General features: G+C 67.9%; 45 protein-coding genes and 4 pseudogenes (2 of these 49 running past the window's edge). 31 read left to right on the top strand and 18 right to left on the bottom strand.

The window, feature by feature from the left end; all coding sequences use genetic code 11:
* On the top strand, positions 1-604 hold the 3' portion of the coding sequence (locus tag ACGGAQ_RS30280) for a DUF3500 domain-containing protein (protein ID WP_393055093.1). It extends 455 nt beyond the left edge of the window; the window shows 604 of its 1,059 coding nt (coding positions 456-1,059); the start codon falls outside the window, past its left edge; it ends in the stop codon at positions 602-604.
* Here ACGGAQ_RS30280 and ACGGAQ_RS30275 read toward each other — a convergent pair.
* Positions 601-849 (bottom strand): carboxymuconolactone decarboxylase family protein, encoded by a 249-nt coding sequence (locus tag ACGGAQ_RS30275; RefSeq protein ID WP_393055091.1) that lies wholly within the window; start codon positions 847-849, stop codon positions 601-603. The two genes, ACGGAQ_RS30280 and ACGGAQ_RS30275, sit on opposite strands and share 4 nt — an antisense overlap.
* 1,575 nt (positions 850-2,424) lie before the next feature.
* Here ACGGAQ_RS30275 and ACGGAQ_RS30270 point away from each other — a divergent pair.
* The 10 genes from ACGGAQ_RS30270 to ACGGAQ_RS30225 all read left to right on the top strand — a co-directional run bounded on the left by ACGGAQ_RS30270 (position 2,425) and on the right by ACGGAQ_RS30225 (position 18,652).
* Entirely contained in the window at positions 2,425-3,060 is a 636-nt protein-coding gene (locus ACGGAQ_RS30270; RefSeq protein ID WP_393055089.1) for a hypothetical protein, read from the top strand.
* 518 nt (positions 3,061-3,578) lie between these two features.
* Positions 3,579-3,701 (top strand): hypothetical protein, encoded by a 123-nt coding sequence (locus tag ACGGAQ_RS30265; protein ID WP_393055087.1) that lies wholly within the window; start codon positions 3,579-3,581, stop codon positions 3,699-3,701.
* A gap of 472 nt (positions 3,702-4,173) precedes the next feature.
* Positions 4,174-7,290: a hypothetical protein gene (locus tag ACGGAQ_RS30260; RefSeq protein ID WP_393055085.1), complete on the top strand. Its 3,117-nt coding sequence runs from the start codon at positions 4,174-4,176 to the stop codon at positions 7,288-7,290.
* Positions 7,287-12,215 carry a DEAD/DEAH box helicase gene (locus tag ACGGAQ_RS30255; RefSeq protein WP_393055083.1) on the top strand — a complete coding sequence of 1,643 codons (4,929 nt, stop codon included), beginning with the start codon at positions 7,287-7,289 and terminating at the stop codon, positions 12,213-12,215. Before ACGGAQ_RS30260 ends, ACGGAQ_RS30255 begins: the two co-directional genes overlap by 4 nt.
* 219 nt (positions 12,216-12,434) lie before the next feature.
* A complete protein-coding gene (locus tag ACGGAQ_RS30250) occupies positions 12,435-13,211 on the top strand; it encodes a PD-(D/E)XK nuclease family protein (protein WP_393055081.1) in 777 nt (258 codons plus the stop codon).
* Positions 13,168-13,734 carry a hypothetical protein gene (locus ACGGAQ_RS30245; protein ID WP_393055079.1) on the top strand — a complete coding sequence of 189 codons (567 nt, stop codon included), beginning with the start codon at positions 13,168-13,170 and terminating at the stop codon, positions 13,732-13,734. Before ACGGAQ_RS30250 ends, ACGGAQ_RS30245 begins: the two co-directional genes overlap by 44 nt.
* Before the next feature lie 268 nt (positions 13,735-14,002).
* On the top strand, positions 14,003-14,893 hold the full coding sequence (locus ACGGAQ_RS30240) for a hypothetical protein (protein ID WP_393055077.1): 891 nt from the start codon (positions 14,003-14,005) through the stop codon (positions 14,891-14,893).
* Between the two features lie 529 nt (positions 14,894-15,422).
* Positions 15,423-16,193: a hypothetical protein gene (locus tag ACGGAQ_RS30235; RefSeq protein ID WP_393055075.1), complete on the top strand. Its 771-nt coding sequence runs from the start codon at positions 15,423-15,425 to the stop codon at positions 16,191-16,193.
* Between the two features lie 87 nt (positions 16,194-16,280).
* Positions 16,281-18,245 (top strand): hypothetical protein, encoded by a 1,965-nt coding sequence (locus ACGGAQ_RS30230; RefSeq protein WP_393055074.1) that lies wholly within the window; start codon positions 16,281-16,283, stop codon positions 18,243-18,245.
* A gap of 251 nt (positions 18,246-18,496) precedes the next feature.
* On the top strand, positions 18,497-18,652 hold the full coding sequence (locus ACGGAQ_RS30225) for a hypothetical protein (RefSeq protein ID WP_393055072.1): 156 nt from the start codon (positions 18,497-18,499) through the stop codon (positions 18,650-18,652).
* A 132-nt stretch (positions 18,653-18,784) separates the two neighbouring features.
* Here the strand turns inward: ACGGAQ_RS30225 and ACGGAQ_RS30220 are convergent, their stop codons facing one another.
* The gene (locus ACGGAQ_RS30220) at positions 18,785-19,576 is read right to left on the bottom strand and encodes a hypothetical protein (RefSeq protein ID WP_393055070.1); all 792 of its coding nucleotides are present in this window, start codon (positions 19,574-19,576) and stop codon (positions 18,785-18,787) included.
* 1,459 nt (positions 19,577-21,035) lie between these two features.
* Between ACGGAQ_RS30220 and ACGGAQ_RS30215 the strand changes: the two are divergent.
* The 4 genes and pseudogenes from ACGGAQ_RS30215 to ACGGAQ_RS30200 all read left to right on the top strand — a co-directional run.
* Positions 21,036-21,740, top strand: a pseudogene (locus ACGGAQ_RS30215) (IS256 family transposase); the annotation flags it as partial.
* On the top strand, positions 21,737-22,006 hold the full coding sequence (locus ACGGAQ_RS30210) for a transposase (protein ID WP_393055068.1): 270 nt from the start codon (positions 21,737-21,739) through the stop codon (positions 22,004-22,006). The pseudogene ACGGAQ_RS30215 and the gene ACGGAQ_RS30210, both read left to right, overlap by 4 nt.
* A 228-nt stretch (positions 22,007-22,234) precedes the next feature.
* On the top strand, positions 22,235-23,254 hold the full coding sequence (locus ACGGAQ_RS30205) for a restriction endonuclease (RefSeq protein WP_393055066.1): 1,020 nt from the start codon (positions 22,235-22,237) through the stop codon (positions 23,252-23,254).
* A gap of 402 nt (positions 23,255-23,656) precedes the next feature.
* Entirely contained in the window at positions 23,657-24,499 is an 843-nt protein-coding gene (locus ACGGAQ_RS30200) for a hypothetical protein (RefSeq protein WP_393055064.1), read from the top strand.
* 62 nt (positions 24,500-24,561) lie between these two features.
* Here ACGGAQ_RS30200 and ACGGAQ_RS30195 read toward each other — a convergent pair.
* The 4 genes and pseudogenes from ACGGAQ_RS30195 to ACGGAQ_RS30180 form a co-directional block, all read right to left on the bottom strand.
* Positions 24,562-24,702, bottom strand: a pseudogene (locus tag ACGGAQ_RS30195) (site-specific integrase); the annotation flags it as partial.
* A gap of 539 nt (positions 24,703-25,241) precedes the next feature.
* Positions 25,242-25,838, bottom strand: a complete 597-nt coding sequence (locus ACGGAQ_RS30190; protein WP_393055062.1) for a hypothetical protein — start codon at positions 25,836-25,838, stop codon at positions 25,242-25,244.
* Positions 25,835-26,137, bottom strand: coding sequence for a hypothetical protein (locus ACGGAQ_RS30185; RefSeq protein ID WP_393055060.1), 303 nt, complete (start codon positions 26,135-26,137; stop codon positions 25,835-25,837). Before ACGGAQ_RS30185 ends, ACGGAQ_RS30190 begins: the two co-directional genes overlap by 4 nt.
* Positions 26,138-26,193: 56 nt before the next feature.
* The gene (locus tag ACGGAQ_RS30180; RefSeq protein ID WP_393055058.1) at positions 26,194-31,068 is read right to left on the bottom strand and encodes a caspase family protein; all 4,875 of its coding nucleotides are present in this window, start codon (positions 31,066-31,068) and stop codon (positions 26,194-26,196) included.
* A gap of 491 nt (positions 31,069-31,559) precedes the next feature.
* Between ACGGAQ_RS30180 and ACGGAQ_RS30175 the strand changes: the two genes are divergently transcribed.
* The 3 genes and pseudogenes from ACGGAQ_RS30175 (at position 31,560) to ACGGAQ_RS30165 (ending at position 33,182) form a co-directional block, all read left to right on the top strand.
* Positions 31,560-31,733, top strand: coding sequence for a hypothetical protein (locus tag ACGGAQ_RS30175; RefSeq protein WP_393055056.1), 174 nt, complete (start codon positions 31,560-31,562; stop codon positions 31,731-31,733).
* A 599-nt stretch (positions 31,734-32,332) separates the two neighbouring features.
* Positions 32,333-32,584: pseudogene (locus ACGGAQ_RS30170) on the top strand (IS5/IS1182 family transposase); the annotation flags it as partial.
* A gap of 115 nt (positions 32,585-32,699) precedes the next feature.
* Positions 32,700-33,182, top strand: a complete 483-nt coding sequence (locus ACGGAQ_RS30165) for a GNAT family N-acetyltransferase (protein WP_393055054.1) — start codon at positions 32,700-32,702, stop codon at positions 33,180-33,182.
* A gap of 174 nt (positions 33,183-33,356) precedes the next feature.
* Here ACGGAQ_RS30165 and ACGGAQ_RS30160 read toward each other — a convergent pair whose 3' ends face one another.
* Both ACGGAQ_RS30160 and ACGGAQ_RS30155 read right to left on the bottom strand, forming a co-directional pair.
* Complete coding sequence (locus tag ACGGAQ_RS30160; protein ID WP_393055052.1) at positions 33,357-33,572, bottom strand: hypothetical protein; 216 nt, start codon at positions 33,570-33,572, stop codon at positions 33,357-33,359.
* 898 nt (positions 33,573-34,470) lie between these two features.
* On the bottom strand, positions 34,471-35,544 hold the full coding sequence (locus ACGGAQ_RS30155) for an alkene reductase (RefSeq protein ID WP_393055050.1): 1,074 nt from the start codon (positions 35,542-35,544) through the stop codon (positions 34,471-34,473).
* A 1,114-nt stretch (positions 35,545-36,658) separates the two neighbouring features.
* Between ACGGAQ_RS30155 and ACGGAQ_RS30150 the strand changes: the two genes are divergently transcribed.
* The 9 genes from ACGGAQ_RS30150 to ACGGAQ_RS30110 all read left to right on the top strand — a co-directional run bounded on the left by ACGGAQ_RS30150 (position 36,659) and on the right by ACGGAQ_RS30110 (position 44,157).
* A complete protein-coding gene (locus ACGGAQ_RS30150) occupies positions 36,659-37,420 on the top strand; it encodes a DeoR/GlpR family DNA-binding transcription regulator (RefSeq protein WP_393055048.1) in 762 nt (253 codons plus the stop codon).
* Complete coding sequence (gene pfkB, locus ACGGAQ_RS30145) at positions 37,417-38,325, top strand: 1-phosphofructokinase (protein WP_393055046.1); 909 nt, start codon at positions 37,417-37,419, stop codon at positions 38,323-38,325. Before ACGGAQ_RS30150 ends, pfkB begins: the two co-directional genes overlap by 4 nt.
* Before the next feature lie 60 nt (positions 38,326-38,385).
* Positions 38,386-39,546, top strand: a complete 1,161-nt coding sequence (gene mtlA / locus ACGGAQ_RS30140; protein WP_393055044.1) for a mannitol-specific PTS transporter subunit IIC — start codon at positions 38,386-38,388, stop codon at positions 39,544-39,546.
* A 4-nt stretch (positions 39,547-39,550) separates the two neighbouring features.
* Positions 39,551-39,859, top strand: a complete 309-nt coding sequence (locus ACGGAQ_RS30135; protein ID WP_347662826.1) for a PTS lactose transporter subunit IIB — start codon at positions 39,551-39,553, stop codon at positions 39,857-39,859.
* Positions 39,852-40,286 carry a PTS sugar transporter subunit IIA gene (locus ACGGAQ_RS30130; RefSeq protein ID WP_393055042.1) on the top strand — a complete coding sequence of 145 codons (435 nt, stop codon included), beginning with the start codon at positions 39,852-39,854 and terminating at the stop codon, positions 40,284-40,286. Before ACGGAQ_RS30135 ends, ACGGAQ_RS30130 begins: the two co-directional genes overlap by 8 nt.
* Positions 40,283-41,323: a zinc-dependent dehydrogenase gene (locus ACGGAQ_RS30125; RefSeq protein ID WP_393055040.1), complete on the top strand. Its 1,041-nt coding sequence runs from the start codon at positions 40,283-40,285 to the stop codon at positions 41,321-41,323. The genes ACGGAQ_RS30130 and ACGGAQ_RS30125 overlap by 4 nt, the downstream gene beginning before the upstream one ends.
* Positions 41,324-41,332: 9 nt before the next feature.
* Entirely contained in the window at positions 41,333-41,608 is a 276-nt protein-coding gene (locus ACGGAQ_RS30120; RefSeq protein WP_393055038.1) for an HPr family phosphocarrier protein, read from the top strand.
* A complete protein-coding gene (gene ptsP / locus ACGGAQ_RS30115) occupies positions 41,601-43,277 on the top strand; it encodes a phosphoenolpyruvate--protein phosphotransferase (RefSeq protein WP_393055036.1) in 1,677 nt (558 codons plus the stop codon). Before ACGGAQ_RS30120 ends, ptsP begins: the two co-directional genes overlap by 8 nt.
* A 307-nt stretch (positions 43,278-43,584) precedes the next feature.
* Positions 43,585-44,157: a hypothetical protein gene (locus ACGGAQ_RS30110; protein ID WP_393055034.1), complete on the top strand. Its 573-nt coding sequence runs from the start codon at positions 43,585-43,587 to the stop codon at positions 44,155-44,157.
* Here ACGGAQ_RS30110 and ACGGAQ_RS30105 read toward each other — a convergent pair.
* On the bottom strand, positions 44,100-45,194 hold the full coding sequence (locus ACGGAQ_RS30105) for a glycoside hydrolase family 19 protein (RefSeq protein WP_393055032.1): 1,095 nt from the start codon (positions 45,192-45,194) through the stop codon (positions 44,100-44,102). The two genes, ACGGAQ_RS30110 and ACGGAQ_RS30105, sit on opposite strands and share 58 nt — an antisense overlap.
* A gap of 245 nt (positions 45,195-45,439) precedes the next feature.
* Positions 45,440-45,541: pseudogene (locus ACGGAQ_RS30100) on the bottom strand (IS6 family transposase); the annotation flags it as partial.
* Between the two features lie 24 nt (positions 45,542-45,565).
* Here ACGGAQ_RS30100 and ACGGAQ_RS30095 point away from each other — a divergent pair.
* Entirely contained in the window at positions 45,566-45,784 is a 219-nt protein-coding gene (locus ACGGAQ_RS30095; protein ID WP_393055030.1) for a GNAT family N-acetyltransferase, read from the top strand.
* A gap of 546 nt (positions 45,785-46,330) precedes the next feature.
* Here ACGGAQ_RS30095 and ACGGAQ_RS30090 read toward each other — a convergent pair.
* The 5 genes from ACGGAQ_RS30090 to ACGGAQ_RS30070 form a co-directional block, all read right to left on the bottom strand.
* Entirely contained in the window at positions 46,331-47,380 is a 1,050-nt protein-coding gene (locus tag ACGGAQ_RS30090) for a CU044_5270 family protein (protein WP_393055028.1), read from the bottom strand.
* Positions 47,380-47,985, bottom strand: a complete 606-nt coding sequence (locus tag ACGGAQ_RS30085) for an RNA polymerase sigma factor (RefSeq protein WP_393055026.1) — start codon at positions 47,983-47,985, stop codon at positions 47,380-47,382. Before ACGGAQ_RS30085 ends, ACGGAQ_RS30090 begins: the two co-directional genes overlap by 1 nt.
* A 111-nt stretch (positions 47,986-48,096) precedes the next feature.
* Positions 48,097-51,837: a S8 family serine peptidase gene (locus ACGGAQ_RS30080; protein WP_393055024.1), complete on the bottom strand. Its 3,741-nt coding sequence runs from the start codon at positions 51,835-51,837 to the stop codon at positions 48,097-48,099.
* A gap of 693 nt (positions 51,838-52,530) precedes the next feature.
* A complete protein-coding gene (locus ACGGAQ_RS30075) occupies positions 52,531-52,752 on the bottom strand; it encodes a hypothetical protein (protein ID WP_393055023.1) in 222 nt (73 codons plus the stop codon).
* The gene (locus tag ACGGAQ_RS30070) at positions 52,749-53,312 is read right to left on the bottom strand and encodes a TetR/AcrR family transcriptional regulator (RefSeq protein WP_393055021.1); all 564 of its coding nucleotides are present in this window, start codon (positions 53,310-53,312) and stop codon (positions 52,749-52,751) included. The genes ACGGAQ_RS30075 and ACGGAQ_RS30070 overlap by 4 nt, the downstream gene beginning before the upstream one ends.
* A 66-nt stretch (positions 53,313-53,378) precedes the next feature.
* Here ACGGAQ_RS30070 and ACGGAQ_RS30065 point away from each other — a divergent pair, with 66 nt between their 5' ends.
* A complete protein-coding gene (locus ACGGAQ_RS30065) occupies positions 53,379-54,131 on the top strand; it encodes an alpha/beta fold hydrolase (protein WP_393055019.1) in 753 nt (250 codons plus the stop codon).
* A gap of 475 nt (positions 54,132-54,606) precedes the next feature.
* Here the strand turns inward: ACGGAQ_RS30065 and ACGGAQ_RS30060 are convergent, their stop codons facing one another.
* Positions 54,607-54,834 (bottom strand): hypothetical protein, encoded by a 228-nt coding sequence (locus ACGGAQ_RS30060; RefSeq protein WP_393055017.1) that lies wholly within the window; start codon positions 54,832-54,834, stop codon positions 54,607-54,609.
* A 242-nt stretch (positions 54,835-55,076) separates the two neighbouring features.
* Here ACGGAQ_RS30060 and ACGGAQ_RS30055 point away from each other — a divergent pair, with 242 nt between their 5' ends.
* Both ACGGAQ_RS30055 and ACGGAQ_RS30050 read left to right on the top strand, forming a co-directional pair.
* The gene (locus ACGGAQ_RS30055) at positions 55,077-55,493 is read left to right on the top strand and encodes a VOC family protein (RefSeq protein ID WP_393055015.1); all 417 of its coding nucleotides are present in this window, start codon (positions 55,077-55,079) and stop codon (positions 55,491-55,493) included.
* 217 nt (positions 55,494-55,710) lie between these two features.
* Positions 55,711-56,316 (top strand): hypothetical protein, encoded by a 606-nt coding sequence (locus ACGGAQ_RS30050; protein WP_393055013.1) that lies wholly within the window; start codon positions 55,711-55,713, stop codon positions 56,314-56,316.
* 161 nt (positions 56,317-56,477) lie between these two features.
* Here ACGGAQ_RS30050 and ACGGAQ_RS30045 read toward each other — a convergent pair whose 3' ends face one another.
* On the bottom strand, positions 56,478-56,891 hold the full coding sequence (locus ACGGAQ_RS30045) for a hypothetical protein (protein ID WP_393055011.1): 414 nt from the start codon (positions 56,889-56,891) through the stop codon (positions 56,478-56,480).
* A 113-nt stretch (positions 56,892-57,004) separates the two neighbouring features.
* A protein-coding gene (locus ACGGAQ_RS30040) for a DUF899 family protein (protein WP_393055009.1) crosses the window boundary here: on the bottom strand, positions 57,005-57,671 show its 3' portion. 50 nt of this gene lie beyond the right edge of the window; 667 of the gene's 717 nt are visible here — the last part of the coding sequence; the start codon falls outside the window, past its right edge — the gene reads right to left on this strand; it ends in the stop codon at positions 57,005-57,007.

The raw sequence follows: 57,671 nt of genomic DNA, 5'->3' as shown, positions 1-57,671 counted from the left end.
CGAGCTCGTCTCCACCACTCCGTGCTTTATGGGCGCCGACCCGGCCAGCTCTGAGTTGCTAGGCGGGGCGGTCAACCGCCCGCTCGCCCGGGTCGAGGACGTGGCCCGCGAGCTCGTATGCTCTCTGCACCCCGACTTGGCCCGTCGCGCGATCCTGTCCCCCCGGGCCCCGTCCGACTTCGTGACCGGCAACCGCACCACGATCACCCTGGGTGACCGGGCCATGAGCGACGCTACCGCAGCCCACGAGGAGTCCTATGGCAGCGTGCTCGAGTACACCGCTCAACCCAAGGGAATCCCCGCCATCGACCTCGATCCGTCGCAGCGCGACCTGCTCCGGTCCCTGCTTGGCACGTACTTCGGCCGCGTGCCCGACCTGGTTGCCCCGGCATATGACGACACCGCTCTGGGCGCCCTGCATTTCGCCTGGGCAGGCCCCACCGGCCTGGGTGCCCCGCACTACTACCGCGTGCAAGGCCCGCACCTGCTCATCGAGTGGGACAACACCCAGAGCGACGCCAACCACGCCCACTCAGTCTGGCGCGACCCGGAGAACGACTTCGGCCTCGACGTCCTCCGCGCCCACCGCCAGCGGCACCACTAGCTTTCCACAGGGAGCAGGCCACGTTCCGCGAACACCTCCCGGGGGGCGATGGTGGCGTTGATCGCCCTGGGAGTCCGGTAATAGCCCGCCGACTGCAGTAGCGCCTCGACGATCTCGGCGGGCGCGAGCCCGACGTTGAACCTCGCGCCGAGGTGCAGCCGCAGCTCCGGCTCGTACCCACCGAGCGCGGTCAGCATCCCGACGGTGACCAGCTGCCGATCCCGCGGCGTCAGCTGCGGCCACACATAGGGCCGCGACCTGTCGCGTCAGCTCCGGCGAGACAGCGCTGAGCGAGTCCGCAACGCCTGTCCCTACCCGCCACTGACTTCGTCGAGCAGGGCCACGCCCGGAGAACCGGTCTGTGGCGCATCGAGACGAGCGCCGAGATCGTGTGGATCGCTGATGGCACGTCCGCAGGCTTGACCATTACTGCCGCCATCCCCGGTGTTCGAGGCCTATGCCGCGGTCGTGCTGCCCACGGAGGCGAGGGGCAGGAAGAACCTGACTGGGCCGTGCTTTCGCTGCTAAGCGAGCAGTCGGCAGGCCAGCCGTGGTGGCTGGGGTATCTCGACGCCGGCGCCGATGACAGCATCTTCCCGATGCGCCCGCGGTACGTGCGGCGGAACTACGTACGTGCCACCGGAAGCCGGTGGCGGTAACTAGCCCGATGTCGCTGAGGTCTCCGCTCGCGAACATCGCGTAAGCACTGACCGTGCATCGATGTGCGGCCGCGATCGGGGGAGCAGGTTGGGAGCAGTTGGATGCACTGAACGGCGTTGACGCCGCCCAGGAAGCGCCGCTGGTGGCAGCGCCGCGGTAAGGGCGGCAGGTGCTCGTTGGGTGACAACAGCCGGGCGCACTCGGCCCCCGCTACCGAGGGTCTGCCGGTCGCAAAGAGCGGCTGGATGTCTTCGCCGGTCTATCCTAGGACGCTCTGCAGTCTGTGTTTTCTCTCAGACCTTGCAGTCTGGGTGGACGGGGCGGCAGGGCGGGTCTTTGACCGTTTGCCGTAACGGACCCGGTAACTGCAATGGCTCGGCGGCGGGGGAGTGGCTGACATGGGATGGCATTGGGACGTGATGCGCGATGTCGTTCTGTCCGCATCTGCAGACGTATCAATCGGTTCTGACATGCCGTGACAGAATCGTTGTAAACTGGGGGTCAAGGGGTCGTCGGTTCGAATCCGGCCGTCCCGACCGGTTGACCTGGGGAGATGAAGATCCTCTCCGGTAACGGCGGTAACATCCGGTAACGGATGATCTTTGTTGGCGGTAACCGCGTGGGCGGTTGGTCGTCAGCGCGTGCGCTGTACAACGCTCTGACCTGCCGCTTCATCTGCGTCTTGGATGAGGCGGCATTTTGGTTTCTTGATTCCGCGTCAAGCGCTGCAGATGTTGCCAGCTGTCGGTACACCGGGTGTTTCGACGAGCCTAAATGCGAGGCACGATCCTTGGCGCTCTCTGGTCCTGGGCTTCACGAGTTGACCGGTGGACAGTGAAGGAACCTGTCATCCCGTCGACGGAGAGGGCGACGTCGGCCTGGCTCGGGCGACTACTTCCTGAGCATTCGATGATGGCGGTGTCGGCTTGGGCCAGGATCGGCAGGCCGTACAGCGGTGTGGCCAGAACCGGTCGGCAGTGGTCGAGTTCGACGTAGACCACTTCGCCCGTGATCGTGGCGGCCCGGTACGTCGCGCTCGATGATCAGCTTTCGCCAGCGGTATCGATGAAGGCCGCGACCTAGTCCTGAGCGTCCCGGTCGCCGAGCCGGCGCGGGCCTCCTCAACGGCCGAGTTGCGGGCACCCGAAACACTTCAGCGCATGGATGCCGCGCTTCCGCTCCTCGGAGCCACGAACGCCTGGATTACTCCGCCGGTGGCTATCTCCGTAACCGCGCTGATCTTTACGCTCGCATCGTTTTGGTGGATGCAGGTCCGCCGCGGTCGCCTGCGCGTGGAGACAGGGCACGTGTTCAGCGGCGCCATCACCAGGAGCAAGATCGTGCTCGACATACCCCTGGTCTTCCATAACCCGGCCCCCGCCTCCCTCGTGGTCGCCGACATCAAGCTGCGCCTGAGCGGCGGCGCCGGCGACGAGAACTCCCCGGACCACGAGGCGCTGCCCAAACGGATGTTCTGGATCGCCTTCCACGGGTCCGTCTACCCAGAATCGGACAAGCACCGGCAGTACGCCATGCCGTTCGCCGTCGAGGGCCGCAAGTCGGTCGAGCGGGTGATCGAGTTCCAGTGGGACACCCCGGAGAGCCAACTGGAGGATGGTCCCTACACCGCCACCGTAGAGGTGCTGGTCCTGCCGCAACGTTGGGGGCAGCGACGATGGCACACCACATGCACCTTTTCCTTGCGAACCGACCTGTGGTCCGGAAACCGGAACGCGCTCATTCCTCGAACCAACGACCCCGAGTTCTACGAGGCCATCAAGGACGTCACCGGCTAGACCAATACGCGTCACGGCCTCGCCTAACGGCAGATCACCACGCCAAACTCCTGCGCCGGTTCGCAACCTGGCACGTCCTGCCCCCGGCTCCGGGGCTCGCGCCGAGACTCGGCCGATCACCCCGGTCGGACGCCGCTACGCCGGCGAGCAGATCAGCAGGGCCGCCGACCTGCTCGAGTGGCTGGCCGCCCGTGGCCGCGCGCTCGCCGACTGCGGTCAGGCCGACGTCGACGCGTGGGCGGCCACGGGCACAGCGTCAGCGACCGCGTCACCGTCCGGGCGTTCCTACAGTGGTCGGCCGCGAACCGGCTCAGCCCACGGTCCGAGCTGTCGGCAGCCCAAGGACCGGCCACCGCGGCGCTGCCCGAGCGCGGCCGCACCGCCACCGACCGCGAATCACGCTGGCTGTTCCCCGGCAGGCGCTGGCCGACCGCTCCAGCCCCGCACCCTATCGCCGCTGATCCACGGTCTCGGCGTCCCCACCACCGCCCGCCGCGATCCGCCAGCACGTGCTCGACATGCCCGCCCCGATCGTCGCCACCGCACTCGGCTACCACCACGTCACCACCGCCCGCCTCGCCGCCGACGCCGGCACCACCTGGTTCAGCTACGCCCCCACCGCTCGGGCGGACACGGCCTGACGCGTCCTAGGTCCAGTGATCCGAGTGCCGGGCAGCCCCTCACCGGCCTCCAGGTGCACCGGCCCGCCAAGCGCCCGAATCACCGCTGCCAGTTCTCACTCCCCCGAGTGGGGCGGCGTCCGACCTGACCTGTCCACCCCTGCCGCCGACCGGGCCCACCCCGATGACCGATCGGGCAGGGCGGATGCTGAGGCGTCGGTTTGGCCTTGAACACGCCTTGGCTTGCTTGCATAGTCGCCCTACCGCGCTGACGACCCCAATCCAGAAAAGGGAGACCGTGTCACACGCATCCGAGATACTTCGGCTCCGGGAAGCCGAGTGGGCGCCAGCCCTGCGCGCGGTGTCACTGGTTGCCGAGATTGACGCACCGGAGGACCACGCCAAAGAGGTCATCCGCGCCCTGGGACGGGTCTTTTGGTATTGCAAGCCCCTAGAGCGGCAGCGGTTGCTCACCCGTCACTACCCCGCGTGCTTGGTCGTCGGCCTGGCTGGGATCGGTGCCGTCGGGTACGAACACGGCGACTACTGGAGCGCCGTCCACAACGAGGCGCCGGGCCAGGTCGACCAGACGTTCTGGGGGAGGGCCTTCCGCCTCAACCTCGACCACTTCCGGCTGGCTCGGTTTCCTGGTCTGCCGCAGGTCTACGTCGGTGAGATCCTCATGCATGCCGGGGTCCCCGCGTACTGCCTCGGTGACCTGCTGAATCTCCTCCTGCACCGCCAGTCCCGTGAGCCCGGACTCACTGGCGAGAGCTTTCTCGCCTGGGCGCTCGCGCCCGGCCGGGAGTCGCGTCTGAACGGGACCGACAAGCCGGTGCAGCGGTTCATCCAGCGCGGCGAGGACTACGCCGCGGACCTTGTCGACCGCTGCCTCGACCTGTTGGAGCGGCTGCGGCAGCCGGGGTTCACCGCCGACGGACTCGGACTGTCCCCACATCTGATTGCCAAGGCCCACGCCCTTGCGGAGGCGAAGCAGCTCGACTGGACGGGCAGCTCGGAGCGCATGGCATCGGCTGCGGTGGCGGTGCAGCAGCGCCCCCACCTGGAGTTGGAGCCGTTCGGCCGTGGCCTGATGGTGTGGTTGCCGCCGGTCCACGACGCACCGGACGGTCGCGTCATGTGGCAGTTGCGCTTCGATGGCGAGGTCGAGTCGGTCGTCAGCCAGTCGCGCTGGCCCGGCACCAGCGAGACGGCACCCGCAACGGTGGTAGCCATCGCACGCCCCGCGCGTCAGGCGACGGTGGAGTTGGCCGGCTACGACCAGGAGTACGAGCTGGACGTGGTCGACCCGCGGGATCCCCTGTTGGTCTTCACCGAGGACGGCCGACGGGTGCCGGCGACCGCCGGCCTGCCGCCTGAGCCGGTCTGGTTGCTGTACCCGCAAGAGAGCGACGGCGGTAGGCCGCTCGAGCTGCAGGTGGATGGCGACCTGGTCGACACGTACGACGTGCCGGCGCCGTACGGCTGGCTCGGCTGGACGCTGCGCCGCGCCGACCTTCGCCAGGTGTCGCAGCTGCGGCTTGGTGGCGGAACGCCCCGCCGGGTCAAGGGTGCCCGCCGCGCCCAACTGCAGCTCGCCCAGCCATTGCCCGGAGTGAGCAGCCTCGCCGGCGCACCGGTGATCGCGACGGCCCCGCGGCTGACCCTGCCGACCGAGCCCGGCGTGAGCACCGACTGGTCGATCCGGGTCCGCCGACCCGGCTCCGGTCAGCTCCTGCATACCGAGAGCCTCTCCGCCGACCGAGACACGACGGTCGACCCGTGGCGGGACCTTGCCCGCCCCTTGGTCGGCCCCTACGAGATCACCGTTCGGGGTCCGCTTGGCCGCGGCCTGGCCCGCACGTTGGAGTTCGCCGAGGGGCTGTCCGTCATCTCCCACCCCGCCTGGCGAGAGATCACGGCGGACGGGCTGGAACCGGCCACCGTAGGAGCCGACGCCACCCTGCCCGACCTGTCGGTAACGCCCCCAATGACCCACCTGGGCCCCGCCGACACCGCTGTCGAGCTGCAGCTCGACAGCCCGGGCGGCGCGACCACCGTACGGGTAACGCCCGCCCACATGGCGCTTCAACGGCTTGGCGGAGGCAGCCGCGGCGAATGGTCCCTGCAGCCACTGCGTCTGGACACCGAGACGATCGGTGAGGGCGAACTACTGGTGCGGCTGCCGCGGGCGGCGGACGCGCGGCTGATCGTCCGTTCCGGGGGCCGCGAGCTGCAAACTGTTTCGTCTGGAGCGACCTATGGGCAGCCGATGGCCCGGTTCCCGCTCGCGGCCATCGCCGACACGGTCGGCGCCCACGGGCTCGCCCAGCTTGATGTCCGCTTTGACGGGCATGACTTCCCAGCAGCGCGCTGCGTACCTCGACGCCTCGCCAGCGCGGTGCACCTCGAGGACGACCGGCTGGTGCTGGTCGACGGCGTGCGGGCCGAAGGGCTGACGGCCGCGCTGTACCAGGTGTACGCGCCGTGGGAACCGCCGTACCTCGCACGCCTCGGCGCGGACCTGGTCAGCGACCCACTGCCCACCCGGATCACCACGGCGGGGCCCCTCGTGGCGCTGCTGCGCATCGAGGATCCGTGGTTGCCGTCGGACTGGCCGGAGTGGCCCGGCCCCGACAATGCCTTCAACCTCACCGAGCTGAAGTGGGAGCCGACCGGCCAGGACCCCGCGGGTGAGGCGGTCTCGGCGTACCTGGCCGGAGCAGGTGCCCTGCCCGACCGACCGGACATCGCGCCGCTGCTGTTCGACCTCTACCCGCGTGCGGACGACCTTTATGCCCGAGGTGTCACGGCCAACATCCGGGGCGCCGCGGCGCTCCTGCGCCCGCATCCCGCCGCCGCGCTGGCCGCGCTTACCAAGCACCGCGCCTCGGCCGACCAGGTGGTCGCGCCCCTGGTGCACTCCGGGCTGATCGCCCTGCCTCCCGACAGGTACGTCAGTGCGGCCGACGAGGCGCGGCTCTGGACGGCGAGCCCGCTGGCCGCAATACTCGCCTCGGCCCACCGGCTGCCTGACATCGGCTCCCACGCCGACCTGGGCGAACAGATCACCGCGGTGTGCGGGGAGGTGGCGGCGGACCTGCTCGCCGGCGGCCCCGACCCGTACGAGACGGTCGGCAGGTTCGACCAGTCGGCCGAGGTGTTCGCGTTGCTGCCGGCCGAGGAACGCGACCGGGTGTGGCGGGCGATGCGCGTCGTTCCCGGCGGCCTGCTCGACGCCGACGAACGGATGGTTGCGGCCCGCCACCTGTTCGAGGTAAGGGTGCGGCCCGGCCTGGGACGGCTCTCCAGCAATGCAGAGGGGCTGCTGCGCGCCCTGCAAAAGCCCTTGGCCGAGTGCGGCGGCCCACGGGTGGTGGCCGCGCTACAGGCGCGCAACCCGACTCGAGGGTGGCTCGCTCTCCCCGCGCTGTCGCTGGCGTTCGCCTTCGTGGCGCGGCTGGCCGCCCGAGGGCACGCGGCCCCGGCCGGGCTGCTGCCACGAATCCTGCCCCTACACGCGACGCTCGCCCGCAGCGCACCCCGTCTCGTGGCCATCGACCTTCTCCTCGCGGAGTTCCTCCTGACCGGAGCCGGAGCAGCCGAATGATCCTCGACCCCCTCGCCACCAGCGACGCGATCGTCTCCACCTACCGGCGCTATCTTCGTTCCCTCGTGGAGCCGAAGGATCCCCGGCTCGCGAGCGCGCTCGAAGCTGCGATCGGCGACGCGATCAACCAGGAGATCACAAAGGGGCCACTGCTCGAGGCGACCCCGCCCTACGTCACCAGCGCCACACCCCGTCAGCTCATCGACGCTGGCGTGCTCGATCCCGGCATCGCCAGCCTGGGCGCCGGGCTAGCCATGGACCGTCCGCTCTACCAACACCAGGAGCGGGCGATCCGGAAGGCAACCGCAGGGCGCAACATCGTCGTCGCTACCGGCACCGGATCCGGCAAGACCGAGAGCTTCCTCATCCCCATCCTGAGCCAACTGATGGCCGAACGTGCGGCGGGCAGCCTCGGGCCTGGCGTGCGGGCGCTGCTGCTGTACCCGATGAACGCGCTGGCCAACGATCAGATGAAGCGGCTGCGGGGCCTGCTGGCCGAGGCGCCGGACATCACCTTTGGCCGGTACACGGGTGAGACCCGCCGGAGTCGCCGGGAGGCCGTGGAGGTCTTCGAGCAGCAAAACCCTGGCGAGCGGCCGCTGCCCAACGAACTGCTCAGCCGGGAGGAGATGCAGCAGCGACCGCCGCACCTCCTGCTGACCAACTACGCCATGCTCGAATACCTGCTGCTGCGGCCCTTGGACATGGACCTCTTCGAGGGTGAGCACGCCGGGCACTGGCAGTTCATCGTCGTCGACGAGGCGCACGTCTACGACGGGGCTCGCGGGGCCGAGCTGGCGATGCTGCTGCGCCGACTCGCCGACCGGGTGGATTCGGGCCGACCGGTGCAGTGCATCGCGACGAGCGCGACCGTCGGTAGCGACATGGGAGCCGTGGTCGACTTCGCTGCCTCCCTCTTCCCCGTCCCCTTCGAGTACGACCCCGCCGATGAGGCGAGGCAGGACGTCATCACCGCCGACCGGGTCCAGCTGCCGCCCGGACCCGAGTGGGGACCCCTGCCCGCCACGGCGTACGAGAAACTGCTAAATGCGCCGGACCCCGCCGGCGCCGTCGTAGCCCTCGCCCGCGAGCACGGGTACGCCGGGGACGACCCCGCCGAGGCACTGGCGTACGAGCAGCGCGTTCGCCGGCTCAAGGCGCTGCTCGCCCACGGGCCGATACCGCTGCACGAGGTCGCCCAGGCCCTGTTCCCCAGTAGCGACGCGTCCGCGACCGCGTCGATGGTCGCCCTGGCCAACAGCATCCACGATAAGGACAGCACACCGGTGCTCTCCGCCCGCTACCACCTCTTTGCCCGCGCGACGGAAGGGGCTTTCGCCTGCCTCGGAGCCAACGGGCCGCACGTCAGTCTGACCCGGCACGAGCGCTGCGGACGGTGCGGCGACGCCGCCTTCGAGTTCGGCACTTGCCGCCGCTGCGGCACCGTCTACCTGATGGGCACGCTGGAGCGGGTCGGCACCTTCACCGTGTTCCGGTCCCGCCGCTCCCGCGACGAGCAGCAGGTGTGGATGGCGCTGGTCGACGAAGTGGCGACCGACGAGGACGAGGAGATGTTCAGCGGTGCTGCCCAGGCGGCCGGCGAGATGGGCGCGCTGTGCACCCGGTGCGGGGTGTTCCAGATCGGTAAGGCGGCCAACTGCCCGCGCTGCCCGGACGGCGCCGTGCGCGCGGTTCGTTTCCTACGGCAGCGCAGCGACGAGCTCACGGCCTGCCTCGCGTGCGGCGGACGCGGAGCCGGCCTGATCCGACTCTTCGCCAGCGGTAACGAAGCCTCCGCCTCGGTCCTGGCGACCGCCCTCTATCAGAAGCTGCCCGTGGCCTCCGATCCCGTTCAGCAAGGCCTGCGAGGCGGCGGGCGCAAGCTGCTGCTGTTCAGCGACAGCCGGCAGTCTGCGGCGTACTTCGCGCCGTATCTCGAAGACTCCTACGAGCGGGTGCAGCGTCGGCGGCTGCTCCACGAGGGTGCCGTCGCCGCTGCGGCGGCCGACGACGAGGTTCGCCTCACCGACGTCGTCTACCACACCTCCCGAGTAGCCGACCGGTACGGCATCTTCGAACGGCGGCAGAGCCGACAGACTCGGGAGCGGCAGGTCGCCCTCTGGGCGCAGGTCGAGGCTGTCGGCGTTGACGAACGCAACTCCCTGGAGGGCAGGGGACTCATCGCCTGGGACATGTCCCGCGACCCTGCCTGGCTACCACCCCAGCCGCTGCTTGCCCTCGGCCTCAGCGACGAAGAGGTCTGGGCGCTGCTCGCCGAGTTGATCCGATCGATTCGGCTCCAGGGCGCCGTCGGCGCCCTGGACGGAGTGGACCCCCGCGACGAGGCGTTCCAGCCGCGGCTCGGCCCGATCTACGTACGCGGCACCGGCTCCGACGCGCGCCGCAAGGTGCTCAGCTGGCTGCCGACCAGGGGGACCAACCGGCGGGCCGACTTCGTGACCCGCGTGCTTGCTCGGCTCGACCGGCAGGCGGACCCGATCCAACTGCTGGAGGGCGTGTGGCGCCTGCTGACCAAGGGGCCACAGGCCGAGTGGCTGATCGCCGGCACCGAAGCCGGCATCGGGCAGGTCCACCAGCTCGACTCCGCCCTGATCACCTGCACGCCGACGGCCGGCGGCCTGACCATGTGGCAGTGCAGCAGGTGCCGCAAGCTCACCCCGTTCAACGTGCGCGCTACCTGCCCCACCATGGCCTGCACCGGCGATCTCGAACCTTGGACGTCCCCTGCTGCGGACACCGACCCGGACCACTACCGCAACGTCTATCGGGACATGAACCCAGTGCCGCTGCGCGTGCTCGAACACACCGCCCAGTGGACCAGCGAACGAGCCGCCGAAATTCAGCAGCAGTTCGTCCGCGGCGAAGTCAACGCCCTCTCCTGCTCCACCACGTTCGAACTCGGCGTCGACGTCGGTGAGCTGCAAGCCGTCATGCTGCGCAACATGCCTCCGACCACCGCGAACTACGTCCAACGGGCCGGCCGGGCCGGCCGCCGAACCGATTCAGCCGCGCTCGTGCTCACCTATGCCCAGCGCCGCTCGCACGACCTCTCCCGTTTCGCCGAGCCCGACCGGATGATCGCCGGCGAGGTTCGGGCGCCGTACGTGCCCCTGACCAACGTGCGGATTGATCGGCGGCACGCCCACTCCGTCGCGCTCGCCGCATTCTTCCGGCACCAATTTCGGTCCCACGGCACCATCTGGCGAACGGCAGGGGAGTTCTTCCTGCCAGGTGACGACGGGATCGCCCCAGTCACGTTGGTCCGCGACTTCCTCAACCCAGTTCCTGGGCGGGTCACCGACTCGCTGCGGCAGGTGCTGCCGGCCGAGGTGCGCGACATCATCGGCGTCGACTCCGAAGAGTGGGTCGAGCACCTGGTCGACCTGCTGGAGTCGGTCCGGGCCGAGCTGCAGCAGGATGTCGACACGTACGAGCAGAAGCGGCAGGAGGCCTTCACTGCCCGCCAGGACGACAAGGCCGCGCGGTACGGCCGCGTGATGAACACGATCACTCGCCGCGAACTGCTCGGGCTGCTTGCCAACCGAAACGTCCTGCCAAAGTACGGGTTTCCCGTCGACACCGTCGAGCTGCGGCTGGCCTTCGCGGACGCCCCCATCGCCAAGCAACTAGAGCTTTCCAGAGACCTCTCGTCGGCCATCTATGAGTACGCACCCGGTGCAGAGGTCGTCGCCGGGGGACTGGTCTGGCAGTCGGCTGGCCTGTACCGGCTGCCCGGACGCGACCTCGAGCGACGCTACTACGCGGTGTGCGACGGATGCGGCCACTACCGCGACTCGATCGACCGCCTCGACCAGGAGTGCCCGGCCTGCGGCTCCGCCCTCGTCGGCGTACCCCGTCAGTACGCCATTCCCGTCTTCGGCTTCGTCGCGGCGCGCGGTACGGGCCGGCGACCCACCAGCGCGCCGCGCCGGGCCTGGCACGGCGCGATCCATGTCGTGTCTCCCGGCGCTGAGCTCTACGCGGACAAGTTGGACCTCGCCGGCGGCGCGATCACCATCCGGGCCGGTGCCCGGGGCGAGCTGGTGGCAATCAGCGACGGTGCGATGGGACGCGGCTTCCTCGTTTGCGCGACCTGTGGCTTCGCCGGCCGGGCCATCGACGGTCGGGTTGACCACCAGAGTCCGCTCAGCGGCCGCGAGTGCCGTGGCCGCATGGAGAACTTGTCGCTGGCCCACAAATATCAGACGGACGTCCTCGACCTGAGCTTCGATGGTGCCGTCGTGGTCGGAGTCGAGGACAACGCCTGGCGATCGGTCGCGTACGCACTGGTGGAGGGGGCGGTGCGCGCGCTCGAGATCTCCCGCGACGACATCGACGCGACGATCTACCGAACCGAAGCCGGCCGCAGCGTGATCATGCTGTACGACACCGTGCCCGGGGGAGCCGGCCACGTCCGGCGCATCGCTGAGCGGCTGCGGGACGTACTCAACCATGCCCTGCAGCGGGTCCGCGACTGTGAATGCGGCCCGGAGACCAGCTGCTACCGCTGCTTGCGGGTGTTCCGCAACGAGCGCTACCACGAGCAGCTACGTCGCGGCGTGGCGGCGGACGTGCTCAGCCGCCTCCTCGGCAAGCACGACCAACCGCCCGTCGGGGCCTTGCGGGTATTGCTCTCGGACGTCGGGCCCGCGCTTACCGCGACTCGCCGATTCCTGGTGACGGAGGCGCCTGGCGAGGTCTTCGAGCCCGTCACCTCCGGGCAACTCGACCTCTACGAAGGTCGTGTCGTTCTCGCCCGCCGTGCCGGCGACGCCGCGGTGGGGCGGCTATGGCTCCGGCGCGATGCCGATGGTGTGGTCGGGGCGGGCCTGCAGCCGATAGCCGGAGCGCCGCTGGATGACGGTGCAGACGATCTCATGCTGATTGGTGTTGCTGTGTGGTGATGTGGCGCTGGCTGCGGCTCCGCATGCCCCTGCCTGGTCGCCGCCGTGGGCCGTGGCCCCGGCAGAGCGTGGTGACTTCAACAGTCTGCACCCGCTGATGCAACTCGTTTGGAGAGGTGGTCGAGTCCTATGGGGCGATCGGCTGGCAGAGAGGTAGCCGGCCGAGAAAGCGAGCGAACACGGTGGGCTCTGGCGCACGCCATCTGTGATGATGGCGTGGTGAGCGTCGATGGGCACCCGTTCAACCAGCTCGCCGGAGAGTGGAGTGAGGTGTGCGCCCGGCAGGTGCGCGACTGGGACACGACCCTAGAACAGATGATCGCCGATGAGGCAGCCCTGATGGCCGGCCGGCGGTGGCGCTCCGGACCCGCCACTCTCCTTGAGATGCTCGGGTTGAACCGCAACGAGGTGGTCATGGTGCGGACACTCTCCTGGCTGCTGAAGCCTGGTATGCAACACGGCCTTGGCGATCTAGTCGTTGCGCGGCTGCTTGAGAGTCTCGGCGTGCCATACACGCACGGGATCCCGATCGACGTCCGACGCGAGGAACGCCAAGACAGCGGCGCCGGGTGGGTGGCGGCAGATCTGCTGCTGCGCACGGCAGGACAGTGCATCCTCATCGAGGCAAAGATCGACGCTGTGGAAAGCACAAGACAATGTGAGCTGCTGGCGGACCTCTGGGCCCACGAGTCCCCAACACTCGTGTTCATTACTCCCAACCGGCGCGCGCCCGCCAGCGCTGGCGGTAGCCGTGATCGGTGGGGGCCGATGAGCTGGTCTGATATCGCCGACATCGTGACCGACGCGGTGCACGCCGCCTCCGTTCCCTGCCCCAACGCGACGCCCGGTTGCGCCGCAGATCAGGCAGCGGCCGTTGTCGGCGGCGTGTCGGTGGCCGCGCTGGACTTCATGCACACCCTCGCCGGCCTTCGCCAGCTCGAAAAGGAGCAGCGTGAGTACACCGCTCGACGACCAGACCCGCTTCTACTTGCGTAACTGGGAGCGGATCGAAACGTGGCTCGCGCTTCGCAGCGAGGCGATCGACTCGGTGAAGACCGCGATCATCGCCGCAGTCGAAGGCCTCGACCCCACGGTAGTCACGGACGCATCAATGCGCTGGGAGCAGGCGATCGACTCAACCTTTCCGACGTTCGAGCTGAGCAAACCAAACTGGTGCCTGGACGACAGGACGGTAGCGGTGGCGCTCCAATGGCAGCAGCAGAAACAGCCCCGCAAGGTCTCGGACGCCTCACTGTGGCCGTGGATCGGCATACGTGTCTCCGGTGGATCCGCCAAGGACATCGCCGCGGTTCGGCTGTGGAAGCAACTCGCCGAGCCTGCCGCGGGCCTGCAGTGGCATGAACGCGAACTCGGCACTGGCTGGCTGTGGTGGAAGCGGCTGCATCCCATCGGCGCAGGCGACGACCTTGACACGCTGACCCAGGCATGCCGGGACGGTCTGCACGCCGGGTGGAGCAGGATGTCGGGCCCAATCGACGATTGGTTCAGGCGGGAGTAGTTCCCGCGATGTGAGGTCCAGCCGCTACTTCATGCCAGCTCAATGCGTGACCTGCAACTCGGCCACTTCTGTACGTGGCGACGTGGCGCAAGAACCGGGCGCCCCGCAGTCGCGCAGGACGGTATTGTCGTGCTGTGTGCTCTTTGCTTTTCGCTCGCGGCGGGCACGCGGGGGCGATAGCGAACCGTGACACCGTCTGCGACGATGGTCCGGCGAGTGCGGCCTTCGCGGCGCGGATGTGAATGGTTGGGCTAAGACGGGGATGGCGATGCAGGAAGAACCGGCACTGCGGGACCAAGCAGGAACGCAGGAAGAGCCGAAGATGGTCGCCGAAGTGATGCGGGTGTGGCGGCCAGCCGGGCAAAAACTTTCCCGCTCTCAGAAGGAGCCCGGAAGGTACAGCCCTTCAACTCGGGTCTCCGGTTCGAGGAAGCTCAGCGAGGCCACCCTCGAGCCGCTCGCCGAGAACGAGCAGGTTGTCGTCGTCAACGCGCCGCAGCCCGCCCTGCAGTCCGCTACCTGTCAAGCGCCGGATTACCGGTCACGCAGACGCGAGGAGGTCGAGGACTTTATCATCGACGCCGCCGTGCATCTGGGGCACCGCCTGATTGAAAGGGGCACGCCGATACTCATGTCGTTAATAGTAGACCGGGCGATCCCAGCGGCTACGTCGAAGGTGAAGCGTGCGTTTGCAGCGAGGAGGACGCGCCGACAGTCCACCACAGCGGTACAGAACATCATGGCGCGCGAGAATGCTGCGGAGTCAGCGAGCGCCGTGGAGCCGGATAATGTCGTAGCGGCGCTGACCTGCCCGCCACCGGCCTCGGTTGAGGCGGGGCACGAAGTCGGGGTCGCGATCGGAGCGCAGGTACCTGTCATAAGCAGAGATGAGGCGCTGCAGCGGATCGAAATGCGCCGGGCTGCACTGCTGTTCGCCGCCGAGCAGGAAAGAATCCTGCGTCAATCGGTGGTCGTCGACGATGAACACCGATTGCACCTGGACGACGGAGCTATGGCGCATGAGCAGCTGGGAGCCGATGTTCATCTGAAACTCGAAGCGGCACCGTCTTCGGCCAGCGACGGCAGGATGTTAACGCTCAGCGACGTCCTCGGCGGTGAGCCCGACCTGCAGGAAGGTTCGCGCGTCAAGCCGGGCTGACGGGATCAGTGTTGCGCACTATTGGCTTGCTGGGAGGGGCGTCAACCGTTGTGGCAAAGCGACCACATCCTCATGGAGGCGTTCACCGCCGGACCGGCCGGGCTACGTGGGTATCTTCTAGGTCTCGACCATCGGGCCCGCCGACGTCGAGCTTCACGAGGTTCGGCTGGCCGTGGCCGTGGCCGAGTGCATCGAGGGCTGCAGCGACGCGTTCTACGTGACCATTCAGCGAAGCGGCGACGAAGTCGTTTGGCGCGACTCCCGATGCAGTCGCTCGGCTGCGTGACCTTGGTGCTCAGAACCGCTATGCTGCTGGCTGGCAGTGCGCGCCTGCCGACCTTCCGGTCCAGCCTTCGCCCGCGTCGAGGCTGTTTTTGAGGAGGGAAAGGGTCTCTGACTCGCGTGTTCCTTACTTCGTCGTGCCCGGAATCGGGCTGTCATTTGCGTGACGGCGGGGTGCGCGGGGCTCCGTCGGTTGGGGAACGCGATGACACGTGATAGGGCCCGCAAGCGTGCCGCCCGTCAGCGAATGGTCGAGCAGGACCAGCCGTACCTTCATGCCGCTGTCACCGGCAACGCCGCCGTCAAGCGAGTGCCGGAGGAGGAGGCGCGGATCCGCCGGGGTATGGAAGAGGCGTGGTGGTTCGTGCGCTGGCCATGCCTCGACGGCTGCCAGTCCGAGTACCGGATCTGGCAGGTCCCGGCCGGATCGATGGTGAGTTGCGCTACCTGCCGTGAGCCAGTATGCGTCGACTGCCAAGAAGAGCCTGTCGCCTACGAGTTCCAACGCTGCTGGTTCTGCGAGGACGAGGCCACCCGGCCTCCGGCGCTCCCCAAGCCCGTCTGTGCTGGGCAGTGCATCACCATTGCGGAGGCGTGGGACGCGGCACACCCGGGGCAAGAGCGCGACCACAACGACAGCTCGTACGGGTTGTGTGCCGTATGCGACGAGTACATCTGCATGGAGTGCCGTAGTGCGCAGGCCGGGTGGATGTTCGGCTTCTGCGAGCCCTGCGCGTCGGTCCCGATTGACGACCTGCCTCCAGACTTCGACGGCCGCGATTTGGCAGTCGCGGCAGCGCTGCACCATCTCGCCGGCAGACTCGTGGCCACCGGCGCAGGCCCGTACCCACACGTGAACGGGTGGATCAACCGTCGGATGGGGGTTCGCCATCGCCGCGACGCCTGCACTGCACAGCTCAAGGTTGCTGTCGAAGCCGCCCAACGGTGGCTGGACACCCTGCAGCGGGCAGCTGAGACCGGCGGCGTCCCGTCGGCTCATCCAAAAGACCGACGCTGATGGTCCGATATGTAGACCCGCCGCGAGGTGCAGCAGCAGGGTTGGTGTCATTCCGATCAATCAGGTACTTAGTTGAGGAGTGCAACTATGAGGACCACGTCACCCGTGGCGCAAACAGCGGGGGAGTTGTGGGATGCGCTGGCGTCCAAGTACGGACTGGACTCAACCGGCCATGACCGCGACCTGGTTGACGACATCCGAGCGGCGTTGGGGCTTCCACCTGCCGGAGATGTGCGGACGGCCCTGCAGAAACATGATGTAACGGTTGACGCGCTCTTACATGCGGTGCTCGCCAGCCTCGGTCCGTTCGCAGGCATGTTGACCGATCTCTTGCGGCTGTACGAGTCTGCTGCGTCGACGCGGGCCGATCACCCAAACCTTATGATCGAATACGACTTCGGCGCGGGGCGGCCGCCGCTCCCGTTTGATTTGGAGACGTTTCGCGCATGGGCTGAGGTCGGCGCAAATGGGGCCCGCTTGGCTCGTGCGCAAGCCTGGAGCATTGATCGATTGTGGAGCCTTGCCGGGCTGATTCGGGACTTCGCTTCGGAAGATCCAGGCAACAGCACGCGACGCAGGTCGGAGGTGGACTCCTGGTTGAGAATCTACGACGCGGGGGAATGGCCGCGCAGCGTCCCGATGCTCCCACTGACCGGCCGGGATACGCTTGATCGCCTGCTGCGCAGAGTTCGATCTGTCGCTGTCGACGTACTCCGGCAGTGCCGCGAGGTGTCGTCTGATCGCCGCGCCCTGCAGCAGCGCCGAGACAGGGAAGCCCTCGACCAGGGCTTGGAGGATGTCGACCTAGCCCGCGCCTACGTTCTCGCGGATCTCGACAGTGACCCTTGGCTGCGCGAGACAGTCACGACGCTGGACTCTGTAGTCATCCGTCTACGCACGGGCAACGTGTCGGACATCGCGGCCTTCGAGCAGAAGGTATCGGCAGCCCTCGACTCCGTATCGATGACTAGCGCCAGCGTGGAGCGGATGGCGGAGGCGCTGACCGAGGTGCTGTCGCTACCCGCCTGGGAACGGCGGCATGAACTGTATGCCGCATGGGTGCTCACCCTCATCGTCGATACGGCAGGGCTGAAGCGGTGTGAACTACACCCGACTGCGGACGGCAAGCTCAGCTTTTCGTTCCAGGGAAGTCACGTCGCGACGATCGCCACGCCAGCTCACGGGCCGGTACTGGTCTGGGCAGAGCTACGCTCGCCTGCGACCAATCCCATCGGCCGGGGCCGTACGCGCGCGATCCAGCCCGACTACACCCTGCTCCGCGCGCCGGTCACCTCACCGTCCAGCGCTCTCGCCGTGGTCGAATGTAAGCAATATCGACGAGCGAGCCCGGGAAAGTTCGCCGAGGCCCTGCAGGACTACGCCGCTGGCAGGCCGGCGGCCCAGGTAATGCTGGTGAACTATGGTCCGGCGCGGAGTTCGATTCTGGAGAGGGTGGCCGAGCCGGAGCGGAACAGGTGCGGGATCACAGGTCGGCTTCGGCCGGATGAGCCGGCCCTGAAGGCGCGGTTTGCGGCGTGGCTGCGCGACGCGATCGGCCTGAAACACCCAGCGGCTGTCGTCACCAGAGGAAACAATCAGCCCAGTGCCGACAGAGTGTGGGCGACCATCCGTCTGGACTGGTCCCATCAGCCCAGCGATCTTGACCTGCATGTGGTTGTGGGCAGCGACCCGGCCGAGACTATCTACCATGGCAACCGCGGCGACCTCGAAAAGCCGCCCTTCGCCAGACTCGACGACGACATCACTAACGGCTACGGACCGGAGACTGTAACGGTCACCCGGCCTACCCGCCTCAATATCTTCGTGAAACGCTTCTCGAATGACGGCACCCTCGCCACGAGTGACGCGCGCGTCTCTGTGCAAGCTCCAAAGGCCGACGTCACACTCCGAATCCCACCACCGCGTGACGTTGGCGAGACCATATGGTATGTGGCAGAGATTTCCCCCGACGGCACCCTGGCCACCGGCATCGGCCACCACCGTGGTGGCGAGCGCAGGCAGCCCCCGATGCCTGGACAAGCGCCAATGTAGCTGGCCGGTGGTGGGATGTGGTCAGGTCAGGCTGCTGAGGAGCTGGCCGGCCCCGGCGTTGCCTCGACCGTGGAGGCGGGCGAGGATATGCCGGCCGTTGTCTGCGGTAGGGCCGGAGCCGAGCAGCGGGTTCGGGGTGCGAGTAGAGATGGTCACCAGGAATTCGGTGACTGCCGTATCCACCCGCTCACTGGCGGGGCTGGAGGAACGTTCGCGGCCGGCGAGCCAGCCGACGGCGTCGTGGACGAACGTTGCCGCGGTTCCGGCTGCGACGTGCCGATGGGCCGTCGACGGCGGCAACCCGCGCATCGCCCGCGGTCGGCTTCGGTCTCGACATGTCCGCCGAGGACCAGGCGGTGCTGCTGTCCTTCGTGGGCCTGGTGCTCGGCATGTTCGAGCGCACGTAGATCACCGCGCTGGTGCCCGCCGAGCCCGTGGAGGACGGCATGGTTGCCCATCTGTAGCTGCTCGCACACACCGTTACGCCTCGGTTTCGGACCCTTTGGTCCGCGACGGGGCGCTTTCTGCGCTTCCGGGTGCTACTGGGGATGCTCGGCCGTCGCCCGGATGGTGTCGAGGTAAAGCGGAGAGATCCCTGACGCCTCGTCGACCTTGCGGCGGATTTCACCCAGCTCACGCCGCTCGCCTTCGGCGCGTAGATGCAGGGACAGCGATGCCGCCTGGGCAGCTGCTGCACGCGCTGCCTCCAGGCCCGAACCCCTTCCGGTGGCCTTGGCCTCGCGGGCCTTGGCGTGCCAGGCGTATTCGCTGTCGAGCTGGCGCTCTCGCTGGCGCTGGGCGGCGACGCCCATGGCGTTGCGCATGGCGGTCCAGCCGCCGTCCATGATGTCGTCGTCCTCGTTTCGCTCGGCCCACCGCCACTGCTGGAGCCGGCGCTTGACGCGGTAGAGCAGCTGCTTGCGCGGGAGCTTGTCGTTCCACCCGGAGTCGGGGTGCAGCGCTCCGTTGGGCAGATAGTTCAGTCCGTGGTGGACGTCACGAATGCACCAGCCGGCACGAAAGTACGGCCCGATTACCTCGTACAGATCATCCGGGTCGAGTGGGCCTTCCTGGCTGTTCCGCAGCCCGATGATCAGCTGCTGCAACGTCCGGACGGCCTTCAGTCCCTGCGTCCGCCCGTCCGGGGATGCCGTCGGGTCGAACTCGTACCGGTTCTCGTCGGACACCGCGAGGCACCGCTTGCACTGCCACGCCCAGCCGTAGGGCGTCGTCACCACCTGCTTCTGGGTGCCCTGCTCGCACGTCTCGCAGTGTGCCGGCGGCGGCGGGCCGTAAAGCTGCCCATTCTCGACATAAAATCCTTGGCCCATCCCGAACGCTCCCTACCGACCCGCCGACCGTCCAGACCGGAGCGCGAGGTCGCTTCGAGGGTACCGCGAATTCAGCTCACGATCCCTCCGCCGAGGATCTGCCCGGCGAGTCGCCGATTCATCCAGACCCAGCTCGCAGCACTCGGCCCGCCCGCGCCGGGTTACGCCGCGTAGCGATGTCTCGACTGCCTAGCAGCACCTCTTGCCGTAGGTGACGTCGGCGACCATGCGCTCGCCTGGCTTCTCCGGGACTAGGACGGATGCACCTCGGCCATCCAGAGGCCCGGGTCAGGCACAGCGGTACAGCTCAACCCGATACGTCCGGTCCAGCTCCTCGCAGTGCAGCCAGAACACGTAGGTCCCGATAGGTGCCCCGCCAGCGCCGAGGAGCTGTCGGTGTCTCGGGCGCGGAAGCGCTGCGCCCACAGGGTCTCTGCGTCGGAGGCGCTGGCCGGATCCTGGCTCGGGACGATGGACTGATGCCGGCGGCATTAAAGCTCGCATCCGGCGCGCTCCAGGCAACGATGCGGGCGTGCCCAGTTCGTTACGGGGCCGTCGCAGACGCGGGCGACGACCTCGGCGAGCATCGTGGCCCGAACCTCGCTCGACCACGGCATCCCGGCCCCGACTGACCGCCGCTGTGGAACAGCTGCGGCGAGATGATCGCAGCAGTGGGCCCGGACGTCCCGGTGCCAGCCCGGGGGCGCAGCTGGTGGTGCGCGATGAGGTCTGCGCTGAGCAGCGGCGGTGCCGGTCGCTCCTGCGCCGCGGACGCCAGGAGGCGCGTGACCCTGCCGACGCCCCTGGCCGATGTCGCCGGCATCACCGGCGACCCGGTCGTCATGCGCGGCGGCCGGCCGGGGGAGCTGGTGCTCATCACTCGGCCGCCGCGTTTGAGCGGCTACGCACCAGCCTGCCGCGGCACTGGTTGCCCATTCGACCTACCCGTCACCGAGGGCTGCGCTGCATCCAGCCCGACGGTCGACCGCTGCCGGGTGCGACGATGCCGTCATTGTCGTAACCGCCCATCGGAGGCATCGTCGAGGAACAAGCGGATACGCCAAGCGTCGAAAACTTCAACCACACTTCCGAACCACACGGAATCGGTCAAGGATCCCGGGGTCTGTGGATCTAAAGGTGTTTCCGGCCTGACCTGCCAGGCGTTGTGCCTGGTGAGGAGGGTGCCGTGATGACCGCGACACTGAACGACCAGACCGGACGCAAGAAGCGGCCTGAGCCGTCGGCGGAGGCGAAAGCCGCCGCCGAGCGGGTGCGGGCCGCGAAGGAGCAGGGCCTGTCGCTGACCGGCCCGGGACGGGCTGCTGAAGCAGTTAACCAAGACGGTCCTGGAGACCGCGTTGAACGAGGAAATGACCGAGCACCTCGGTTACGCCAAACACGAAACCGACGGCGCCGGTTCGGGCAACGTGCGCAACGGAACCCGGTCGAAGACGGTGCTGACCGATGCCACGGTCCGGTGCAGATCGACGTGCCACGGGACCGGGCCGGCACCTTCGAGCCGCAGATCGTGCGTAAGCGGCAGCGGCGCCTGTCCGGGGTCGACGAAGTCGTGTTGTCGCTGTATGCCAAAGGTTTGACGACCGGGGAGATCAGCGCGCACTTCGCCGAGATCTACGGCGCCTCGGTCAGCAAGGAGACGATCTCGCGGATCACTGACAAGGTGATCGAGGAGATGACCGACTGGTCGCACCGGCCCCTGGATGAGATCTACGCGGCGGTGTTCATCGACGCGATCGTGGTCAAGGTGCGTGACGGGCAGGTCGCGAACCGGCCGTTCTACGCCGCGATCGGGGTCACTCTCGACGGGGACAAGGACATCCTCGGGTTGTGGGCCGGCACCGGTGGTGAGGGCGCGAAGTTCTGGATGAGCGTGCTGACCGACCTGCGTAACCGGGGCGTGAAGGACGTGTTCTTCCTCGTCTGCGACGGCCTCAAAGGGCTGCCCGAGGTCGTCACGAACTTGTGGCCCCGCACGATCGTGACGACCTGCATCATCCATCTGATCCGCAACACGTTCCGGCTCACCTCCCGCAAGTACTGGGACGCGCTCAAGCACGACATCGAACCGATCTACACCGCCGTCAACGCCACCACGGCCCGGGCCGCGTTCGACGACCTGGCCGAGAAAGTGGGGCGGCGGTGATCCGGCTGTGGGACAACGCCTGGGCCGAGTTCATTCCGTTCCTCGACTACGACGTCGAAATCCGGCGGCTGATCTGCTCGACCAACGCGATCGAATCACTGAACGCCCGCTACCGGCGGGCGATCAAAGCCCGCGGCCACTTCCCGAACGAGCAGGCCGCATTGAAGTGTCTGTACCTGGTGACCCGGTCCCTGGACACCACCGGAGCAGGCCGAACCCGATGGACGATGCGCTGGAAACCCGCCCTGAACCGAGGGTGCCTATAGGAGCGTCAACGCGCTCATGGAGACCTTCCCCGGGGCCAGGCCGCGAACCTGCTCATGCGTCTCTTCGAACACGAGGGTTGGCGCTGCCCGTGTAGCCCAGCTCGGTAGGGTGAGGCGCGCCGGTCCTCACACGACTGGGGTGCTGGTTTTGACAGTCCTAATGGAGCGCTGATGTCCGGAGCTGTGCCGAGGGTTTGGATTGTGCGGGCTGGCCGTCACGGTGAGCGTGTGAGCTGGGCGCTTGACAAGCAGGTTGCCGGTGGGGGGTTCCGAGAGGTCGATGATCTGAGCCAAGCGACGACCAGAGAGTCGGTTGGAGAGCTGGTCCGGGCTGGTTTTCCGGAGTCCGGTGCGGGGCTCGTAGCTAACTACACTGGTCAGCTGTGGGCGTTGCGGGAACGCATCGCGACAGGTGACCTCGTGGTGTTGCCGATGACGAACTCCGGCCAGATCGCTATGGGTCGTGTGACCGGCGGGTACGAGTACCGGTCTGATCCTGATCCTGATCGTCGGCACGGCCGGCCGGTGAAGTGGCTGCGGACCGACGTCCCACGGACGGCTATCAAGCAGGACCTGCTGTACACGCTCGGCGCCTTCTTGACGATCTGCGAGGTGAGCCGCAACGACGGCGCCTGGCGGATGACTCAAGTGCTGGCGACCGGGCACGACCCTGGCGCCAGGCCGGCCCATGCGAAGAACGCGGCCAAGCTCGCGGACGACGTGCCGCAGGCCGGCGATGTCGTGGCCGACGAACCGGTGGTCGTCGATGTGGAGCGGTATGCGCGCGATCGGATCACCAGTGCAGTGATTCAACAGTATGCCGGACATAAGCTCGAGCATCTAGTTGCGGCTGTGCTCGGTGCCGAGGGTTTTACCTGCATGGTGACCAAAGCATCCGGTGATGGGGGAGTTGATGTCTTCGCCGGTCGGGGTCCGTTTGGCTTGGACAGCCCTCGGCTCGTGGTCCAGGTCAAGAGTGACGCGAGCCCGGTGGGCGTGGATGTAGTACAGAAGCTGCAAGGTGCGTTAGGCAGCCATAGTGCCGACCAGGCGCTGCTTGTGGCGTGGGGCGGCCTGAACGGCAATGCTCGAGCTCAGTTGATCAACCAGCACTTTCGCATCCGAGTGTGGGATGCTGATGATCTTATTGATGCCGTGTGCCGGAATTATCTACGTCTTCCGGACGAGATCCGTGCCGAGCTGCCACTCAAGCAGGTATGGGTGCTCGTTGAGGAGGAGGGTCCCTGAGGACGCGGCGGCCACATTTGAACGTTAAGCGTCCCAAGTGACGGAGCGGGGAGTGCGTGATCGAGGCAGGGAGCCTTGTCACGTTGATGGAGCGCCGCGACGATTCCTTTACTCGGCTGGTTTATACTTGAGACGACCTGGATAAACGTTCGTGAGCATGCCGCTGGGCCACCAGACTACTGGGGGTCAAGGGGTCGTCGGTTCGAATCCGGCCGTCCCGACGGGAAGAGTCTTGCTCTGAACCGGAAGTTTTCCCTGTTCAGAGCGGGGATCGATCAATGCCGGAGGAAGTACCCGTCTCCCTTCGTGCTCCCTCTGTGGGGACCACTTGGGGACCGTTCTCGGCAATCCGCCTGAGGCAATGCTGGCGAGCTGACTCGACGAGCGTGGAGTGGACCTCTCATGGAACTTCTCGCAAGACTCTGGACGACCGCACGTGAATGGTGGTTGTGGGACACCCTTCACGACTGGAACGCCGGTAACTGGTCAGCTGCCGCCGCTGTGGCCACTCTCCTCGTGGCTGCCATCGCCGCTTTTATCGCCTTAGGGCAAGCCCGTGAGGCGCGGAGGTTGCGCAAGGAGCAGGCCCAGCCGTACGTGGTGGCGTTCATGGAGCCGGCTGAGGTGAGTCCCGCCATCGTTGACCTCGTAATTCGCAACTTCGGGACGACCGCTGCCTACGACATCGAATTCCGGTCAACTCCGCCGCTGCAGAGGAGCGGCGGCGACGCAGGAGACGTGGAAGACGTCTGGGTTTTCGATAGGCTTCCGATCTTGGCGCCGGGGCAAGAGTGGCGAACGGTCTGGGACTTCTCTCAATCGCGCGGTCAGACCGATCTGCCAGATTGCCATGATGTGCTCGTATGCTACAAGGATTCACAAGGCAAGGAGACGTATAAGTCTCAGTCGACGCTCGATTGGTCGATGTTCAAGGGCCGAAGGTGGACGGTCACTTACGGGGCGCACGATTCGGCCAAAGCGCTTCGCGAGATTCAGAAGACGCTTAAAAAGTGGCAGGAAGACATCCATGGAGGGCTGCGAATCTATGTGCGAGATGGTGCAGCGAAAGACGAGAGACGACGGCAGGAATACGAGAAGTGGAAGTCCCAGCATGAAGTGCTGACACAGCGCCTTGGTGTAAGTGACTCGGCTCAGAATGCTCCGCATGGCTCGGTTGAAGCCGTTGAGCCCTCCGTCGCCGGAGATCCTACACAAGCGTCCGACAGTACAAAAGAAGGCCGCTGACCGGAGCGTATGCCCTGGTCAGCGGCCTTCTTGCTGGGCTGAAACAGTGGGGAGTTTGCGATCTAGACCGCGCGTAGCTGGGGACCACTTGGGGACCGGCGGGCCTTCAGGTGAGCACTCAGCGCCGTTCCCGCGTCGGTGATCGATTGCCGGTCCGGGTGTAGGTAGCGCTGGGTTGTGGTCAGCGATCCGTGCCCGGCGATGCTCAATCGAGCAGATCTCCCGGCTGCCTTGACCTCGAATACGGGCGAGTCGTCATCGCGGAAGTGAATCCTCGCTCGTCGACCCTGCATGCTCAACAGGCCCTTGAGCGTGAAACCTGCGCCATCGCAAGGCGGAAATATCATCCGCACGGGTTCCAGGATGAAGAGGGTGTCGCTCACCCACTCTTTTCACTACGAACCCGGCGATCATTCAATCTGAACCTTGTCCGCCGTGTTGGCTCGTCGAATGAATTCGATTACCGTTCCCACGCGTGCTCTCAACTTCGGTTCGGCCAGGCTATCCTGCCAGCGTTTCACCAATTCCCGGGCTATGGCCGCCTTATTGGGGGACGGAATTCCGTCGAGGGGGTTTGTCCATCGACCTTCGGTCATTGCCTTTTGCTTGCGGGGGTGAACATCGGACACGACCTCTGTCCGTCGCTGCCTACAGCGCGATGCCGGCACCCTTTTCCGGCATGACCGCGCCTGCTTGTCGACTTACAACGTGGCAAGACTCATTCTCGAAAGCGCTAGCCCGGTCACGCATCACAGGCGGGCACCACATCCACACGAACGACTGAAGTTAGGGGAACGACGTAGTACCGATCCCGCTGGCCAACCCGTAGCGTGCCCTCGCCCATGGCGAGCAGCTTGCCGCAGACTTGGTCCGAACCCCATCTCACCCGCACAACGGGTTGGTCGGGCTTCGCCATGGGGGCCGACCATGCCACCGCGACGCCCAGCGCAATCGTGAATAGGCCGCTTAAGGTCAAGTACCGGGCGGCGGTGATGAAGCGGTAGACCTGACGAACCTCCCGTTCGGTCCACCGTGCCAGGTCCTCGCCGGTAAGCAGGCATTCATCACCCGGGACGCCGGATGCCGCACGGATAGCCGACAGCGTCGCCCACACCAGGGCTGTGGCCGCAAGGAGGAAGAGCGTCAAGACCATCCATGGATAAGGGCTCGCCAGCGCGCTCGCGTTTTCTCGACCCTTAACGAGCAGCACGCCACCGAGCAGCGTAGTGAGGCCGGTTAGCCCGGTACGCCAGGTCTCGGCTTGGCGCCGGGCCACGTCGAGCTGCGTGTATCGGAGCTGCTGCGCCCGCTGCGCCCACCAGAAGCGCTCGGCGCTCATCCGAGATCCACCTGCCAGTAGGCACCACAGCCGAGGAACGGGTCGGTTTCTGGGCGGTTGGCGTGGCCATGCCCGCAGTCGCAGCAAACCGTTCGGAGAGTGTCGGCCACCTGGTCGGCCTCGCGGCGGCGGGTGCGGAAGCTCTTATAGCCGTTTCCGCTGCCGTAGCTCCACGTCGTCGTTGTATGGCCACCGCACCCGGGACATACGCCGGTAACCTCAATGCGGCGTCCGTCGCCGAGTTTGGTGATGCGGAAGTCGGCGGACCGCTCGCGGAAATCTTGCTGCTGGTACTCCACGCTGCGGTGATGGTCGACGTGGGTCGGCTCGGGCAAAGTTCCTGCTCCGATCAACTTCAGGCGGTGGTTTCGAGCTGCAGCTCGAAGAGTTCGGCGAATCTGGCAAGCCTTGCCCTGACCGCTTCGGCGGATTCCTCGATGTCGGCCGAGGCGGCGGCGATGTGGTCCGCGGAGACGGGACCGTGCACAACTGGCTCCTGGCCGTCGCGATGCACAGTGAGAAGCAGCAGATCCTGCCATGAGACGAGCTCGTCCGGGCATGCCTCTGCCCGATACTCGAGGCGCAGGCCGAGCGGCGTCAGACGCGCCATCCGGCGGTGGCACTCCGCCACCGTCCAGCCGTACCGCGCTGCGACTTGGACGAGCCACAGCACCGAGACCACCTCCACCTTGAGGACACGGCCGTTGCCCTGCGTGCGGTGCAGCATGGCAACGTCGTAGCGATCGGCGGGCGGGCCGTCGAGCGCTCGTCGCCCTTCCTCGTCGAGCGTCGGCAGTGGGACACCTAGCGGGCGGAACGATTCCAGCCAGCCGAGGAACGTGGCGACCGACTGCCGTGCTCCGGCGGCCCCACGGACGATGTCGGCCGCCGTGAGTCCCCACCCCACATCGTGTACGCCGTAGTGAAGGTCGCTCCACGGCCCGATCAGGGCAGTTCGTTCCTCCCAACGGTGACACGTGGCGTCGGACCGGACCACCGCCGATGACAGTGACGACAGGTCAGTGGTGTCCGGGAAGAGTTTGGTGAAATAGCTAACCGCCTCGGCGAGAGAACAGTCAAGCGCGTAGGCTAGGTCAATAACCTCCGCCAAGGTAAGCGTTCTGCGCGGGTCCACGATGCGCAGGAGCCGGCGGCGCTCGGCCAGTCGGTCATCGAAGCCGGAGACGCGGTGCTGCCCGATCGCCTGTGCCATGGCCCGCACAGCTGCCCACCCCGTCGCCAGCACCTGGCAGTTAATGCCATAGTCATACAGCAAGAGATCCTCGTTGATGACTACGCGTTCATTCTCGGTAGGTGTCGCGTCTAGTTCTGGATCGTATGTAGGTAGCCGGAGGAAGCCTAACCGCGCAAGCCGGGCGAGGCCGTCGCGCACCTGTCGCACAGTCGCCCCGACACGGCCGGCGAGCACGAACAGGTGCAGTGCCGTCAGTGGTTCACCCCGGTCGTGCACATATGCGAGGGCCTCATGTTCCACCTGCTGCAGGTCTGCCGGAAAATGCTGCCGGCCAATCACCTCGTAGCCGAACGGCCGGTACCGGTCGATCAGCACGAGGGCCTCCGGCACGCTGCGACCGAGTTTCGAGCTGACCCGGACTATGTGCGACGGCGCGAGCGTCGATCCGACCCATGGCGGCACGCCGTCGAGGTCGCGGGTGAACAGTGCGAGGTCGTTCCAGGTGAATACTTGGTCGCGAAGTTCGCCGACGTCGGCGGGCGGGATCCAATTGGCCGGCACGACATCCGCCGCTCGGCGCATCACCTCGCCTAGCGGTGCGTGCAGGTCTAGGGAGGCTCGAGCCAGCAAGAAGCCGACGGCCTTACGCGGCGGACTACCCGGCGGCGCCCAAGCGGCGACCGCGTAAAGCAGCGACCGGTGCTCCATGCCCTCCGCAAGGAGTTCGCCGTTCTCCCGAAACCGGCAGCGAACAGGGGCGATTTCGCGTGCGGCGGAGATGTCTAGGCCGGTGATCGCATAGCGGCGGAGCCTGCGTAGTCGCGCCACAGGAGGCTCGTCCTCGTCGGCGGCGAGCTCGACCAACTCCTCGACTGCGGGCCGCCCGTAGGCGCTGGGGCTCGCGTACCGGCGACCTGCCTCGTAGACCTTGCCGAGCATAGCGGCGTCGACTGGTCGTACGACCGGGAAGCCGTCGAGTCGCGTCGCCTCCGGGACGGACTCCATGCCGACAAAGGTGAGAATTCCCTTCCAGACCCCGACCCGCCAGGCCAGCAGCCACATGTCGCGGGACGCAGAAAACGGGCTGAGGTCGCCGTTGAAGAGGAGTTGGTCGCCCGAGAGACAACCGACTCGATCGATCGGGGCGAGCGTGCCGTGGGCGAAGGTTCCCTCCACTGGAATCTGTCGCCGGTGCGCTATGAGCCAGTCGAACACCTGCTCTGCCACCATCGGTGTCTTGTCGGCGACGCGCCATAGCCAAGGCAGGGTGAGGCCCGGCCACTCCTCCAGTGCAGGTAGCGAAGCCTGGATTTCATCTTTGATCCACTTCCGGTCCCACTCACGGAGGCGATTTCGGTCCACAGTGAACTGAGGTCGGCGCGCCGCGCGCAGGTTTACCACCAGCCCGTGCCGCTCCTCGTTGGTCCGCACGCCGTCGGCCGCCAAGCCGCCGTCACCCGAAACCCACCACAAGTCCGTGCCGTGCTTCAGTGGCGTCACGGTAGCCGTGGGGTAACGCAACTCCTCTGGCTGCCAAACCTCGGCTGAACCCTCCTCCTCGGCGACATCAACCTCGAACTCAGCGACCCAGAGGAGTCGGCGTAGCGTGCGCAGCACCGAGATGCGGTCCTCCCCTGTCAGGTAAAGCCGCACCCGTGTGCCGCCGCCTGGCATGTCGGCCGAGGGAGTGATCTGGAATAGGCTGCCGCTGCTGGCGATGCGCACGCTATAGCCGTGCTGGGCGACGACATCGTCTTCACCGATCGGCCTAGTCGCGATCGTGATTTCCTCGGCCAGCATGAAGTAGCTGAAAACGCCGACGCCGAACTGGCTGTTTGGCACCATCTGCAGCGGCGGCACCAGTTCCTGCCAGCGGGCGTACTCGGCTCGAAATGTCGGTCGGTACACGAATCGTTCACCCGCGTTGGCGAAGGTGCTGAGCAGAACGTCCTTACCCATGCCGACGCCGTTGTCCGTGCACTCGATGAACTCACGCCCGTCGGCGGCGACACCCTGGCGAATCTCGATCCGGCCGGCCCAGTTCGTGATCGGCACGTCCACTCTGTTGAGATAGGCCCGACGGGTCCGGCGGTATCGGCAGGCATCGAGCGCATTCTGGTAGAGCTCGCGGATTGCTAGTTCTGGTTCGCCGTACAGCTGACGGCCCATCAGCAGCTCGCGTACTTTGTCGTCGGAAAGCCGGAACTGCAGCAGCGGAGTGTCGAAGGCCGGCATGCCCTCGTTGATCTCCGCGCGGACGTTGGCTGACGAGAACGCGGCGGGCAGACTGTGATCGAAACGCTCGTCGAGTTCGAGGCTTGATAGCACCCGGCGCGCCTCGTCAGCGCGGCGGACCAGCCCTTCGAAGGCCGCGTACAGCGCCGGGTGGTCGCATACCGCAGTCAACGCCAGCTCGTCTCCGGTGCGGTGCCAGGTTGCCTTGACCGTGGCTGTATGCAACGCGGATAGGGGCAGCTCCGAGCCGACGCCGACATGGTCGACCACCACGGTCGGCATCCGGCGGGGATCCGCCGCCATGACGCCGGCGAGCCACAACACTGCGGCTAGCGAACGCAAGCGACGATCGAAGATGTGCGCGTGCAGGTCCTCGATTAGTCGTCGGTCTGCTGAGTCCCCATCGATGCCGCGGACAAGAACTCGCAGTTGCGAGAACAACTCGCGGGCGGTGACGTTCGCTGCGCCGCCGTGCCGCACGACGGCGGCGGCGAGTCGTTGGAGCGACTCACCCATGTGTGAGTCGACCCAAAGCGACGACCGGCCGGCAAGCCAGCGATGCACTAGCCATCCGGCCAGCGCATCCCGGGCCTCGCCTTGTCCCCGCCGGGCGAGACCCTCGGCGCGACGACACACGTGCTCGTGCATCGCGTGCGTGATTTCCAGATCGCTGCGGGGGCCGTCCCGGTAGGTCCGGGTGAAGTCCTGCGGCGAGATACCGGCGGCTAACCGGAGGCCGGCGCTGAGTCCGATCTCCCGGATAAAAGGCGCGGCCACCACTACCGAGACCTCGCCGGGCGTCAACCTTGCCTGCTCGGGCAGGCACAGATCCACGGCGGAGAGCACCCGGACCGGATAATCCTGTGCCGACCACGAGTCACGCATGCCCGTGCGATCCGCTAGATGCTCCCGGGACTCCATCCAGCGCGTGGCGCAATCATCGACGATTTCGACCACCGCCCGGCGGATCCCTTCGACGTCGGCATCCGTCGCATCGATTCGCTGCCACAACGGGGTCGACTCAACGGCCCTGCGCCAGGCTGTGCTGACCGGGTCGCCTTCGCAGATGATGAGGGCCTCGATCTCGTTGCGATCGATGCCGTGTTGAGCGATGACCATCTCCGGTGTCTGCTCGAGGCCGTCGGTGCGCGCAGCCTTCCGGGCGAGCCGGCGTGTGACCGCCGTGCGGACCGCGTCGAGCGTGCGGGCGTCGTGGCGGCGGTCCAGCACCTCGGCCAGCGCTTGGGTGAAGAAGCTGCCATCGTTCCCATGCAGGCTCCGCTCGCCGGCTGCGCAACTGTTAAACAGGACGAAGGCGCCGTTCTCAGGGATCGGTAGTTGCCCCCGCTCCCACGGCGTGGATAGCGAGTCCGCTAGGTCGTTTCGGCAGGCGTCGATGATGAACAGGACGAGGCGGGCCTGGCATTGACTAAGATCCCGTGGCACCACGGGGACGAGGCTTTCGACCTCCGGGCCCGCCGGTCCGGTGTATGCATCCTGCGGCACCAGCCAACTCTGTCCGTTCACCACCACGCCATGTCCGGAGAAGTAGACGACGACTACACCGCCCGGTGATACCTCCCGCAGCGCCTTCGAGACCGCCGCCCGTATGCGGTTGCCAGTCGGCTCCTGCCCGGAGCTGTCGCCCACCCCGCAGTGTCGGATTTCGTAACCGGACTGGCTCAGTGCGTCGGACATGCGAGAAATGTCGGCGCACACAACCTCAGACATCGGCGCGAAGAGGTCGTCGTCGCAGGAAGGAATGCCGATCAGCAGTGCCGAACGATCCGTCACACTCACCTACCAAAGGTCAGGGTTACCCACTCCTCGCGCGCGGCATCGCCCAGGCTGAGCGTGCTTTGCGCAGGCCGCAGGTCCGCCGGCCCAGTCCAAGGACCGTTGACCTTAGTGGCAGCCGCCGCTGACGAGCCATACCCGACAGTGTCGAATTTCGTCAGTTTTTCCGCGGTTCACCGCTTGTAACGCCAGGGGTGTGAGGGCATCCGGTACTGTGACGGTGCCGCCTTGAAGCAGGATGTGGCGTATGGGAGCAGTCACACTGACATGACGGTCGTGGTCCCGGACGGCGGCAAGCTTTACAGCGAAATCAACAGTAGGGCACGAAGATCGTCTTGAATGTCCGCAGCATTGCCGCGCTGCCGCGCCGGCCGGTGCCAGGCCCCCAAACCTCCGGGAAGCCGGAGACCTCACCTGAGAAGTGCCGGAGACGTGGTGGACCTCGGCAGGTGATCATCTACTGGGAGTGCGAAGAGGACCTACGGTCGCGATCGATGGCAGCGTTCGAAGCCCGAAACCTCAACAGCCCTGACCTTCCACGCAGGGCCCGCGCTCAACAGGTGATGGGAGAGGCGCTGGTGGCCATTCTGTCGGGAGCGGGCTACGAGGCTGGTTTGGGTGCGCATCTGGATCCCAGCAGCGTGTGGGTACGACGCCAGTCCAACTGACAAGTTTGGCCCCTCACCGCGTCTAGTGATCCAACGTCGCTTGGTTCAAGCGGACGAAAACTTGACGGCACTGTGTCGGAACCCGCCTGACCTGACACCGATGACCAGCCCTCTGACGACCGTGCGACGCTGGAGTCCGGCCGGACTGCGTGGCAGAAGAAGCCCTTGACGATTCGCGGTAACGAGTCCGGTAACGCCGCGGACCACAACGGGAGGATGAGGCGGCAGAGCGCGACACGTGACAACATGTCGAGGCGTCGCTCTTGTCTGATTCCGTGGACGTATCATCCGATCCTGATATGCCGTGACAGAATCGTTGTAAAACTGGGGGTCAAGGGGTCGTCGGTTCGAATCCGGCCGTCCCGACAAACGAAAAGCCCTGACCAGCGGAAACGCTGGTCAGGGTTTTAAGTTTGTCTATGGGGTTTTGAACCGCCCCCCGAAAACCCCCCGTTTGCTGGGGTGGTCGGCAACCAGGTTCGTCATCCGTGCGCATCGTTGGGCATCGGGGGTGCGGTGCGCCGCCGCTCCCCGTGGTCGGTGCCGAGTCGCTCGAGGATGTCGGAGACGTCCGGGGCTTGGGCGGGCCTGCATCGGGCCGGACCCGGCCCGGTCATGTGCTGGCAGACAAGGCGCACTCGTCCAAGGCGATCCGCGGTCATCTGCGCCGCCGCGGGATCGGCGCGACGATCCCGATCAAGGCTGACCAGGCCGCCGACCGACGCAAGAAGGGCTCGAAGGGAGGCCGTTCACCGAAGTTCGACCCCGAGCGGTACAAGCAGCGCAACATCGCCGAAGGCTGTATCAACAAACTCAGGCAGTTCCGCGCCGTGGCCACCCGCTACGACAAACGGGACTAGGGGACTAGAAGTATCGGGCCACCGTGGACATCGCCACGATGACGATCTGGGTTCGCGACCTGACCCGAGGACAGCCCTTGGCTCGACCGTCGGCCACACTCGCGGTGTGACGACAGTAGAGCCAATAACCTCCACCCACCCGGCGTTCAATCAGGTCGCTGCGCTGTTCGACGACTACCGGGCGCACTACGGCCAGCCGTCAGCCCCTCAGAACACCCGATCCTGGCTGCACGAGCAGGTCACCCAGCACAGGCTCACCGCAGCGGCCGCCATCCGTGCTGAGGAGGTCTGCGGTTTCATCACAGTCACGATCATGCCGGCCTCGCTCATGTTGGGCACCGCATGGTCGATCCGCGACCTCTACGTGACGCCGGGCTGTCGCCGTACCGGTATCGCCAACGCGCTCCTGCAGCACGTCATCCGCATCGCGGGTAACGCTGGCGCGCATCGCGTCTCACTCCAGACTGAGACCGACAACGTCCCAGCTCTGACGCTCTACACCGAGATCGGTTTTCAGCCTGTCACCGGCCTGGAACTGCTCAACTTCACCTTGGAACCTACTCGCCAAGATCCAGGAAACACCGCCTAGGTACGAAAGCCCAAGCGGTGCCCTAACTCGATTGCGGGCAGCAGCCGGGGGTCAGGGTCTGTGGATCATGCGTGACGTGAAGGGCGGCCCGCGTCCGGTGTGGTGAACGGGTCGGCGCCGGCGGAGGAGTCGGCTGACCTGGTGTGGTTGGACGCCGCGGTCGCGAGCGGTGAACTAGCCGTCGGTGGGAACGGGTTCCGGTCGATGGTCTTTGCTGCGGTTCACGCGAACCGCGCCGGCCCGGTCGTGCGCCGTCTTGTCCGGCTGGCTGGTGACCCGCGTCCTTCTGTACGGCTCACGGTGCTGACGTTGCTGCATGATGTCTTCGCCCCCGGCGGCGGGGATCCCGTTGCGGATGTCGCGGCGGTCGCTTTGGCGGATCATGACCACGCGGTCCGGCGTGCGGCGTGTTGGCTGTTCGTTGCTTCCGCTGGTGTGGATCGCGCGGCCGATGCGTTGTCGTCGGCGTCGGATCTGGTGGTTCGGGTGGCGTTGGCGGAAGCCATCTACTCCGAGCTGCCGCAGCGTCCCGATGAGGACAGGTGGCCGTGGTTGGTCGCATGGATGAGGCGCGACGAGTTGCCTGCCGTGCGGTTTCTGGGGTCGTTGGCGGCGATGTTCACGGCGAGCCCAGAGGATTGGGCCGGGTTGGATGCGGCGGTCCGCGAGGACTTGGATGCAGCGGCCGGGGCGCTCGGCGGGCAGGGCGGTCGCAGCACGTGGGGTGCGGGGCGGCGCTGGGCTGCTGTTCTCAGCCGCCTCGACAGGGAAGAGGACTCGTCCTCGGGTCGGCGCCGCGGAAGGCGCGTCGCGACGAGCTTGGCCGCAGCGCACTGCAGCGAGCGAACGCCGCGGCCCAGCTTAGATGGGCCGCCGGGAGGCGGTTCAGGTGCTGTACTGCCGACGTAGCGAGCAATCTCGGTGGGTCGTCTTCGAAGGTGGTTGAGGCTGGCCACCGCCGCATCTTTGGTCCACACAACCACGAGACTCAGCGGTGGCTGCTCCATGCCCACGGACAAACCACACCGCCACAGCAGGTCAGAACGGATGTCCTGCTGGGAGTACTAGCTTTCCTGCCCGCCGTCAAGCGGCCGGAGACCCGCCAGCGAAAGATCGGCGAGTTCGTCGCGATGCTCGCCCGGCAGGAGACGATCCACCCGCAGAAGGCCAGGCCCGCCACGTCGCCGTGATCGACCGCCGGCCGGGCCGGGCAGGGTGCCTCGGCCACCGCGCGGCGAACCGTCCAGGCCGGCGGTCACCGGCCGGCCCGGACGGTTCGCCGCCGGGCCTACTGCTCCAGCGTCGGGTAGTCGGTGTAGCCACGCGGGCCCGGCGTGTAGAAGGTGCTCTGGTCCGGCTCGTTCAGCGGCGCGCCGATCTCCCACCGGCGGGGCAGGTCCGGGTTGGCCAGGAAGTTCCGGCCGACCGCGACCAGGTCGCCAAGGCCACCGTCGACGATGCGCTCTGCGTCCGCCCGGGTGGTCACCGAGGCGAAGCCGTCGTTGGCGATGAACGGGCCCCCGAACCGGCGCCGCAGGTCGACGATCAGGTCGCTCGTCGGGTCGGCCAGGGCGTGCAGGTAGGCCAGGCCGAGCGGCGCGATCGCGTCGACCAGCGCGCCATAGGTGGCGGCCACGTCGGCCGCGTCCTCCTCCACCACGCCCTGGATGTTGTGCGAGGGCGAGATCCGGATGCCGACCCGGTCGGCGCCGACCGCCTCGACGACGGCCCGGGTCACCTCGATCACCAGCCGGGCGCGGGCCTCCGGGGAGCCGCCGTACCCGTCGGTCCGCAGGTTGCTCGACGGCGCCAGGAACTGGTGCAGCAGGTAGCCGTTGGCGGCGTGCAGCTCCACCCCGTCCAGGCCGGCATCGACGGCGTTGCGCGCCGCCCGGACGAACTCCTCGACGATCCCCGGCAGCTCGTCGCCGCGCAACTCCCGCGGCACCGGGTACGCCTTCATCCCGTCGCGGGTGAAGATCTCGCCCGGGGCGGCGATGGCACTGGGCGCCACCGATTCCAGGCCGCCCTTGTTGTCGGGGTGGCCGATCCGACCCACGTGCATCAGCTGCATGACGATCTTTCCGCCGCCCGCGTGCACGGCGTCGGCGACGGCCCGCCAGCCCTCGACCTGCTCGGCAGAGTGGATGCCCGGCGTGTCCGCGTAGCCCTGGCCGACGGCACTGGGCTGGGTGCCCTCGGTGATGATCAGGCCGGCCGAGGCGCGTTGGCCGTAGTAGGTCGCCGAGATCTCCTGCGGCACCTGATCCTCGCCCGCGCGGTTGCGCGTCAACGGTGCCATCACGATCCGGTTGGTCAGTTCCAGCTTGCCCAGGGTGAACGGGCTGAACAGGACTGTCATCGTGTCTCCGCTTCGTCGTCGAACGGACGTCTTGGATACGCTGGCGTCCCGGCACTGATCAACTGGATAGCTCGGCCGACGATTCCCGGACGCGCCGTGACGCACGTCTCGGACCCTGGCCCCGTCGGTCCCAGGAAGGGTGGGACCTGGTTGCGCCCGCCCGAGGCGGGCACCGTACGAGGTGCCGGCGGGCGCTCGGTTTCGACGCGGGAGTTCACTGCATAACGCTCTGACCTGCCGCTTCATCTGCGTCCTGGATGGAGCGGCATTCTTGCTCTTGATTGCGTGTCAAGCGCTGCACCACGCCGTCGACGAGGACCCAGCCTGATCGACGTTCTTGACCTACCGCCCGGGCGCAGCGCGGTACGCGCCGCGGAGCATCCACCCGCGGTAGACGGCGGAGCCGCCGGCGGGCACGGCCGTGATCGCGCGGTGCGGCTCGTCGCGGGTCAGCTGCGGATGGCGAGGAAGCTGGCGGGATCGCAACGATCGATCTTGATCCGGCAACGGTCAAGTCGTTGGAGCGACTTGATCGGGACCCGAATTTTGTGCGGATGTTCTCGCTCGCGAGTGGCGCGCTGAGAGAATTCTGCGTCAAGAACGGCCAGCGATAACCCCGAGGCCCTGATCCATGCGTTCAAACTTCGGAGGGTTCGACGCGTTGAACGCGAGACGGAGCAGGGGTGCACCGAGGTCGATCGACAGGTAGACCCGTGACTGAAACTGTGCCATCGCCCGGTACGACCCCGGTTCCATCCTCCTGCTGATCGCTGTCGAGGCGGCCCGAGCACCTCCTCGCCACCGGCAGTGTCACGATCAGCGTCGAGACCATTCGTCGGACCTGAGCGAGCGGGGCGTGTCCTAGGAGGCCACCAAGAGGTGGAAGGCCACCACCGGCCCCGGCTTCACGACGAGGAGATGCCGCGTCCTTGACTGGGCCAGGGCTACTGCCAGCGCAAACGAGCTGCCCGCAAGCCTCAGAAGAAGCCCTGCGCTGCCTTACCTTCTGCTCCGGTGCTGGCCGGTGTGGCTTTCTGTGGTCTATCTCTTGACTTTCCCTACAGTCGGGCGTAAACAAAGCACAAGCAAAAGGAAACGGCGGTGAAACAACAAGATGTACGCCGAAGAACGACAGCAGGAGATCCTTCGCATCGCCCGGGATGTGGGCCGGGTCGAGGTGGCTGGCCTGGCCGACGGGCTCAACGTGACGGCGGAGACCATCCGCCGAGATCTCACCATCCTGGAGCGGGCCGGGGTGCTGCGTCGGGTTCACGGTGGAGCGATTCCGGTCGAACGGCTCGGGTTCGAGCCCGCGCTGGCGGCGCGGGACGCGGTACTCGTCGAGGAGAAGGAGCGCATCGCCAAGCTCGCCCTGAGCGAGGTGCCGGAGGAGGGCGCCATCATCCTCGACGCCGGCACCACCACCGCTCGGCTGGCCCAGCTACTGCCGGTCGACCGAGAGCTGACAGTCGTGGTCAACTCGCCGGTCATCGCCACGACCCTCGGTACCTATACCAACCTCAACGTCCTGCTGTTGGGCGGACGGGTCCGGGGAAAGACCTTGGCGACCGTGGACGACTGGGCGCTGTCGCCGTTGGCGGACCTCTACGTCGACGTCGCATTCGTCGGGACCAACGGCATCTCGGTCGAGCGTGGATTGACCACCCCGGACCCGTCCGAGGCGGCGGTGAAGCGGGCGATGGTCGGTGCGGCCCGCCGTACGGTGGTGGTCGCCGATCACACCAAGCTCGGCAACGACTATCTGGCCCGGTTCGCTGAGCTGGCCGACGTCGATCTGCTCATCACCGACAGCCGTGCCGACGTCGATCTGGTCGGTGACCTGGAGTCCGCAGGTGTCCGAGTGGTACGCGCATGATCGTCACCGTCACCCTCAACCCCAGCCTCGACCGGGCCGTGGAGGTCGACTCCCTCACCCGGGGCGAGGTCATCCGGGCTGCCACCGCTCACCTTGACCCCGGCGGCAAGGGCGTCAACGTATCCCGTGCCCTGCTGGCCAACGGGGTGCCTTCGGTAGCGGTGTTGCCGTCCGGCGGTGACGAGGGCAACCAGCTCATCCGCCTGCTCGAGGCCGAGGGTGTGGAGGTCCTCGCCGTTTCGATCTCCGGACGGACCCGTTCCAACATCACCCTGGCCGAGCCCGACGGCACGGTCACCAAGATCAACGAACCTGGCCCGGCCCTGTGCCGCGCCGAGTTCGACGAGGTGATCGACCGTGTGCTCGCCCGCGCCACCGGTGCCGACTGGGTCGTGCTGTGCGGCAGCGTCCCACCCGGCCTGCCCGCCGACGCGTACGCCCAGTTGTGCCGGAAGCTGCGCGCTGCCGGAGTCAGAGTCGCCGTCGACACCAGCGGTCCGGCGCTGCGCGAGGCCGCCCTGGCCGGGGCCACCCTGCTCAAACCCAACCGCGACGAACTGGCCGACGTGGTCGGCACCCCGCTGAAGGACCTCGACGATGTGGTCGATGCCGCCCAAACCCTGCGGGCATGGGGAGCTGGCACCGTCGTGGCCAGCCTCGGCGCTGACGGCGCTGTCCTGGTCGACGCCGAAGGGGTTCGCACCGGCACCTGTCCGGTCGCCCGACCCCGTAGCACCGTCGGTGCCGGCGACGCGCTGCTCGCCGGGTTCCTCGCTGCGGGCGCGCAGGGTGCCGCTGCCCTCGCTGAGGGCCTGGCCTGGGGCGCCGCCGCGGTGAGCCTGCCCGGCAGCCGGATGCCCGGGCCGGCGGACCTGTTCCGCCACGACGTCACTATCCACACCTAGCCGGACGACCTTCTTCCCCCTGCGGCTGTCTGGACCGCCCCTCATGAAGGAGATACCCCCGTGACCTCCTCTTCCTACACACCAGAGGTAAAGGGCCAGGGCCCCAAAGCCACCGTGCAACGCCTCGGCGGCTATTTGGCCGCGATGGTCATGCCCAACATCGGCGCGTTCATCGCCTGGGGCCTGATCACCGCACTGTTCATCCCGACCGGCTGGCTGCCCAACAAGACCCTGGCCGAACTGGTCGGCCCGATCATCAGCATCCTGCTACCGGTCCTCATCGGCTACACCGGCGGCCGGCTGGTCCACGGCCAGCGCGGTGCCGTCGTGGGCGCGGTGGCGACCATGGGCCTCGTCGTCGGCGCGGACGTGCCGATGATCCTCGGCGCGATGATCATCGGGCCGCTCACGGCCTATGTCCTCAAGCTGTTCGACGGCCTGGTGGAGAACAAGATCCGCCCCGGCTTCGAGATGCTCGTCGACAACTTCAGCGCCGGCATCATCGGCGCCGGGATGGCCATCGGCGGCGTCTACGGCATCGGCCCGGTGGTCGAATGGCTCACCAAGCAGGCCGGCGCGGGCGTCGACTGGCTCGTCGGCAAGGACCTGCTGCCGCTGACCTCGGTGCTCGTCGAACCCGCCAAGGTGCTCTTCCTCAACAACGCCATCAACCACGGCGTATTCGGCCCGCTGGGCATCGCCGAGGCCGCCGACAAGGGCAAGTCGATTCTGTTCATGATCGAGTCGAACCCCGGCCCCGGCCTCGGTCTGCTGCTCGCCTTCATGGTCTTCGGCCCCCGCGCGCTGCGGCCCAGCGCTCCGGCCGCGATCATCGTGCAGTTCCTCGGCGGCATCCACGAGATCTACTTCCCGTACGTGCTGATGAAGCCGAAGCTGATTCTCGCCATGATCGCCGGGGGTGCGGCCGGCGTCGGCACCTTCGTCATCACCGGTGCGGGCCTGGTCGCCACCCCCTCGCCGGGCAGCATCTTCGCCTACCTCGCGGTCACTCCCAAGGGTGGCCACTTCGGGGTCATTCTCGGCGTCGTGATCGCCGCCGCCGTCACCTTCGCGGTCGCCTCGGCCCTGCTCGGCTTCGGTCGCGGCGAGCCCGCAGCGGACGCTGTCGGCCCGGACGAGGAGACGGCTGTCGGCCCAGCCGAGGAAAGGGTCGTCGACCCCGACGAGACCCTCGACAAGTCGGCGAAGCAGGAGGTCTGAACCTATGCCCACCATCAACGGCACCGAGATCAAGAAGGTAGTCGTCGCCTGCGACGCCGGCATGGGCAGCAGCGTGATGCTGGCCAGCCAACTTCGACGGCAACTGGCCAAGAGCGCGGTGACAGTCGAGCACACACCTGTCAACTCGATCCCGGCGGACGCCGACGTGGTCATCTGCCACCAGGGGCTCGCCTCGCGAGCCAGGGTCAGCGCGCCCGACAAGGTGATCGTGCCGATCCAGGTGTTCATCGGCGACCCGGCCGTCACCAGAGTCGTGAACGCGGTGCAGCGTGGCGGTGAGCTGAGTGGCTGAACTGCTGGCCCGTGACGCGATCCGGCTCGACGAGCGGGCCGGATCGCGGGACGAGGCGATCCGCCGCTGCGGCGCCGTACTCGTCGAGGTCGGCGCGGTCGCCCCGGCGTACGTGGACGCGATGCTCGCCCGCGAGCGGAGCGTCTCCACGTACATCGGGGAGGGCGTCGCCATACCGCACGGCACGCTGAACAGCAAGGAGTCGGTCCAGCGCGACGCCCTCGCGGTGCTGCGCTTCCCGGACGGCGTCGACTGGGACGGCTTCGACGTGCGGGTCTGCGTCGCCATCGCCGCGGCCGGCGACGGGCACGTGGACATCCTGGCCCAACTCGCCTCGGTGCTGATGGACCCCGCGCAGGCGCAGCGGCTACGAGAGTCGACGAGCGCCGATGACGTGATCGCTATCCTCGAAGGGAACCCCTCGTGAAGGTTGTCCGATTCCACGCACCCGGTGACGTCCGCATCGAGGACGCGCTCGAGCCCACGCCAGGCCCCGCCGACGTGAAGATCCGCGTCCGCGCATGCTCCACCTGCGGCACCGACGTGAAGATCTCCCGCTTCGGCCACCACCACATCGCCCCGCCGCGCGTCATGGGCCACGAGATCGCTGGCGAGATCACCGACGTCGGTGACGACGTCACGGGCTGGCGGCCGGGGGACCGGGTCCAGGTCATCGCCGCCATTCCCTGCGGTACGTGCGCTGAGTGCCGGCGCGGCCGGATGACCGTCTGCCCCAACCAGGTGTCGATGGGATACCACTTCGACGGCGGGTTCGCCGAGTACCTGGTCGTACCGCACAACGTCCTCGCCGTTGACGGGCTCAACCGGATCCCCGAGGGACTCAGCTTCGCCGAGGCGTCCGTCGCCGAACCTCTCGCCTGCGTCCTCAACGGCCAGAACCTCGCCGGTGTGGGGGAGGGCGACGACGTTGTCGTCGTGGGTGCCGGGCCGATCGGCTGCCTGCATGTCCGCCTGGCCCGCTCGCGCGGCGCGGCCCGGGTGTTCCTCGTCGACCTCAACCGCGAACGCCTCGACCTGGCCGCCAACCTGGTCCAGCCGGACGCGTCGATCTGCGGCGCCGAGACCGACGTCGTCGACGCGGTGCTCAAGCTCACCGAGGGGCGCGGTGCCGACGTCGTCATTACCGCCACGGCCGCCGGCGCCGCCCAGGAGCAGGCGGTGCAGATGTCCGCGCGGCAGGGCCGGATCAGCTTCTTCGGCGGCCTGCCGAAGGACAAGCCGGTCATCTCCCTGGACTCCAACCTCGTGCACTACCGCGAACTGACCATCGTCGGCGCCAACGGCTCCAGCCCCGAGCACAACAAGGAAGCGCTGCGACTGATCGCCGACGGCTCCGTCCCGGTCGCCGATCTCATCACCCACCGCTTGCCGCTCGACCGCGCCCTCGACGCCTTCGGCATCGTGGCGCGCGGCGAAGCGATCAAGGTGACGATCGAACCGTAGGAGGATCCGTTGCCCACCCGAACAGTCCTCGTCGGCTCCGCCAGCGGGCTGCACGCCCGCCCGGCGGCGCTGTTCGTCGCCGAGGCGGCGAAGCAGCCGGTGCTGGTCACCATCCGCACTGGCGACAAGAAACCCGTGCCGGCCCGCAGCATGCTCGCCGTGCTGTCGCTCGGCGCCAAGAAGGGCACCGAGGTCACCCTGGAGGCCGACGGCGACGGCGCGCAGGACGCCATCGACACCCTGGCTGACCTCATCGAACGTGATCTGGACGCCGCCGATGCGTGAACTTCGGGGGATCGGAGCCAGCCCCGGTGGTGCGGCGGGGCCGGTCTACCGGCTGGCCCCACCTCCGGCCCTGCCGCCGTTGGCGCAGACCGTTGATCCCGAGGCCGAGAAGGCGGCCGTGCGGGCGGCCGTCCTCGCCGTCGCCGCTGACCTGGCCCGTCGCGCCGACACCGCCCTGGACGCGACCGCCGCCGAGGTCCTGCGCGCTCAGATGATGATGGCGCAGGACGAGACGCTCGTCGACGCCGCCGACATCGCCATCGACGGCGGTGTGGACGCACCGCACGCGATCACCGACGTGCTCGCCGTGCATCGGGCCGCCTTCGAAGCCGCGGGCGGGTACCTCGCCGAGCGGGTCAGCGACCTCGACGACCTGCGGAACCGCCTCGTCGCCGCGTGCCTGGGGCTGCCGATGCCGGGCGTGCCGAACCCGGGCCACCCGTACCTGCTCATCGCCCGCGATCTGGCGCCCGCCGACACCGCCGGCCTCGACCCGGCCCTGGTGCTGGGTCTGGTCACGGCCGAGGGCGGGCCGACCAGCCACACCGCGATCCTGGCCCGGACACTCGGCATCCCGGCCGTGGTCCGCTGCGCGGGCATCCTGGACGTGACCGACGGCGCGCTGGCCACTCTCGACGGCGCGAGCGGCGTCGTGGTGGCCGGCGTCTCCGCCGAGACGGTGACCACTGTCAACGCGGACCGACTCGCCGAGATCGAACGCCGCGCCCGATCCCAAGGCCCGGGGCGGACCGCAGACGGCCATCCCATCGCGCTCCTGGCCAACATCGGCTCCGCCCGCGACCTCACCGGCGAGGTGGAAGGCGTCGGCCTGTTCCGCACCGAGATGCTCTACCTCGACCGCGACGACCCGCCGTCGCACGAAGAGCAGGTTGCCGCGTACCGCGACGTCTTCGCCGCGCTGCCCGGCCGCAAGATCGTCGTGCGTACCCTCGACGCCGGCGCCGACAAGCCGCTGCCGTTCCTGCGTCTGGTCGATGAACCCAACCCTGCGCTGGGCATCCGCGGTCTGCGGGTCGCGCGGCAGACCCCCGCCGTGCTCACCACGCAGCTGGCCGCGATCGCGACGGCGGCTGCAGCGGCGGACGCCGACGTGTGGGTGATGGCGCCGATGGTCGCCACGGCGGCGGAGGCGGCCGCGTTCACCGAGTCCTGCCGCGAGCACGGCCTGTCAACCGCCGGCGTGATGATCGAGGTGCCGGCCGCGGCCCTGCGTGCCAGCCAGGTGCTGTGCCACGCGGACTTCCTCAGCATCGGCACCAACGATCTAAGCCAGTACACGTTCGCCGCTGACCGCATGTGCGGCGACCTCGCCGACCTGCTCGACCCGTGGCAGCCCGCGCTGATCTCGCTCCTCGCCTCCTGCGCGGCAGCCGGCATTGAGGCGGGCAAGCCAGTTGGCGTGTGTGGAGAGTCCGCCGCGGATCCCCATTTCGCACTGGTACTGGCAGGCCTGGGCATCACCAGCCTGTCCATGGCACCCCGCAGCATCCCGGCGGTGCGCGAGTCCCTGGCCGCGCACACCCTGGACGAGTGCCGCCAGATCGCCAAGGCGGCCCTGGCCGCCCCCAGCCCGGAGGCAGCCCGGGCTGCGGCGGCCGGTGCTTCGCGCCAACTCCCGCTGGGCGGCGGCACCGGATCGCCTTGGTGATAGTCAAGCTGGGCGCTAATGCTCCAGCCGCACTTTCCTGATTTAGTGTTTCGGCAGCTCATCGGCGTGATCGACGTTCGAGTTGTGCCGACCGCGTAGCTGCGGATGTCGATACTATTCGGCGGCTGGCTGGGTGATCGCGCTGTCTGTCTGTTGTGGTCTGTGGCAGGGCGGGCAGGCTCCCGTGCTTGTGTTGATCGATGAGATCGTGTGCTGGCGGGCGGGTCTGGACGATCTGCTGGCGCGGTTCGCGCACCGTTTCGGGCGGGCGGAGCCCCGCCGGCAGGCGCTGAGTTAACTGGTCGGGTTGCTGTCACCCCTGGCGAGCAGGAACGGCTGGACCTTGGCCGAGGCCGCAGGCGATGCGACGCCGGACCGGATGCAGCGGTTGCTCAACCGGTCTACGTGGGACCCGGACGCGGTCCGCGATGATCTGTTCGCCTACGTGTCCGAGTACCTCGGCCATAACGACGGGGTGCTGATCGTCGATGACCGGCGCAACGGCTGGCATAACCGCGGTGTGGAAGAAGGTTGTGCAGACCTCTCCTGCGCCAACAACGTCGCCAACCGTCCTCCCAACCACCGTGGCCCCAACCACCGTCGCGCCGGCCAGTCCGACTGGGACGCCGACGGTGGTCGCTACGCCCAGTTGAACGACGGTGGCTCCGTCACAGGGAGGGTCGTCGCGGCAACTCGGTCTTCGGGGCGGCCGCCAGCGGGTAACGGGGGTGGGTGCTGGAGACCTGGCGGTTGGGGGCGCGCGGGGTTACCGGCGGTCCGCGACGGCGAGGGTGCGGCCCGGGGCCGCACCCTCGCTGGGTGTCAGCAGTACAGATTGGTGCCTGGGTCCACGCCCAGGATCTGCGAGAACCGCTGGTAGGTGGTGACCCGGTTCTGCACGGTGGCTGGGTTGCGGCCGTCGCACTCCAGGGCGCCGTTGATGCTGCGGATGGTGCCGCCGAAGCCCTGGGAGCCGAGAATCGCCGAGTGCGCGGGCTGGCTGTTCGGGCCGTTCTGGGTCATCCAGTACCAGACACCGGTCTGCCACGCCACCGACGACTCGTTCTTGACCCGGTCCGGGTTGTTCAGCAGGTCGATCCCCAGCGCGTCACCGGCGGCCTTGTAGTTGAAGTTCCAGCTCAGCTGGATCGGGCCCCGACCGTGATAGGCCGACTGGCCCGCCGGGCAGCCGTAGGACTGGGAGCGGTCGCAGTACAGCGGCCAGTTCGCCTGGTTCTGCTCCTCGACGTAGCGCAGCTGGCCCGACTCATGGTCGATGTTGGCCAGAAACGCCGCCGCCTCACGCTTGCGCGCGGTGGCGTCGCCGGTGCCGGTGAACGCCGGATACTTGCGGGCCGCGTCGATCAGCCCGGCGTACGAGTAGAACGGGATGCGCAGCGGGAACATCTGGTTGTACTGGGCCTCGCTGACGGGGAACCCGTTGGTGCCGCCACCCGGAGGCGGGGTGGTGCCGCCCCCGCCGGAGCAGGTGTACGGCTCCCAGTACCAGGTGCTGATGACCGGGTCGTACCCGGGATTCTCGTGCTTTGCCCGGTAGTGGTTGCCGTCGGTGTAGCGCACGATCGAGCCGGCAGGGTAGAAGGTGCCCGCCGCCCAGTTCGGGTAGTTGCAGGTGCCGCCGCCTCCGCCACCACCGCCTTCACCGCAGGGACCGTTGTCCTGCCACACTCCGGAGCCACCGGTGCTGGGCGTCTCGTACTGCGTCCACCACTTCGCGGTCCAGTTCCGGCCCTGGTGCGAGACGCGCATGGAAGCGGTGTAGACCGCACTGTTGTTGTACGGCGCCGCGCAGGCTTCGGCCGCAGCCGACGGCGTGGTCGGCAGCAGCGCCGCAGCAGCACTCGCGATGGCCACGCTGACCGTCGCGATGATCGCCATCAGGCGTCTTCTGAACATGGTGGGGCCACCTTTCGGCAGGTTCGCGGACACGACGCAGGCAGAGCATCGAGTCCCTTGGATATACCGCAGGCGGACCTTACTGTAAATAAAGTTCAATAATCAACCCTGCCTGGCCTGGGGTGGCCGCGCGGTGGTGACCTCGACATCCGGGTCCGACGGTGATGTGGCCCCTACAACATGCCCGACTACCAGGCATGGGCGGCGCCGCGGCGATTGCGATCGGCGACATCGAGGAACCCGGTGATGTAGGTCTCGTCGACGAGCCACCTGTGACTTGGCGAGTGGCGGCAGAACCGGGCGGCGTCGGCCAGCAGCGGCGTGAACCGCTGCACCCACCGGTAGACGGCGCCTCCGCGACCTCGTACAACGTGAACGTCGGCTATCTCGGGGTGGTGCCGGAGTTCCGCGGGCGCGGCTACGTGGACGAGGTGCTCGCCGAGATCACCCGCCTGCACGCAGCCAATGGGGAGTCGCGCATCACTGCCACCACCGACATGGACAACGCGCCTATGGCGGCCGCTTTCGGTCGCGCCGGATACCGCAACACGGAGATTCGGATCAACCTCTCCAACGACATCCAGCCCTAGACGAGTAAAGGCCGGCACCCTGGGACCAGGTGGGGACCACACGTCGTACGCGATGGCGGTCGGCGTGCCGTCGACTACACGGCCTGATGTTGCGGATAGCGTGTGTGACGTGTGTGGATGTGTGGCGAAGCGTCCTGGGGGTCAAGGGGTCGTCGGTTCGAATCCGGCCGTCCCGACAGGCAAAAAGCCCCGACCAGCGGAAACGTTTTGGTCAGGGCTTTAACTTTGTCTATGGGGTTTTGAACCGCTCCCCGGAAACCCCCCATTTACCGGGGTCGGCAACCAGGTTCGTCATCCGTGCGCATCGTTAGGCAGGGCCGGTGCGGGATGTTGCCGCCTCCCGTGGTCGGTGCCGAGGCGTTCGAGGATGTCCGAGACGTCCGGGGCTTGGGCGGGCTTGGCGATGTAGTACGTGGCGGACGCCGGGTTCGGTTCCACTTCGGCCTGGAACGCGTGCTCGACGGCATTGAGGCGCTGGTGTGGGCCCGTGCGGTGCGGTAGCGGCTGGCCCCGAGCGCCGATCGCCCGGGGCCAGCAGCTGTCCGGTCAGCCGCTCTGGCCCGGCCGATCGACGATCCTGACTTCGGTCACCACGAGTCGCTGGACCGTGCCGCTCTTCACTCGTACGGTGCCGTCTAGTCCCTCGGCGGTGTAGTTCTTGATCGCCACGGCCCGCTCGCCGATCAGCCGATGGGTGTCCGGGTCCAGCAGGACCTCTTCGCGCAGCCACCCGCTCTGGACCCGGCCGAGCGCGACGGCGGGCCGTCCATCGACGTTGACGGCGTCCGGCACCAACGTCACGCCGGGAATCTTCGCCATCGCCCGGTAGATCGCGGCTTCCACCTCGGGTGGGAGCACGTTGTTGCGGAGGGTGACGTTCAGTTGTCCGAACGTGTATGCGTTGCGGTCTTCGTCGGTGGCTTCGCCCAGCCCACCCGCTGCCTGGTAGATCCGCTGCAGCAGGGCGTCCGGGTCGGTGGGCAGGGCGGCCAACGTCTGATAGTCCGACGGTGGCGTCGTCTGGGCCGGCTGGTCCTGGAACTGGAACTTGCCGTCCCGGAACCAGGCGATCTGCCGGCCGTCCGCCCGCATCCAGTGTTGCAGCACCCGGGTCCGGTACGGCCCGCCGGTGACCAGGCCACCGGGCCCGGTCCCACTGGTCATCCGCTCCTCGACGTGGATCCACTGATCCGGGCGCGGCGCGGTGAACGGCTGGGCCTGCGCGGCGGCGGCGGCCCGTTCCAGGGCTTCCGCGGCACTGGCCGGGCGCGCGGCTGGCAGGCCGGGGAACGCCGGAACGCCAGGGACCGCTGACACCGCCGGTCCCCGGTCGACCGGTCCGTTGACGCTCTCTACCAGGACCAGACCGCCGACCACCGCGGCTGCCGCCACCGTGACGACGCCCACCCGCCGGCCGAGCGGGGGCAGGCGCCACCCGACGAACAGCTTCGCCGCACGCGGCGGCACCCGTTGCGGGACCACGGTGTCGGCGTTCGCGGCGCGGGCCAGCAGCGCCGCACGCGCCTGCGCCTGAGCCGCCGGCGACGGGTCCCTCACCTCATGCCAGGATTCGCGCAATATCGTCAGGTCATCCATCAGTCGTTGTCCTCTCCGGTGACGGTCGGGTCGACGCCACCCAGTGCCGCCCGTACCTTCTTTCGTGCCCGGTGCAACCGCGACCGGGCGGTACCGGACGGAATCTCCAGCGCCTGGGCCGCCTCCTCGCAGCTGAACCCCGCCCACGCCACCAGCAGCAGTACGTCCCGATCGCGCGCCGCGACCTTGGCCAACGCCGCCGCCAACTGCCCACGGACGGCCTCGACGTCGAGCCGTACGGCGACCCGGTCGGCGTGCCCCTCGGCCACCTCGAACCGGTTGACGCGGCCCAACGCCCGGAACTGACGCACCTCCGTGCGCTGATGACGGGCGATGAGGTTGGAGGCGATCCCGTACAGCCACGGGCGGGCGTCCGGGCGCGCCGTGTCGTACCGCCCGCGTTGGTCGAACGCGATCAGGAATGTCTCCGCCGCGATGTCGTCGGCCAGGCTGCCGCCCAGCCGCCGGGCCGCGTATCTGTGAACCTCCAGGTAGTACCGGTCGAACACGGTCGCGAACCGTTCGGGTTCCTGCCGGGCCTGTCCGATGACGACGGCGTCGGTGTCGTCCGAAGCGGCCGCCGCCGCCCGGGTCAACACAGCCATGTCCAGCTCCTTCACGTCAGGTCACCCCACTCTCGCCGGGGCTCGCACTTTTTCTTCGCCGATGCGCCAGGAAGTGTTCGCGGGCAGACGTGCGGCCAGCACCGGCCGGGACTACCCACCGATCTGGTACGCGCGCAGCGAGGTCTGCTCAACGGTGTTGCCGTCGGTGTCGGCGGCCCGGGCCCGGAGCGAGGCGTAGCCCTTGCCGGGATTCGTGACACTTACTGCCCAGTGGTCACCGGCCCGGGTGACGGCGGCCGGCTGCCAGGTGGCGCCGTCGTCGTACGAAACGTCCACGGTGAAGGAGGCGACCGTCACGCCGGCCGCGCCCTGCCGCTCGACATAGGCCGGGAAGGTGAACTTCCCGCCGGAGGCCTGGTTGCGTACGTTGACCGCCGGGTCGAACCGGGCCGTCAGTAGCGGCAGTGCGGCCGCCTCGTCGGCGGCCGACGAGCGGAATTTCCATGCCGCGGACACCTTCGTCCACAGTGGCCACCATTCGCCCGCCCGACTGGTCTCGGCAACCAGCCGGTACGTCGCCGGCTCGTCCGGTACGTCGAACCGGGCCGCGTCGGGCACCGGCTCGGTCCGCACAAGCGCCCCGTTCCGATAGAGGCTGACGGAGCCGGTGTCGGTGCCGTCGTAGGGGAAGGGCTGCCGTGGCCGCCCGGCCGAGTCACCGTACATCGGCAGGATCACGTCAATCGCGCCGTCCTTGCGCCAGGCCCACCGCCGCTCGCCGTCCTGGGTCCAAGTCGTGCCGCGGAAGGTCGGGCCGGCGACGGCCTTGTTCCAGGCGAGCCGGTGGTCGCGCCCGGCCGCCAGTTGCAGGGTGTCGCGCAGCATGTCGCCGCCCCGCCAGCCGAGGTCCAGCTCCCATGTACCGGGGGTGAAGTACTCGGTGCGTTCCTGCGGGACCCGCACCGGCAGCGTCCAACCGGCTGACAGGGACGTGCCGAAGAACGGGGTCGCCGCCCCGAAGTACCGCACGGAATCCGCTCCGTTGTCGTGATAGCTGGTCCGCACCGCGGCGAGTTCCCCGGTGCGCGGCCGGTGGACCTGCGACGAAGTGACCTGTCGCTGCACGCCGTACGCCAGTTCGTATCGAGATGCGGTCTCCGGTCGGCTGGTGTACGACGCCGTGGTTTCCCCCGCCTTGACCAGGGTGGCGAACCGCTGCGCGGTCTGACCGTAACCGGCCAGGGTGGGCAGCGCCGGCGCGGGCTCGCCCGGTTCCTGCCCGCCGGCGCGGATCAGATCAGCGGCGTCGGCCAGCATGATGACCATCGCCATCCGCCCGCCGGCTTCCTTGATGGCGACGGTCCGCTGGAGCAGCTCCTCGTCGGGGATGTCGCCGGCCACCTCGATCAGCACCAGTTTGCCGGTGGCGTCGATCCTCGCCAGGTCATCCGGGGTGCCCTGCCCGCCGTACACGGCCGGCAGAGTGGCGTGCTCGGCCGACGTGGGTGAGCCGAACAGCCAGCCGACTGCTACCTCGAACGGGTTCTTGGCGCCGGTGAACAGCTCCAATCCCGGCTCGGTCGCCCGCCGCGCCTGCCCGAAGGCGAAGCTTGGCGAACTGGTGCCCGGCACGGTTGCCGCGTACGCCTCCTGAAAACGGGGGTCCAGCAGAGCGAGGACGCCGGAGGAACAGGCGCAGTCGCCGACCCTGGTGTGCAATGAGATGGCGTAGCCGCCGCCCCGGGCCTCGGGGTTGTCCGGGTTGACCGACACCCGCTTGCCGTCCCGGGCATCGAGGGTCTGCACCCGGTCCCGGTCGAGCTTCAGCTCGGGGTGGGAGATGAAGCTGTACGTGGGCTCCTGCCCGGCCCGCGGGGTCTCGATCGTGGCATGCACGGCATACCGCCCGACCGGCAGCCGCACCTTGCCCGGCGTCCCCCAGAAGAAGAAGTCGCTGTGGTCCAGATCGATGATCGCCACGCTGGGAGAGTCGCCCGACGGCGGGGCGGTTCCCGCCCGGTTGGTCAGGTTGACCGTCAGGTCGTACGTCTCCGCTTCCTGGACCACCGACAGCGCGGTACGCGTGCTGGTCGCGCCGTCCGCGCTCCGGGCCACGAGCACCCCACCGTACGTGCCGGCGGCGCCGGCCCGGCCGGTCACCGTCAGCTCCACCGGCGCGCTCCCGACCGGCGGTACGGTCACCGACTCGGCCGACAACCCGAGCAACCCGGCCGGAGCCGGCTGCCCGTCACGTCGGGCGAGCGCCACCGAAAGGGCGAGCGTCACCGGGGCAGAGCCAGTGTTTCGCCAGGTAACCGACCGCTTCTGCTGCTGGTCCTTGGTGGGCCACTTCAGGAACGCCGATACGCTGCCTGTCGCGGTAACCGGCTGACCGGTGGCCCGACCGACGTCGACCCGGCCGGTGCCGACCGCGTACGGTCCGGCGCCGGCGACCTCGACTGCCGTACTCGTCAGGGCGGACTTGATCTCTTCCGCCGTCCAGTCCGGATGCTGTTGTGCGAGCAGCGCCGCCGCCCCGGCCACGTGCGGGGTTGCCATCGACGTCCCGTCCAGCTGTTGGTAGGCCTCGCCGACCGGCGCGCCGATCGGTGGCACACCGCCCGGTCGGGCTGCCACGATCCCCTCACCTGGGGCGGCGAGCTCAGGCTTCACCGTCCCGTCACCGGGGCGAGGACCGCGGTTGGAGAACGCGCTGAGCTGGTCGCTCTTGTTCACGCTGCCGACGGCCAGGGCCGCATCCGCCGCCGCCGGCGTGGTCACCGCCTCCTCGGCACCGTCGTTACCCGCAGCGGCGACGAAGAGCGTGCCGTAGGCGCGGGTCAACTCGTTGACCGCCGCGGACACCGGATCGTTGCCGTCCGTGGCATAGCCACCCAGGCTCATGTTCACCACGGTGGCCTTGGCGTCCGCCGCCGCCCAGCGCATCCCATCGATGATCGCGTCGAAGGACCCGTAGCCGGTGTCATCAAGCACCTTGCCGACCGCGAGGTTGGCGTCCGGGGCCACGCCCCGGTACCGGCCATCCGAGGCGGCGCCCGAACCGGCAATGGTCGAGGCGACATGGGTACCGTGCCCGTGGCCGTCGTCGACGCTGCCCTTGCCGGAGAAGTCCTTCGACTGGGTCACCTTTCCGGCGAAGTCCGGATGGTCGGTGTCGACGCCGGTATCCAACACGGCCACCGTCTCGCCCTTGCCGGTCAGTCCCTTCGCCCAGGCGGCCGGCGCGCCGATCTGCGACACGCTCTGCTCCAGACTCGCCCGGACCCGGCCGTTCAACCACACCTTCTCGATGCCGCCAGCCAACCGCGTCCTGACGCCCGGTTGCTCGGTGCCTAGCCGCAGCCCGCGCCAGAACTCGACCGCGCGGGACTTCTTCTCATCGAGCGCCGTCATGCCCAGTCGGGGCAGCGCCCGGCGCACGCTCGCCCCCGCCGCCGGGGCCGAGCGGGCCGCCACTGCGGCGTCCGCGTACCGCACCAGCAGCGGAAGGTTCGACGTACGCCGGTCGTCGTACCCCTGCCGGACCAGACCGGTGAGGTTGAACAACTCCCAATCCAGCACGCCGGCCTGCACCAGCGCGGCCGCGTCCGCGGGCAGCAGGTATCGATCACCGCGCCTCGTCAGCTCCCGGAAACTCACCGGCCCCGACCTCCGTGCCGGGTCCACCACCAGGTCGGTCCGCCCGGCCGAGGTCCGCACGAGCACCCGGTCACCGGTTATCAGGGTGACCCAACGCCCCTGGCCCGAAGCCGTAGCCGAGGCAGCCGATGCCGGCGACGCGGTCACCGGGGTCGCCTGGATCGGCACCATCGCCGACGCACTCGTGACCGCCAATGCCAACGCCTTTGCCAGACCCTTGCGTCTGATCATCTCGCTCCTTGTGTCGCCGATTCCTGTCGGCTGCTATTGCCCGAAGCCGTCCCGGCCGTTCTCGGCGCCACTCCGTGCGCCCCACCTGCGGGGCTCATCGGGTCTACATGCGATCCGGGTCGACTGAGGGCTCAGCCCACTCCCGAGCGTGCCGCCGGGCCGGGCGGCGAACCGACGCCCGCAGCCATCCTCGCCACCGCCACCCCGGCCGCTCACCGCCCACTGTTGGCCTGGGTCGTCGAGATCACCGCCCGCGCAAGACGTAGGGGTTGCGCGTGTGCTGCTGGGGTTCGGCGTAGGGCCGCTTTCGCCGCCGATGGTGTTACCTGCGCAGCGCAAACCCACGACCGCAGCGAGGGCCACGGCCGATATTCCGGTGTCTGTCGGGGGCAGGTTGAAGTCACCCATGATGATCGAGTGTGGCCACTGGCTGGCCAGCTGGATCAGTACGGGAACCTGGCACCACGCGCGCCCCTCGGTGGCCATGTGCGTGTTGAACACCCTCACGTCGACGCCGCCCAGGGTCACCGTCACCGACTGGGCCGCCCGCACCTCCGGGTCCTGCCCGCATCCCGCCTCCTCATGCGGATAAGGATGGTTGAGCCAGTTCCGGGGCTGCGCCGAGGACTTGATGATGAAGGCTTGGCCGTACGGGCCGATGCAGGAGGCGGCAACGTTTTGGGCAACGCCAAACTAGGACTCCCAGGAGACGCCGGTAACCTCCTCCAGGTTCATCTCGATGTCGTACACCTGGTGTTTGCACACCTCCTGCAGACCGACCACATCAGCGAGCAGCATGTTGATGTGCTCTGTCCACCTGTCTGCGCCGGCGTCTATCGCGCCACCGGCGATGTTCCAGGTCATCACAGTGGTCTCGGCCGCCGCGACGGCGGACTGGGTTCTGGGCGATGTCACGTGGCGACTCCGACATGCAGCAGGGTCGCAAGTTTCTCCGGGAAGCTTTTCTCGACCGGGAGTTGGCGCAGCACGACGCGGGCCCAGACCGCGCCCGCGAGCGCGTCCATGATGAGCATCGGGTCGGTGTCGGCAGCCAGCTCGCCTCGCTCCGCGGCGCGGGTGAAGATCGGTAGCTGGCCGGCGAGGCGGTCGGCAAAGAAGGCCCGCGCGTATGCCGCCAGCTCCGGGTTCTGCGCGGCGGCGCCGAGCGCGGCGACCGCGAGGGTCGCCGAGCCAGGCTCGGTGAGCAGGCTGACCAATGTCTGAGCAAGGGCCAGCAGATCGCCGTGCAGGCTGCCGGTGTCCGGCGCGGCGAACCGCAGCAGCGGCGCGTCGGTCAGCGCTACGCCCAGGAGTGCCGCCTTGGATGGCCACCAGCGGTAGATGGTGGTCTTGTTGACTCCGGCGCGCTCGGCGACACCCTCGATCGTGAGCCCTTCGTAGCCGCGTTCGGCAACCAGGTGCAGGGTTGCGTCGAGTATCTGGGCGGTGCGACGCGCGCCGCTTCCCTCGGTCATGGCGGTAGTTTACCGTAGATTGCAACGCAACGTTGCGTTGCATTTACTGCCTCCGAGGAGGTCGTCATGATCCCGACGGTGTTCGTCCACGGCATCCGGCTCAGCTCCACCATGTGGGGGCCCGTCGCCGCACTGGTCAACGGCCCCAGCGCTGCGCCCGACCTGCCCGGCCACGGGACGAGAGAGGCCGAGCCGTTCACCATTGACGGTGCCGTCGCGGCGATCGTGGCCGCCATCGACAGCGTCGGTGGACGTGCCGTGCTCGTGGGGCACTCGCTCGGCGGTTTCATGGCGATCGCCGCCGCCGGCCGACATCCCGGCCGGGTCGCGGCCCTCGTTGCCGGCGGCTGCACCGTCCAGCCGCGGGGAGGCTTTCTCGCCGCGTACCGCCTCGTGGCCCGGCTCGCGGCGAGCCGACCGGATATCGCCGACCGGGTCAGCGCGAGCGGCTTCCGGCGGGCACTGCCGGAACCGATCGCCGAGGCGATGGTCGCCGGCGGCGTGCGATGCGCGGTGATGCCTGAGGTGGTCGCGGCGCTATCCGAGATGGACGCGATCGGAGAACTCCACCGCTATCCGGGACCGGTGTTGCTGTTCAACGGCGCTCGTGACCCATTCCGCGTGGACGAGCGGCGGTTCCTGGCGGCAGCGGCCAACGCCCGCCTCGTGGTCGTGCCCCGCCGCGGCCATATCGGCATCATCGCCGAGACCGCGATGCTCGCAGGGCTGGTCACAACCGCAGCCGCATCGGCGGCGCCGCAACCGAGTCTTAGCCGCGGCAATCACCAACCGACGCCCGACCCCAAGCCGCTGCGGTGAGGCAGCGACGCGCACATCTGCCGCGAGGCGCGCGCTTCGGTGTCCGCTCAGCAAGCCTGCTGTGGTTAGCATCGCTTTATGGCAGATCTCCTTTCAGCGAGACTGTCTTCGTCGATGATGCCGGCACAGGGGTCGTCGATATCTATACGCCGAGCGTGCGGCTGCCGTTTGCCGGGCATCCCCTGGTGGGCACGTCCTGGTTGCTGAGTCGGCTCCGAGCCAGGCCGGAACTCCTGCACCCGCCGGCGGGCTCGGTGCCAACCTGGCAGTCGACGCGCTGCCGGGTCCGCCGCCAGGTGGCGGGTGGCTGTACGCGTGGGCGTGGCAGGACCGGAGCGTCCGCGATCGTGCTGACCGCCGAGCTATGCCGGGCGCTGAACATCATGCAGGGCAAGGGATCGCAGATTTTGGCTCGACCAGGGCCCAACGCAGGAAGTTATCCGCACATGCCGCCGACCGTGCGTCACGTGGACGACTAAGCCGTTGTGACTCGGGCACCGGCGGTGTGCTGCTGGTGTGCCGCGGTGTGCCGGACAACCTGGATACCGGCGGTCGTGGTGGTCACGAGTGCCACGGATGCGGCGACCAGCAGCAGGGTGGTTTCGGCCAGGACACTGCGCATGTACTCGCCCCCGTTTGCGGTGGCTGACAGGTACTGCACAGCAGCGATCAGGTTGAGGGGTACAGCGACGATCGCGCTCATCCGACACCATGCCACTGGCGCTGTGGGTGCGACCGGTGGTCCCGCGCGCCGGGCCCGTGAGGGCGACAAGGGCGGTCACTGCGGTCCGGGCACGGGGCAGCTGACGACGATAGCTGGAGGGAAACCAACGCTTGAGCGCTGATTCTTAGTTCATGCATTGCCTCGTAGAGTCCACGCTCTCGTGCACAGATCTGCCACTGTCGGCGCGCGGGCGGCGACACGACGACCCTGCGTACGCTGCCGTGGTGCAGATCGACCTGGTTGCCGTGATCGTTGACGAGTACGAACCCGCGATCGCGTTCTTCACCGACGTACTCGGCTTCGACCTCGTCGAGGATTCCCCATCGCTGACCACTGACGGGCGGCCCAAGCGTTGGGTCGTCGTCCAGCCGCCGGGTGCCCAGACCGGGATTCTCCTCGCTCGCGCGGACGGAGAACACCAGCGTGCTGCGGTCGGTAACCAGGTAGCTGGCCGGGTCGGGTTCTTCCTCCGCGTCGACGACTTCGACGCCGCTTACCGACGGATGGCCGAGGCCGGTGTCACCTTCGTCCGGGAGCCACGGGCCGAGCCCTATGGCCGGGTCGCGGTCTTCCTCGACATCGCCGGCAACCGGTGGGACCTCCTCGGTCCGCCTGACGTCGCCGCAGTTGCCAGTTGAGGCGCCCAGGTCAGACGTCCTGATTTGCCCCAGACGGCGCGCCCCGTCAGCGTCCGCTCGTGCCGATGACGGTGCGCTTTCCAGTGTTGGCAGAGGATTGGCCGTCAAGCGTGGGTATGGGGCATCGGAAACTGCCGGTCCGGATGTGTGTCAAGTGCCCAGTCGCTCCCGCCCAAACCAGTTGGTTGCTCCGTAGCTCGGCGGTTACGGTGCGCGCGTGACAATGGTTGACGCGGATTGGTGGTCGATACTCCGGGCGCTGGACGAGCCGGTTGCGCCACCAGGGAGCATCGGGCCGGAGTCGATCCTGCGGGCCATGGTGGCGGGGGCCATGCCGAAGCCGATGCTTACGGCGTTGAACGACCGGGTGGCGCGAGATGAAGGTGATGGCCTGGAGGTGCCACGCGACTTCGACCAGACTGCGACCCAGGGCCGGTTTGAGCGGCTCGTAGAGCGGTTGAGTCAGGCCTATGGTTGCCCGTGCGACTCGGGGCTGGCCCAGGACTCCGCCTGTTTTGGCAGCGTCTGGATTCCCGCCGAGGCCAGCCGCAGTCACACGAAGCGCACACGCATCCAGCTGCCCTTGGTCGTGAGTGTTAGCAAGTTTGGCGGCCTCGCCACGTACGCGGCGTCCAGTCCGAGCGATCAGAAGCCCTACCTGCACCCCGACGACCGGCAAAGGATCGAACAGACACTCGCCGGACTCGGTTATCTCATCGTGCCTAAGCACATCCTCGCCACGCCATACGACGGGCCTAACGGCTGGGTCTTCGGCCCGGCGGCCGATGCGACTTGGTTTACTCGATTCTTTGACTACCTGTGAAAACGTAAAATCCGGGCCACCCATCGGGACAACTGGGCGCATTCATCTGTCGCTGACAGTGCGTCCAAAGCGACCGGATCTGCAGGTAAGCGGACTCCTTCATCTGCAGAAATCGGGGTTAGTACTCCAACGTCACTTGATCTGCCGGCTGGCTTACTCGGCTAGCTCATGAACAAGATCATGGCCGCGAGGCTTGCCCCCATGGCCAGGTGCTCCCAACGGAGCAGTTCCGTGAGCGGTCGATTGCGCAGCCGGACGAGTGCGGCCGCCATCCAGCAGAGGTAAGCCGCCGTGGCGGCGCGTAGCAACACGAGCGCTGCGTCATGGCCGGTGACGGTGCCGTGGTCCATCCGGGGCCCGGCGGCCATGTGGTGGGTAGCCATCGACCCGCCGTGTTGATGCATCAGCACGGCGAGCGCCATGAGCACGGCCCCGGCCGTACGGTGCCACTCCACCTCCGGGCCGCGCTGCTGCTCCTCGCCTTCGCTGGTGACGAGTGCCACCGCGAAGGCGAGGAGCAGCAGCGCGCCCGCGTACTGCACAACCGGTGCGGCGTCGAGGGTCACCGCGACCATGACAGCCACCATCGCACCCGCGAGCATCCGGGCCCTGCGGGACGCGCCCGCCCGCGGCACGACGCAGCAGCAGGCCGACACCGCGGCCGACCCGAGCATGATCATCTCGAGCGTCAGGACGTCACCGCCGGCGTAACGCCGGGGCGTGACCATTGGGCGGTGGGGCGGCCGTTGAGACGCCACGGGTGCCCGGTCACCCGCGGCCAGCCTTCAGGCGAGTTCTCCCAGTTCTCCTGCCGGCCGTACACCGTGAGGTCCAGGGCGTGGTAGGTGGTCATCAAGGCCTCCACGCCCCGCCCGGTGGTCCAGTAGGTCTCGTAGACCTTGTCGCCGTCGCGCAGGTAGCACGCGATGAACCCGAAGTCACGACCGTCGGCCAGAGCCGGGTCGGAGTCTTTCGCCGAATACCAGGGGAACCTGTAGCCCATGAACTCCGCGAACGGGGCACTTTCCTCGTAGGGACCCTGGCAGAACACGGCGTAGGTGACGTCCCGAGCGTGCAAGTAGTCCAGTATCTGCATGTGACAGGTCGAGAAGGTGCACCCCTCACACTGATGCTCGTACGGTTTGCCGTCGTGCCACATGTGGAAGTAGGCGATGAGCATCCGGCGGCCCTCGAACACCTCCACCAGCGGGGTGTCCCCGCCGGGGCCCTGGACCGTCACCGTCGGCATCAAGGTCATCGGCAGTTGACGACGAGCGGCTGCGATCGCGTCTCCTTCGCGGGTATGGGCCTTCTCCCGGACCAGCAGTTCGTTGCGCTCGCGCAGCCAGGTCTCC

Source organism: Micromonospora sp. NPDC047557 (assembly GCF_043205095.1).
Lineage (GTDB): Bacteria > Actinomycetota > Actinomycetes > Mycobacteriales > Micromonosporaceae > Micromonospora.
This window is presented reverse-complemented; position numbering and strand designations above follow the sequence as displayed.

What these genes read in the sequence shown, in the direction of transcription:
- ACGGAQ_RS30270 (WP_393055089.1), top strand. Translation starts at nt 2,425, where the DNA reads ATGGATGCCGCGCTTCCGCTCCTCGGAGCCACGAACGCCTGGATTACT.
- ACGGAQ_RS30265 (WP_393055087.1), top strand. Translation starts at nt 3,579, where the DNA reads ATGCCCGCCCCGATCGTCGCCACCGCACTCGGCTACCACCACGTCACC.
- ACGGAQ_RS30255 (WP_393055083.1), top strand. Translation starts at nt 7,287, where the DNA reads ATGATCCTCGACCCCCTCGCCACCAGCGACGCGATCGTCTCCACCTAC.
- ACGGAQ_RS30240 (WP_393055077.1), top strand. Translation starts at nt 14,003, where the DNA reads ATGCAGGAAGAACCGGCACTGCGGGACCAAGCAGGAACGCAGGAAGAG.
- ACGGAQ_RS30235 (WP_393055075.1), top strand. Translation starts at nt 15,423, where the DNA reads ATGGTCGAGCAGGACCAGCCGTACCTTCATGCCGCTGTCACCGGCAAC.
- ACGGAQ_RS30230 (WP_393055074.1), top strand. Translation starts at nt 16,281, where the DNA reads ATGAGGACCACGTCACCCGTGGCGCAAACAGCGGGGGAGTTGTGGGAT.
- ACGGAQ_RS30220 (WP_393055070.1), bottom strand. Translation starts at nt 19,576, where the DNA reads ATGGGCCAAGGATTTTATGTCGAGAATGGGCAGCTTTACGGCCCGCCG.
- ACGGAQ_RS30200 (WP_393055064.1), top strand. Translation starts at nt 23,657, where the DNA reads ATGGAACTTCTCGCAAGACTCTGGACGACCGCACGTGAATGGTGGTTG.
- ACGGAQ_RS30190 (WP_393055062.1), bottom strand. Translation starts at nt 25,838, where the DNA reads ATGAGCGCCGAGCGCTTCTGGTGGGCGCAGCGGGCGCAGCAGCTCCGA.
- ACGGAQ_RS30175 (WP_393055056.1), top strand. Translation starts at nt 31,560, where the DNA reads ATGGCAGCGTTCGAAGCCCGAAACCTCAACAGCCCTGACCTTCCACGC.
- ACGGAQ_RS30155 (WP_393055050.1), bottom strand. Translation starts at nt 35,544, where the DNA reads ATGACAGTCCTGTTCAGCCCGTTCACCCTGGGCAAGCTGGAACTGACC.
- ACGGAQ_RS30150 (WP_393055048.1), top strand. Translation starts at nt 36,659, where the DNA reads ATGTACGCCGAAGAACGACAGCAGGAGATCCTTCGCATCGCCCGGGAT.
- pfkB (WP_393055046.1), top strand. Translation starts at nt 37,417, where the DNA reads ATGATCGTCACCGTCACCCTCAACCCCAGCCTCGACCGGGCCGTGGAG.
- ACGGAQ_RS30135 (WP_347662826.1), top strand. Translation starts at nt 39,551, where the DNA reads ATGCCCACCATCAACGGCACCGAGATCAAGAAGGTAGTCGTCGCCTGC.
- ptsP (WP_393055036.1), top strand. Translation starts at nt 41,601, where the DNA reads ATGCGTGAACTTCGGGGGATCGGAGCCAGCCCCGGTGGTGCGGCGGGG.
- ACGGAQ_RS30105 (WP_393055032.1), bottom strand. Translation starts at nt 45,194, where the DNA reads ATGTTCAGAAGACGCCTGATGGCGATCATCGCGACGGTCAGCGTGGCC.
- ACGGAQ_RS30090 (WP_393055028.1), bottom strand. Translation starts at nt 47,380, where the DNA reads ATGGATGACCTGACGATATTGCGCGAATCCTGGCATGAGGTGAGGGAC.
- ACGGAQ_RS30085 (WP_393055026.1), bottom strand. Translation starts at nt 47,985, where the DNA reads ATGGCTGTGTTGACCCGGGCGGCGGCGGCCGCTTCGGACGACACCGAC.
- ACGGAQ_RS30080 (WP_393055024.1), bottom strand. Translation starts at nt 51,837, where the DNA reads ATGATCAGACGCAAGGGTCTGGCAAAGGCGTTGGCATTGGCGGTCACG.
- ACGGAQ_RS30070 (WP_393055021.1), bottom strand. Translation starts at nt 53,312, where the DNA reads ATGACCGAGGGAAGCGGCGCGCGTCGCACCGCCCAGATACTCGACGCA.
- ACGGAQ_RS30065 (WP_393055019.1), top strand. Translation starts at nt 53,379, where the DNA reads ATGATCCCGACGGTGTTCGTCCACGGCATCCGGCTCAGCTCCACCATG.
- ACGGAQ_RS30060 (WP_393055017.1), bottom strand. Translation starts at nt 54,834, where the DNA reads ATGAGCGCGATCGTCGCTGTACCCCTCAACCTGATCGCTGCTGTGCAG.
- ACGGAQ_RS30045 (WP_393055011.1), bottom strand. Translation starts at nt 56,891, where the DNA reads ATGGTCGCGGTGACCCTCGACGCCGCACCGGTTGTGCAGTACGCGGGC.